Below are 57130 nucleotides of genomic sequence, written 5' to 3'. Positions count from 1 at the left end.
GCGTTGGCGCGGATCGACTCCAGCGCCTCGTCGTCGTCCTTGTTCGGGATGGAACGGGTGGCCTCGAGGAAGGCCTTGCGGGCGCGGTCGGTCTGGGTACGCGGGCCGGAGACCTTGAAGTCGGTGTCGACGGAGCCGTTGGCCAGCGGGCCGGCGGAGAGGTCACGCTCCTGCTGGAGCGCGTGCGCCAGCTCGGTCGCTTCCGTCGTCATCTTGGTGAGCAGCTGCATGTGGTCCAGCTGCTTCATGTCGTCCATGGACTCGTTGATACGGAGTCCGCCCAGCGTGGTCGCCGCGACGACCGGCAGGGTGAGCAGGGACACCAGGCGCGTGCTGATGCGCCAGTTGCGCAGCGCTATTCGCGAACCGGTGTCCGTGGGGCCCTTCGGCCTGGCCGGTGAGCCGGCGCCGTCGGCCGGGGAGGCCTTGGCACCGGACGTCTTGGCGCCGGCGCGGCCTGCGCGCTCACCGCCGTCGCCGGGGGCCGCCGGTCCCTGGTTGTGGGTGTGCTGGGGCGAGGAGCCGCGGTCGGTCCCGCCGCGCGGCTCCTGTTCCGCCGCGCTGTTGCCATCCCTCTTGAAACGTCCCTGCACTAGCGTCGCAACCTCTGGACCAGGCGTCCCTCCGCTTGTACGGCGGGACGGTGTCGGCGTCGTGGGGCAATGATCGAGCCCCATGGTGGTCGTGAGTGACCGGCGCTGCTCCCCCTTCCCCGCCGCAACTCGGCGCTGCGTTGCGCCCTTGCGCGCCGGTTCGAACCCGCGGCGGTTCGTGGAATTCCAGCACAGTGCCGGATCTCCAACAAGGGCCACGTACCGGCCTGTGACCTGGATGACACGATGTAAGCGTGCGGTCACAAGTCGTGGAGGTCGTTCCGGGGCAAAACGGGCGTCCGGCTACGAGTCGCTTAGGGGGAGGGGGTGTCCCAGTCGCGATGATCAGGAGCGGAATGAGGGCTTCAGTGGCTTAATGTCCGGTTCCGCATGCGCGACCGGGGGTCCGGATTGCCTGATTTGCCCGTCTCCTCGTGAGCAAACTCACACGGTGATCGTTGAGTCTTCCTGGCATTCGACGGGAATCCGATGTTTAGCCTGACGCTTTACAAGGATGGGCAATCCGTCAACCGCGCTCCTCAGTAGCGCCCGCACTCGGACAAGGTCAGACACACCACATGAAGACGACGATGATGTTCCGCAACATAGCCAACCCCCGGCGCACCACCCTCGCCCACCTCAAGGACGCGGAGGAGCTGCAGACGCCGGAGCAGCAGGAGCACTCGCTCGATCTTCCCACCCAGACGGCCAACCCCCGCCGCACGATCCTCATGGACGCCCCGGTCCGCTGACCGCCGGTGTCATCACCGCCGTCACGTACACGGTGACGCAGCAGGTCGGGCCTCCCTCGCCGCGTTAGCCTGGAGCGTCAGTCTCCGGCCAGCGACCAAGTAAAGAGGGGCGACAGCATCCCGTGCGCATCGCCAGGTTCTCCATCGACGGCAATGTCGCCTTCGGCGCGGTCGAGGACGGCCCAGAGGGCCTTGTCCTCGACATCATCAAGGGCATTCCGTACGCCGACTTCGAGCTCTCCGGGACCAAGGTCCCGCTGAGCAAGGTCCGTCTGCTGCCGCCCGTGCTCCCCAACAAGGTCGTGGCCATCGGCCGCAACTACGCGGAGCACGCGGCGGAGCTCGGCAACGAGGTCCCCGACGTACCCGTCGCCTTCTTCAAGCCCACCACCTCGGTGATCGGCTCCGGCGACGCCATCGAGTACCCCTCGTTCTCCGACGAGCTGCACCACGAGGCCGAGCTCGCCGTCGTCATCGGCCGGATGTGCCGTGAGGTCCCGCGCGAACGCGTCAAGGACGTCATCTTCGGCTACACCTGCGCCAACGACGTCACCGCGCGCGACGCTCAGCGGCGCGAGAAGCAGTGGGCCAGGGCCAAGGGCTTCGACACCTCCTGCCCGCTCGGCCCCTGGGTGGAGACCGGCCTCGACCCGGCCGACGTGACGATCCAGTGCACCGTCAACGGCGAGCAGCGCCAGCTGGGCCGCACCAGCGAGATGGTCCGGTCCGTCGAGGACCTGATCGTGCACATCACCGAGGCCATGACGCTGCTCCCGGGCGACGTCGTCCTCACGGGCACCCCCGCGGGGGTGGGCCCGCTCAACGTCGGCGACGAGGTCGCCGTCACCATCGAAGGTATCGGCACTCTCACCAACAAGGTGATCAAGCGTGGCTAACGGCTCCGTCCGCGTACGTTTCTGTCCCTCCCCGACCGGCAACCCCCATGTGGGCCTGGTCCGTACCGCCCTGTTCAACTGGGCCTACGCCCGGCACACCGGCGGCACCATGGTCTTCCGCATCGAGGACACCGACGCGGCCCGTGACTCGGAGGAGTCCTACAACCAGCTGCTCGACTCGATGCGCTGGCTCGGGCTCGACTGGGACGAGGGCCCCGAGGTCGGCGGCCCGCACGCGCCCTACCGCCAGTCGCAGCGGATGGACATCTACAAGGACGTCGCCGAGAAGCTGCTGGCCGGCGGATACGCCTACCACTGCTACTGCACGGCCCTGGAGCTCGAGGCCCGCCGCGACGCCGCCCGCGCCGCCGGCAAGCCCTCCGGCTACGACGGCAAGTGCCGCACGCTGAACGCAGAGCAGAAGGCGGCGTACGAGGCGGAGGGCCGCGAGTCGATCGTCCGCTTCAAGATGCCGGAGGAGCCGATCACCTTCACGGACCTCGTCCGCGGCGAACTGACCTTCACCCCGGACAACGTCCCGGACTACGGCATCGTCCGTGCCAACGGCGCCCCGCTCTACACGCTCGTCAACCCGGTCGACGACGCGCTGATGGAGATCACCCACGTCCTGCGCGGCGAGGATCTGCTGTCCTCCACCCCGCGGCAGATCGCGCTCTACAAGGCGCTGATCGAGCTCGGCATCGCCAAGGAGATCCCGTCCTTCGCGCACCTGCCGTACGTCATGGGCGAGGGCAACAAGAAGCTCTCCAAGCGCGACCCGCAGGCGTCCCTCAACCTCTACCGGGAGCGCGGCTTCCTCCCCGAGGGTCTGCTGAACTACCTGTCCCTGCTGGGCTGGTCCTTCTCGGCCGACCAGGACATCTTCACCATCCCCGAGATGGTCGCGAAGTTCGATCTCGCGGACGTCAACGCCAACCCGGCCCGCTTCGACCTGAAGAAGGCCGAGGCGATCAACGCCGACCACATCCGGATGCTCGACGTGAAGGCGTTCACCGAGGCCTGCGAGCCGTGGCTGAAGGCCCCGCACGCCAACTGGGCGCCGGAGAACTTCGACCGCGCCGCCTGGGAGGCCATCGCCCCGCACGCCCAGACCCGGCTGACGGTCCTCTCCGACATCACGGCGAACGTCGACTTCCTCTTCCTCGACGAGCCCGTCGAGGACGAGGCGTCGTGGACGAAGGCGATGAAGGGGGACCCGGTGGCGCTGCTCACCACGGCCCGCGCCAAGCTGGAGACCGCCGACTGGTCGAGCGCGGAGTCCCTCAAGGAGGCCGTCCTGGCCGCCGGTGAGGAGCACGGCCTCAAGCTCGGCAAGGCCCAGGCCCCGGTCCGCGTCGCGGTGACCGGCCGTACGGTCGGCCTGCCGCTCTTCGAGTCCCTGGAGATCCTGGGCAAGGACAAGACCCTCGCCCGTATCGACGCGGCGCTGGCGAAGCTCGCCGCGTAAGGAACTCTCTCTTCGCGTCCGAGGGGGCGGTGGCCGTGGAAGGCCACCGCCCCCTCGGCGTTGTCGGAGCGCACCACTAGGGTCGGGACGATCCCGATCACCGCCCGCCGGAGGACCCCATGCCCATGCCCGCCCCCGACTTCTCCTGGCACTTCACACCGGGCAACCGGTTCGAGGAGGAGGGCGGACAGGCCGGCACGATGTCCGTGATCCCGGCCGGCGAGCTGTGGCTCCCCACGGGCAGGGTCGTGGCCTGCGATCCCTTCGTCTCGCTCGGCACCGGCGAGTCGGAACCGTTCACCGCGGAGGTCCCGCCCGGCCGCTACCGCGTGGAGTGCGCCGTCGCCACGATCACCGAGTTCGAGGAGGAGAGGGCCGACGACGAGTCGCCGCACCTGCGGATCGCCGCCGCCCGCCTGCTGATCAAGGACGCCGCTCCCGTCGCCTGGGAGATCGCCTACCAGGCCGGCCAGGACCCCGCCTCGCTCGCCGACGACGAGTTCTTCGCCTACGGCGTCGACGCCGGTACCGGCTGCTTCTACGACGCCGCCTGCGACGAGTCCTTCCCCGACTGCGTCGGCGACAAGGGCCCGCTCTGGGACGCCTTCGACGCCGGTGACGACGCCGGCCTCGGCCCGCACACGATCACCGCCCCCGGCACCGGCCACAACCTGATCGCCTTCACGTCCGGCTGGGGCGACGGCGCGTACCCGACCTGGGTCGGCCGGGACGCGGACGGCGATGTCACCTGTTTCGTCACCGACTTCTTCGTCGTCCCGTCGGAGGACGAGCGCGCCGCGGGATGACGCGCGCCGTACCGGAGCCCGGCCCCGACGCGTAATCTCGGCCCCATGCCGATCCGAGCCGTGCTCTGGGACATCGACGACACGATCTTCGACTACGCGAGCGCCGACCGCGTCGGCATGAGCAAGCACCTGGCGCACGAGGGCCTGCCCGAGGGATACGAGAGCCTCGAGCAGGCCCTTGTCGCATGGCGGGCGATCACCGACGTCCAGTGGGCCCGGTTCGCCGCCGGCGAGACCGACTTCCAGGGGCAGCGCCGCGACCGGGTGCGTACGTTCCTCGCCGCCTGGGACATGACCGACGCGGAGGCGGACGCCTGGTTCGGCCGCCATGTCAGGCACTACGAGGCGGCGTGGTCCCTCTTTCCCGACGCGGTGCCCGTTCTGGACCTGCTCGCCCATGACTATCGTCACGGGATCCTGTCGAATTCGAGCATCCACAACCAGGACCGCAAGCTGCGCATGCTCGGCGTGCGGGACCGTTTCGAGGCCGTGGTGTGCGCGGTGGAGATCGGGCTCTCCAAGCCGGAGGCAGGGGCCTTCCTGGCCGCCTGTGAGGCCATGGAACTGGCTCCGCACGAGGTCGCGTACGTGGGGGACCAGCCGGACATCGACGCGCGGGGCGCCGTCGAGGCCGGACTCACCGGGATCTGGCTCGATCGAGCGGGGCTCGGCGGGCGTCCCGAACTGACGAGGATCACCGGTCTCGACGAGCTTCCGGGCCTGCTCCGCGCCGATACCCGTTTTGGAGCGCCGTCCACCTTCGGGTAATGTTCTTCCTGCGCCAAGGAGAGCGGGCCGAAAGCCCGGGAGCCGGAAGCGTAGACCGAACAAAACCCCCAAGCCGGGGGTTGAGTTTTGGTGGCCTATGGTGTAATTGGCAGCACGACTGATTCTGGTTCAGTTAGTCTAGGTTCGAGTCCTGGTAGGCCAGCTCGCAGAGCTTATCTGCAAAGCCCCCGTTGTGTAGCGGCCTAGCACGCTGCCCTCTCAAGGCAGTAGCGCCGGTTCGAATCCGGTCGGGGGTACAGATCCTTCCCGCATGATCATCTGGGTCGCACCCGGTGTGTCACGCGGTGACCACATCCGGCTGCGGCCGGGTGAGGATCGCTAGGGCCCCCGTTGTGTAGCGGCCTAGCACGCCGCCCTCTCAAGGCGGTAGCGCCGGTTCGAATCCGGTCGGGGGTACTGGTCTAAACCACCATGGGCTATGGTGTAATTGGCAGCACGAGTGATTCTGGTTCATTTAGTCTAGGTTCGAGTCCTGGTAGCCCAGCGCGTCGCAGGATGCAGGCCCCCGTTGTGTAGCGGCCTAGCACGCCGCCCTCTCAAGGCGGTAGCGCCGGTTCGAATCCGGTCGGGGGTACAGAGTCCGAAGGGGCCTTCCGAGCAGTCGGAAGGCCCCTTCGGCGTTCCCGGTAAGGCCTCTTCCGGTGACGTTGCGGATGTCCCGGACCCGCTCCATCTCCCGTGCGTCCGGGACGAGTTCGGCGCGAGGGCACAGCAAGAGGCTCCCGCCGCCCTGGGGTGGTGGGAGCCTCGGGGGACCGGCTTCACACAGTGAGAGGCACCGGGTGGATCTCGTCCGCGGGGTGGCCCGTCCGCTCGTGGACACGCTGCACGGCGTCCGCGGAGGGGCCTTCGGACAGGCAGTACACGGTGCCTGTCTCCGGGTCCGCCCACGCGTTCTTGAAGTGCACGCCTTCCTCGCCCTCGATCGCGAGGTCCGCGCGGTGCGCCTCCATCAGCTGATCACTCGTGATGCCCTTCATCCCGCGGTGTACGTCCATGTACTCGGTCATCGCTCCAGCACCTCCGTCGCTCGCAGGTACTTCCATGCTGCACCTGCACGGGCCCGGAAACACCTCCGGCCGGCCCCTGCGGCGTTGAAGGGGCCGGCCGGACGTGGACGTACGGAAGTGGGATCAGCCGTTGCGGCGCAGCGCCTCGCTCAGGCGGGCAGCGGCGTCGATGACCGCCTGGGCGTGCATACGGCCCGGGTGGCGGGTCAGGCGCTCGATCGGTCCGGAGACCGAGACGGCGGCCACCACGCGGTTGGAGGGGCCCCGCACGGGCGCGGACACGGACGCCACGCCCGGCTCGCGCTCGCCGATCGACTGTGCCCAGCCACGGCGCCGTACGCCGGACAGGGCGGTCGCCGTGAAGCGCGCTCCCTGGAGTCCGCGGTGCAGGCGCTCCGGCTCCTCCCAGGCCATCAGGATCTGGGCGGAGGAGCCGGCCTTCATCGTGAGCGTGGAGCCGACGGGCACGGTGTCCCGCAGTCCGGACAGCCGCTCGGCCGCCGCGACGCAGATCCGCATGTCTCCCTGCCGGCGGTAGAGCTGCGCGCTCTCGCCGGTCACGTCGCGCAGATGCGTGAGCACCGGCCCGGCCGTGGCCAGCAGCCGGTCCTCGCCCGCCGCGGCGGCGAGCTCCGCCAGCCGCGGGCCGAGGATGAAACGGCCTTGCATGTCGCGCGCCACCATACGGTGGTGCTCCAGAGCCACTGCGAGGCGATGTGCTGTAGGTCGTGCGAGTCCCGTGGCCGCGACCAGCCCCGCGAGGGTGGCCGGACCGGACTCCAGGGCGCTCAAGACAAGGGCCGCCTTGTCGAGGACGCCGACGCCGCTAGAGTTGTCCATGCAACGATACTCGCGTCTCACTCTGTGAAACGCAAGTTCAATTTTCTCCGGAACTTGCCACGCTGTAGTGGCGGCCCGCGGACCAACGGGCACTGCACAAGATCTCTAGATGCGTCGGCGGCACAGCCGGCCGGAGGGAAAGCGATGGGTAGGACACTCGCGGAGAAGGTCTGGGACGACCATGTCGTCCGGCGCGCCGAGGGCGAGCCCGACCTCCTCTTCATCGATCTGCATCTGCTGCACGAGGTGACCAGCCCCCAGGCCTTCGACGGTCTGCGGAAGAACGGCCGGCAGGTGCGCCGCCTCGACCTCACCATCGCGACCGAGGACCACAACACCCCGACCATCGACATCGACAAGCCGATCGCCGACCCGGTCTCCCGCGTCCAGCTGGAGACCCTGCGCAAGAACTGCGCGGAGTTCGGTGTCCGGCTGCACCCGCTGGGCGATGTCGAGCAGGGCGTCGTGCACGTCGTCGGCCCTCAGCTGGGTCTGACCCAGCCCGGCACCACTGTGGTCTGCGGCGACTCGCACACCTCCACGCACGGCGCGTTCGGCGCGCTGGCCTTCGGTATCGGCACCTCCCAGGTCGAGCACGTGCTGGCCACCCAGACGCTGCCCATGGCCCGCCCCAAGACCATGGCCATCACCGTCGAGGGCGAGCTGCCCGACGGCGTCACCGCCAAGGACCTGATCCTCGCCATCATCGCGAGGATCGGCACCGGCGGCGGCCAGGGCTACGTCCTCGAATACCGCGGCTCCGCCATCGAGAAGCTGTCGATGGAAGCCCGGATGACCATCTGCAACATGTCGATCGAGGCCGGCGCCCGCGCGGGCATGATCGCCCCCGACCGCACCACCTTCGACTACCTCCAGGGCCGCGACCACGCGCCCCAGGGAGCCGACTGGGACGCGGCGGTCGAGTACTGGAAGACGCTGCGCACCGACGACGACGCCGTGTTCGACGCCGAGGTCTTCATCGACGCCGCGGAACTCGCCCCGTTCGTCACCTGGGGCACCAACCCCGGCCAGGGCGCGCCGCTGTCGGCCAACGTCCCCGACCCTGCTTCGTACGAGGACGCGTCGGAGCGCCTGGCCGCGGAAAAGGCCCTGGAATACATGGGGTTGACCGCCGGACAGCCGCTGCGCGACATCAACGTCGACACCGTCTTCGTAGGCTCATGCACCAACGGACGCATCGAGGACCTGCGCAACGCCGCCGCGATCCTGGACGGCCGCAAAGTCGCGGACGGCGTACGGATGCTGGTCGTCCCCGGCTCGGTCCGCGTCGCCCTGCAGGCCGTGGAAGAGGGTCTGGACAAGGTCTTCAAGGAGGCCGGAGCCGAATGGCGGCACGCCGGCTGCTCCATGTGCCTCGGCATGAACCCGGACCAACTCGCGCCCGGCGAGCGCTCCGCCTCCACCTCCAACCGCAACTTCGAGGGCAGGCAGGGCAAGGGCGGCCGCACGCACCTGGTCTCCCCGCAGGTCGCCGCCGCCACCGCGGTCCTGGGCCACCTCGCCTCGCCCGCCGACCTGTCCGAAACCCCTGCGCCCGCCGGAGTCTGAACACCATGGAAGCTTTCACCACGCACACCGGCCGGGCCGTCCCGCTGCGCCGCAGCAACGTCGACACCGACCAGATCATCCCGGCCCACTGGCTGAAGAAGGTCACCCGCGACGGCTTCGAGGACGGCCTGTTCGAGGCCTGGCGCAAGGACCCCGAGTTCGTCCTCAACCGCCCCGAGCGCAACGGCGCCTCGGTTCTCGTCGCCGGACCCGACTTCGGCACCGGATCGTCGCGCGAGCACGCCGTCTGGGCCCTGCAGAACTACGGCTTCAAGGCCGTCATCTCCTCCCGCTTCGCCGACATCTTCCGCGGCAACTCCCTGAAGAACGGCCTGCTGACCGTGGTCCTCGCGCAGTCCGTCGTGGACGCGCTGTGGGAGCTGACGGAGGCCGACCCGACGGCCGAGATCACCGTCGACCTCGAGAAGCGACAGGTCCTCGCGCCCGGAATCACCGCGGACTTCGAGCTCGACGAGAACGCCCGCTGGCGACTGCTGAACGGGCTCGACGACATCAGCCTCACCCTTCAGAACGAAGCGGACATCGCGGCGTACGAGGCGGGCCGGCCGGCCTTCAAGCCCCGGACGATTGACGCCTGAGCAGCGGTTTTCCCGATCTGCGCCCCTCGCCTGAAGGCGGGGGGCGCAGTCGTATGTTGAGGCCCCATGGGGCGACAACTCGCCCCAGATGGCACAATCGGTGCATGGAACGCGACAGCCAACTCGAGCTTTACGAGGCAGTCGCGGCCCGGTTGAAGGAAGCGCACACAACGGTGCGCGAACTGCAAGTCCCGGAGGGCGTAAGGATGGCGCTGTCCCGGAAGCTGCTGGTCATCACGGCGGCGGCGAAGCACGATCTCCCCGGCGCGGCAACGCGTCTGGACCGGTTGCTGAAGGACCTGGAAGAGGGTCGATTCCCCGAAGGCGGCTGACCTCAGAACTCCGCCGAGGTCGACTTCGTTGCGGCACTAGGGTGATTAGCCCGTTTCGTGTTTGATTTGCGGTATATATCTGCCTAACGTGCGAAAAAGCCAGGACGCGATCGTTCCGGCCAAATGTCTCCGAAGGGGAAGACGTGAACAAGGCGCAGCTCGTAGAAGCGATTGCCGACAAGCTCGGCGGGCGTCAGCAGGCCGCTGACGCCGTCGACGCGGTGCTTGACGCGATCGTCCGCGCAACGGTCGCCGGAGACCGGGTCTCGGTCACCGGCTTCGGCTCGTTCGAGAAGGTCGACCGCCCCGCTCGCTACGCTCGCAACCCGCAGACCGGCGAGCGTGTCCGGGTCAAGAAGACGTCCGTGCCGCGCTTCCGCGCAGGGCAGGGCTTCAAGGACCTGGTCAGCGGCTCGAAGAAGCTCCCCAAGGGAGGCGAGGTCGCGGTCAAGAAGGCCCCCAAGGGCAGCCTCTCCGGCCCGCCGCCCACCATCTCCAAGTCCGCGGCCAAGAAGGCCGCCGCGAAGCGGACCGCGGCGAAGAAGACGACCACGGGCGCCAAGAAGACCGCCGCGAAGAAGACCACCGCGGCAGCGAAGAAGTCGACGGCGAAGACCACCGCCAAGAAGACCACGGCCGCCGCGAAGAAGGCGACCCCGGCGAAGACCACCGCCAAGAAGGCCACGGCGAAGAAGACCGCCCCGGCCAAGAAGGCCACGGCCAAGAAGGCGCCGGCCAAGAAGACCACGGCGCGCAAGACCACCGCCAAGAAGACGACCTCGAGGAACAAGTAGCGCCGGGGGCGCGACACCAGGAACAAGCGGCCGAGTGCCGCACAGCCACTCACGCGCCGGGCCGGTCTCCCTCTGGGAGACCGGCCCGCGGCGTGCGGTCCCGCGGCGTTCCCTCGGGACGATCAGGCGGCGCCTGTCAGAACGTGTACAGCGTCACCAGCGTGACGCGGCGGCTCGGGCCCTCACCCTCGGTCTCGATCCGCACCCGCTGCCCCGGCCGCAGCAGCCGCAGGCCGCCCGCGTCGAAGGCCGCCGCGTCGAAGTCCACGGGGGTGCCGTCGTCCAGCAGCACGCTGCCGCTGCGGGTCTCGGGGTCGTAGGTGTACGAGGTCGCCTGCATGGCCGCCAGCCTAGTGCCCCTCCCGGCAAGCTTCGCCCTGTCGCGATCGTCCAGTGCGCACGCTCGCCACGTCGGCCAAAAGCCCTGGCAGCTCCGCTGCCAGGGCTTCCGGCCGCCTTGTGATCACACGCACTTCGATGACGCTCTTGACGGGCGACCACTGCCGGTAGCGGCACTAGTGCCCCTGACCGGCGTGCTTCCTCGGTACGGCGGGAGCGCCGGCCGCGAGGCGGGCCGCGGTGTACCGGCCCACGCCCAGCGCGAGCGCGGCCGCCAGGTCCTCGCCCGTGTCCACGTCCTGGCGCACGGAATCGAGACCGCCGGACATGATTTCCATGGCACCGGAAGCCAAATGCGCAAGGCGTGAAGGACCGCCGAATGCGGGACGCAATTCCGCGCCCGGCCGGGCGCAGAGCAAAGTCGTGCCGATTCCGGCCGCATCCGTCAGAAATGCCCGGGTAAATACCGAAGCCGCCGCCAGCGCCCTCGCCAATTCGGCGGTACGCAATGCGGGCAGGTCGGCGTTGAGCGCGGCGACCGCCGCGGAGGGGCGCCCGGCACGCACCGTTTCCGCGCCGTGCGCCAGCGCCGCGTTGAGGCCCGCCGCCGGGGAGTCCGGCACGATCCTCGCCCCCAGCGCCGAGAGCCCGGCGGCGGCGGTCGGATCGTCCGTGACGACCGCCACATCCCGTACAGCGGGGCAGGCCAGCGCGGCCGCCACGGTGTCCTGGGCGAACGCGAGGGCGAGACGGGGCCGCACCTTGTCGTCCGCCGCTCCCGCCAGCCGGCTCTTGGCCAGGGCCAGCGGCTTCAGGGGTACGACAAGGGACCAGAGGCGGGCAGGTACGGGGACCGGCTCCGTGTCCGTGGCGAACTCTTGGTCCATGCGCATCGGGCCCATTGTCGCCCGGATCTCAGAAGGCCCCGAGGGGAGGGGGCATGGGCGGGGCGTACCGTGTTCTCGACAGACCAGAGGCCTGGGGCGACACTTGACCCCCAGCAGCCAGGCAATAGCCCGGTCGTAAGAGGAAGGTGTCCGAGTGTCCCGCCGTAGAATCGGCTTCTGGTACCGCCTGGCCGCGGTCATCGCAAAGCCGCCGCTGTTGCTTCTGTTCAAGCGGGACTGGCGGGGAACGGAACACATTCCGGTCGAGGGCGGATTCATCACTGCCATCAACCACAACTCGTACCTCGACATGTTCTCGTACGGGCACTTCCAGTACAACACCGGACGGGTCCCGCGGTTCCTGGCCAAGGCCGCGTTGTTCAAGACGCCCGTCGTCGGGGTCCTGCTGCGGGGCACCCGGCAGATCCCCGTCTACCGCGAGTCCTCCAACGCCGTCGGCGCCTTCCGTGCCGCCGTCGACGCGGTCGAGCGCGGCGAGTGCGTCGCCTTCTATCCGGAGGGCACGCTCACCCGCGACCCCGGCATGTGGCCGATGACCGCCAAGACGGGCGTGGCGCGGGCCGCCCTGCAGACGAAGGCGCCGGTCATCCCGGTCGCCCAGTGGGGCGCCAACTTGGCGATGCCGCCCTACGCCAAGGAGAACAAGGTCCGGCTCTTCCCGCGCAAGACGCTCCAGGTGCAGGCCGGTCCGCCGGTCGACCTCTCGCGCTTCTACGACCTGGATCCCACACCGGAAGTCCTGAAGGCCGCGACCGAGGTCATCATGGCCGCGGTCACCGAGCAGCTCGAGGAGCTGCGCGGCGAGAAGGCGCCGGAGAAGCCGTTCGATCTGCGCGAAGTCCGCGCGGAGCAGCGCCGCAAGGCCGCCGGGGAGGAAGCGAAGTGACAAAGCCGGTCAAGGCCGCCGTCTTCGGAACGGGCTCGTGGGGCACGGCGTTCGGCATGGTGCTGGCGGACGCCGGCTGCGAGGTGACCCTGTGGGGACGCCGCGCGAACCTCGTCGACGCCGTCAACACCACCCGCACCAATCCCGACTACCTGCCCGGGATCGAGCTCCCGGAGAAACTGCGGGCCACCACGGACCCGGCGGAGGCGCTGCACGAGGCCGACTTCACCGTCCTCGCCGTCCCGTCGCAGACCCTGCGCGGCAATCTCGCCGCCTGGGCGCCGAAACTGCCCGCCGGCACCGTGCTCGTCTCCCTGATGAAGGGCGTCGAACTGGGCACGGCCAAGCGGATGAGCGAGGTCGTCGAGGAGGTCGCGCACGTGCCGGCCGACCGCGTCGCCGTGGTCACCGGTCCCAACCTCGCCAAGGAGATCGCCCAGCGCCGGCCCGCCGCCGCAGTGGTCGCCTGCCGTGACGAGGCCGTCGCGCAACGTCTCCAGGCCGCCTGCCACACCCCCTACTTCCGCCCGTACACCAACACCGACGTGGTGGGCTGTGAACTGGGCGGCGCGGTCAAGAACGTCATCGGCCTCGCCGTCGGCATCGCCGACGGCATGGGGCTCGGCGACAACGCCAAGGGCTCCCTGATCACCCGCGGCCTCGCGGAGACCACACGGCTGGGCCTCGCCATGGGCGCCGACCCGCTGACGTTCTCCGGGCTCGCGGGTCTCGGCGACCTGGTGGCGACCTGCTCGTCGCCGCTGTCCCGCAACCACACCTTCGGCACCAACCTGGGCCGCGGTATGACGCTCCAGGAGACCATCGCGGTGACCAAGCAGACGGCGGAGGGCGTCAAGTCCTGCGAGTCGGTGCTGGACCTGGCCCGCCGGCACGGAGTGGACATGCCGATCACGGAAACGGTCGTCGGCATCGTCCACGAGGGGAAGCCGCCGGTCGTTGCTCTCAAGGAGTTGATGTCCCGCGCCGCCAAGCCCGAGCGACGCTGACGTCGTTCGAACCAGCGGGTAGTCTCATCGCGATATGAGCACCGAGAACCTCCCCCAGAGCCCCGAGCAGCAGCTCCGCAAGCCGCGCGTAGCCGTCGTCTTCGGCGGCCGCAGCTCCGAACACGGGATCTCCGTGGTCACCGCGGGCGCGGTGCTGCGGGCCATCGACCGCACCAAGTACGACGTCCTGCCGATCGGCATCACCGCCGACGGCCGGTGGGCGCTCACGGCCGACGAGCCGGACCGGATGGCGATCACCGACCGCAGGACGCCGAACGTCGAGGAGCTCGCCGAGTCCGACGAGGGCGGCGTGGTGCTCTCCGTCGACCCCGGCAGCCGTGAGGTCGTCTACAGCGAGCCCGGCTCCGTGCCCAAGGCGCTCGGTGAGGTCGACGTCGTCTTCCCGATGCTGCACGGCCCGTACGGCGAGGACGGCACCCTCCAGGGCCTGCTCGAGCTCTCCGGCGTCCCGTACGTCGGCTCGGGCGTGCTCGCCTCGGCCGTCGGCCAGGACAAGGAGTACATGAAGCGGGTCTTCGTCTCCTTCGGCCTGCCCGTCGGTCCCTACGAGGTGATCCGGCCGCGCGAGTGGGCGAACGACCCGGCGGCCGCCCGTAAGAAGATCGTGGACTTCGCGGGCGAGCACGGCTGGCCGCTGTTCATCAAGCCCGCCCGCGGCGGCTCCTCCATGGGCATCACCAAGGTCGACGGACTCGCGGGGCTGGACGACGCGATCGCGGAGGCGCAGCGCCACGACCCCAAGATCCTGGTGGAGTCCCTGCTGCGCGGCCGTGAGATCGAGTGCGGCGTGCTCGAGTTCGAGGACGGACCGCGCGCCAGCGTCCCGGCCGAGATCCCGCCGGTGACGGCGCACGACTTCTACGACTTCGAGGCCAAGTACATCGACTCGGCGGCCGGTCTGGTCCCCGCCCCGCTCACCGACGAGCAGACCGCCGAGGTGCAGCGGCTGGCGGTCACGGCGTTCGACGCGGCGTCGTGCGAGGGTCTGGTCCGGGCGGACTTCTTCCTCACGGAGGACGGCGAGTTCGTCATCAACGAGATCAACACCATGCCGGGCTTCACCCCGATCTCCATGTACCCGCGGATGTGGCAGGAGAGCGGCGTCGCCTACACCGAGCTGGTGGACCGGCTGATCCAGGCCGCCCTGACCCGCTCGACGGGGCTTCGGTAGGACCCGCAGGTCAAAGCGTGGCCGGGACCGTCTTCTTGACGGGCCCGGCCAGGTCTGTGAGCGGGCCGATGTCGTGCATGTACCGGCTGCCGAGTGTGACCTCCACGTACGTCTCGCGGTACGTGGTGGTGAAGCGGGGACCCTCGTCCCGCTCCTCCAGCAGCCAGTTGACGCCGTCCACCTCGACGCCCTGTCCCTGCGGATCGCTCATCCCCACCGGCCGGGCCACACCGCAGCGCAGTACGATCGCGGCATCGCCCCAGCCGGCGGTGAGTTCGGACGACGGCTCGGGGTCGTCGCGGTCGTGTCCGTCGACCGAGTCCGGCAGCTCCCCGTCCAGCGCACGGCACAGGGCCGCTTCCTCGGCCGGGGGGCTGGGAACCGTGATCGACGCCGACGCGTCCGTGGAGGAGCAGCCCGCGGCGGCCACCAGCACGGCGGCTGCGGACAGGATCAGGGGCCGGCGGCCGAAAGACGTCACCGGCCAAGGGTAGACGGGGGCTAGATGTGCACGACCGGGCAGGTCAGGGTGCGGGTGATGCCGTCCACTTGCTGGACCTTGGCGACCACCATGCGACCCAGGTCGTCGACGGTGTCGGCCTGCGCGCGCACGATCACGTCGTACGGGCCGGTCACATCCTCGGCCTGGATCACACCGGGAATCTTTCCGATGGTCTCGGCGACGGTCGACGCCTTGCCCACCTCGGTCTGAATGAGGATGTACGCCTGTACCACGGAGCCTCCAGGGCGGCACGAGGATCATGTCCCCTACCGTCGGTGGGGAGATCCCAGGGAGAGGGGTCGCCACGGTATCGCGTCGTCGCGGGCCACGGGGAGACCCTCGCGGCGGACGGCGCCCGCAGCGTGGCGTACGGCGAACAGAAGTTGACGTATCTCTTGACGGTACCGACAGCAGTGGCAGCTCGCGACCGCAGCAATCACGCGCGGCGTCCACGACAAGGAGAGGTGACTCGGTGAAGGGAACTGTGGGCGAGTTGGGGGAGTTCGGTCTCATCAAGGAACTCACCGCCAAGCTCACCACCACCCCCGCGGTACGGCTCGGACCGGGCGACGACGCCGCGGTCGTGGCCGCACCCGACCGACGGGTCGTGGCCAGTACGGACATCCTGCTGGAAGGGCGGCACTTCCGCCGCGACTGGTCCACCGCGTACGACGTGGGACGCAAGGCGGCCGCGCAGAACCTGGCCGACATCGCCGCGATGGGCGCCGTGCCGACCGCGCTGCTCCTCGGGCTCGTCGTCCCGGCCGAACTTCCCGTCACCTGGGCCACCGAGCTCATGGACGGCATCCGCGACGAGTGCCAGGTCGCAGGCGCGGCCGTCGTCGGCGGCGATGTCGTCCGCGGGGAGACCATCACCATCGCGATCACGGCACTGGGCGATCTGCGCAACCACGAACCGGTGACCCGCGCGGGCGCGCAGTCCGGCGATGTCGTCGCCTACACCGGCTGGTTGGGCTGGTCCGCGGCCGGGCACGCCGTCCTGTCGCGCGGTTTCCGCTCCCCGCGGGCCTTCGTCGAGGCGCACCGCAGACCGGAGCCGCCGTACCACGCGGGTCCCGCGGCCGCCGGGCTCGGCGCCACCGCGATGTGCGACATCAGCGACGGACTGGTCGCCGACCTCGGGCACATCGCGGAGGCGAGCAAGGTCAGGATCGATCTGCGGTCTGGGCTGATCGACATCCCCACGCAGATGAGCGACATCGGCCAGGCCGTCGGCGTCGACCCGCTGCAGTGGGTGCTGACCGGGGGAGAGGACCACGCGATCGTCGCCACCTTCCCGCCGGACGTGAAGCTGCCGGCCCGCTGGAAGGTCATCGGCGAGGTGCTCAACCCGTCCGCGCTGCCCCAGGTGACCGTCGACGGGGCGCCGTGGACCAGCAAGGGTGGCTGGGACCACTTCGGGGGCATCGAGGACGGCAAGTAGATTTCCGGGTATGGACATACCCCCTCGCGTGCTCACCGTCGCCGGATCCGATTCCGGCGGCGGTGCCGGCATCCAGGCCGACCTCAAGACCATGCTGGCCCTCGGTGTGCACGGCATGAGCGTGCTGACCGCGATCACCGCCCAGAACTCGCTGGGCGTCCAGGGCGCGTGGGAGCTGCCCGTCGAGGCGGTGCGCGCCCAGTACCGGAGCGTCGTCGACGACATCGGCGTACAGGCCGTGAAGACCGGGATGCTGTCCTCCGCCGAACTGGTCGTGACCGTGGCGGAGCTGCTCGCCGGCACGGACGCGCCCGTGGTCGTCGACCCGGTCGGCGTCTCCAAGCACGGTGACCCGCTGCTGGCGGCCTCCGCGCTCGATTCGGTACGGACGAAGCTGCTGCCGGCCGCGACCGTGGCCACGCCCAACCTCGACGAGGTGGCTCAGCTGACCGGCATCGAGGTCCGCGACGAGGCCGGCATGCGCCGGGCCGCCGAGGCCGTACTCGGATTCGGGCCCCGCTGGGCGCTGATCAAGGGCGGTCATCTGGCCGGCGACGCCGTGGACCTGCTCACGGACGGCGACGAGGAGCACTGGCTGCGCGCTCCCCGCCACGACAACCGCCACACCCACGGCACGGGCTGCACGCTCGCGTCCGCGGTGGCCTCGGGTCTGGCACAGGGGAAGACCGTCCCGGAGGCCGTCCTCGCGGCCAAGGAGTACGTCACGGGGGCGATCGCGGCAGGCTTCGCGCTGGGCTCGGGCATCGGTCCGGTGGATCACGGCTGGCGCTTCCGCTGAAGCGCCCGGCGCCCCCGGTGAACCCGCCCGCGAGGTCCCGGCCGGTCGCCGAGCACGGCAAAAAGCCGGTCCACCGAGGTGGACCGGCTTTTCAAGGCAACCGGAGGGCTGCGCTACGACGAGACGTCGGCGGGATCATCCCCGCTGACGCGGGGAGCATCACTTAGCGCGAGACCTTGCCGGCCTTGATGCACGAGGTGCAGACGTTGAGCCGCTTCGGCGTCCGACCGACCACTGCACGCACACGCTGGATGTTCGGGTTCCAGCGACGGGACGTACGGCGGTGCGAGTGCGAAATGTTGTTGCCGAAGCCCGGCCCCTTGCCGCAGACGTCGCAGTTGGCAGCCACGGGTCACTCCAAAGACTTCAGATGCACTTACGGTGAATCCGGCGCGCCGGAATCAGTAGATCTGAAGTGGCTTGCCGGGGGAATGGCCCGACTCTCATCGGGCAACTGGAGCAGCATACATCCACTGCTTCCGAGAGACGAAACTAGCATGCTGCCGCCGCCCCCCGCCCTGCTCACCGGCGGCGGCCTGGGTCTACGCTGCGGGACGACCCGCAGCCCGAGGCCCCGCCGGCCACCAGGATCTGCCCGGCCGCTCAAGGAGGATCACCAGGTGCCGCAGAGTCTCGACGCCTCGGCCGTACGCGACTGGTGCTCCCTGGCGCTGGAGTCCCTGGGCCGGGAGCGCGAGGACATCGACGCCATCAACGTCTACCCCGTCGCCGACGGGGACACCGGCACGAACCTCTACCTGACCGTGGAGTCCGCCGCCCAGGCCGTGGAGGCCGTGTTCGCCGCCCACGAGACGGGGCACACCTCACCGGCCCTCGCCGACGTGATCCGGGCCATGGCCCACGGCGCCCTCATCGGCGCCCGCGGCAACTCGGGCACGATCCTCGCCCAGCTCCTGCGCGGCATGGCCGAACGGCTCGGTGACGGAGATCACCTGGCCGGGGCGCTGCGGCGGGCATCGGAACTGGCGCGTGAGGCGGTGGCGCACCCCGTCGAAGGAACGATCCTCAGCGTCGCGAGGGCCGCGGCGGACGCCGCGGAGAACGCCCCCACCGACGCCCTGAGAGCCGCCTACGCGGGCGCGCGGGCGGCGCTGGCCGCCACACCCGGCCAGCTCGCCGTGCTGGAACGCGCGGGCGTCGTGGACGCCGGCGGACAGGGACTGCTGACCGTCCTCGGGGCACTGGTGCAGGCGGTCTCCGGCGAGGCCCCGCCGGCCACCTCGCCCGCTCATGCCCGCCCCGCCCGGCAGGACCCGAGCGCCGAGCCGTGCGCGGACAGCGGCCCCGCCTTCGAAGTGATCTACCTCTTGGAGGCGGACGACGAGTCCGTCGCCCGGCTGCGGGCACGCCTCGACGGGCTCGGCGACTCCCTCGTCGTCGTCGGCGGCGACGGCCTGTGGAACGTCCACGTCCACGTGGACGACGCCGGTGCGGCCGTGGAGGCCGGTGTCGAGGCGGGGCGGCCCTACCGGATCCGCATCACGCACTTCGACACCGCGGCCGGTCCCGCCCCCCGGGAGCAGGCCCAGCGGGCGGTCGTCGCGGTGGTGCAGGGCGAAGGGCTGGCGGACCTGTACCACCAGGCCGGTGCGACCACGGTCCTGGCCCGGCCGGGGGAGCCGCCGGCCAGCGGCGAACTCGTCGAGGCGATCCGCCGGGCGCACGCCCGCGAGGTCGTCCTCCTCCCGAACGACACGTCCCTGCGCCACACGGCCGCCGCGGCCGCGGAACAGGCCCGCACGGCCGGCGTCCGCGTCGCCCTGATCCCGACCCGCTCCGCGGTCCAGGGCATCGCGGCCCTCGCCGTCCACGCGCCGGACCGCCGCTTCGACGAGGACGTCGTCGCGATGACGGCCGCAGCCGGGGCGACGCGCTACGCCGAACTGGCCGTGGCGGAACACCGGTCGTGGACCTCGGCGGGCGTGTGCCAGGCCGGTGACGTCCTGGGCCTGATCGACGGCGACGTCGCCGTCATCGGCGAGGACCTCACCGCGACGGCGCTGACCCTGCTGGACCGCATGCTCTCCTCCGGCGGCGAACTGGTCACGCTCGTCCTGGGCGCCGCTGCGCCGGAGGGCCTGTCCGACAGGCTGGAGTCCCATGTCCGCGAGGGCTACTTGGCAGTGGACACGGTCACGTACGAGGGCGGCGGGGACAGGTCGACGCCGCTGCTGATCGGCGTGGAGTAGCGGGGGTTCGGTCCGCCGCGCGGGGCCTGTTCCCCACCCCGCCTGTTCCCGCTGCACCGATGTGCGCCTCCGCCGCGTCGGGGCTTCGCCTGGACCGGGTATCGCGCTTCGCGCTGCGGTGTTCGGGGGCTTCGCCTGGACCCGGTATCGCGCTTCGGGCCGCGGTGTTCGGGGGCTTCGCCTGGACCCGGTATCGCGCTTCGGGCCGCGGTGTTCGGGGGCTTCGCCCGGACCGGGTATCGCGCTTCGCGCTGCGGTGTTCGGGGGCTTCGCCTGGCCCGGGTACCGCGCTTCGCGCCGCGGTGTTCGGGGGGCTCCTCCCCCTACGGCCTGGCGGCCGTGGGTGGTGCCCCCAGCAGGGCTGGAGTTGCCCGGCAACGCCGGAGCCGCCGGCAGGGCGTGAGTTGTCGGCGTGGCTGACGTCGCGGAGCGAAAGCTTCCGCCGCCAGAGCGCGGGCTGGAGTGCCGCGCAGCGGCATGCCCAGCCGCCGGGCCCGCCTCCCACGGCCGCCAGGCCGTAGGAGGAGTTCGAGGGCGCCGCCCGCGGGGCCGTACGGGGTCTGGGGCCTGCCCCGGTTCGGGAAGGGGCGGGGTGGGGAAACGCCCCGCGCAGCGGCCACGCCCCCACCCACCGTCACACCCCGGCAACCTCCGTCAGCACCGCCCGCGCCTCCGCGCAGCGCGACTCCGCGGTCTCGTCGGCCGGGCCGTCACCGGAGCCCTCGTACGTCGCCAGGACCCCCCGCGCGAGCGCCACCGCCGCCGGCGCGTCACCGAGCGAGGCGTGCAGCCAGGACGCCATGAGCTGCGCGCCCGTGCGCAGGTCGGTGTACTCCTCGCCCGCCTCCTCGAAGACCGACACCGCACGCACGACGAGGGCGACCGCCTCCTCGTACGCGGCCCGTGCCGAGCCGTCCGTGTCGTCGTCCCCGGGCTCGCCGTCGCAGGAGCTCGCGATCAGGTCGCCGGTCTGGCGGTAGGTGTCCGCCAGTTCGGCACGCAGCGCGGCACGGACCCCCGCGTCCGCGTCCGCGTCCGCCGACGCGGCGAGCGCCGACTCGCACTCCGTCGCCGCCGCCGTCATCAGCTCGCGCGCCGCGCCGATTCCCGCCTGTCCCTCCCGTACGGCGATCCACGCCCGGACCCGCAGCGTGCGCACGAGCGCGTGCACGTCGCCGAGGTCCCGCCACAGGTCGCCCGCACGCCGGTAGGCCAGTTCCGCCTGCGGGTTCAGCTGCGCACGGAAGAGGGCCTGCCCGGCCAGGTTCGCGAGCATCGCGTGGTCCCGTTGTTCCGGCCAGCCGCGTGCGATGTCCGCCGCCTTCAGCCAGTGCTCGGCGGCTTCCCGTGGCTCGCCCAGGGCCGTGCAGCAGTCGCCCAGCCACCACAGGGTCTGCACGATCATGCCGTCGCCGTGGTCCTGCTCGGTCAGGTCGGGCAGTACGGACTCCAGCACGGCCGCCGCCTCGTCGGCCCGGCCCAGTTGGAGCAGGAACCCACCGAGCCGGTGCCGTGCGTACGCGCCGTTGCCGGCGCCTTCGCCCGCCTCGTCGGCCCAGTGCGCCGCTTCGAGCGCGTGATCGGCCGCCTCGTCGAGCTTGCCGGCGTCGGCGAGCGTCTCGACGAGCTGGAGGTGCAGGCGGGCCCGCCCGCCCGGACCGGCGAAGGGGGCCGCGTGTTCCAGTACCGACCGCGAGGCCCGTTCGGCGGTCTCCAGGTCACCGAGGTGCCTGCTGACGCCCGCCAGTTGGCTCTCCGGCTCCACGGCGAACCACGGCCGGCCCGCCCGGACGTAGGCGTCGGCGGCGCGCGTGTACAGCTCGGCCGCCCCGGGCGCGTCGCCGCGGAACGCGGTGACGTTGCCGAGGTAGCCGAGCGCCTCGCCGACGACGACGCCGACCCCGGGCTCCGCCTGCTCCGGCTCCGCGAAACCGAGGAGCGCGTGCACCGCCTCTTCCAGGGATGTGACGGCCGCCTCCACGGCTTCCTGGACCTGCATGCCGCCGATCATGTCGTTGAGTATCCGCACCCGGCAGAGCAGCGCCCGGCCCGTCTGCCGCGCGGTGGACCGGCCCTCCGCGTGCAGGGCGAGCGCCCGGTCGCAGGGCTCCTGCACGGCCTCCAGCGCCTCGGCGGGCCGCCCGTCGAGGCTGACGCAGTAGGCGGCACGGGCCAGGGCGGAGGCCGCGCGACCGGGCTCGCCGGCCGACTCGTACAGCCCGGCCGCGGAGGTGAACAGCCCGATCGCCTCGGCCGGCGGTGTCGCGGGTGCCATTCCGCGGTGCTCGTCGATCTCCGCCCGCTCGAGGACGGCGAGTTCGGTGCCTTGCCGGTCGGCCGCCTCGGCGACGGCGGCCCACGCGTCCGTCGCGTGGGGATGCTGGGCCTCGGAGAGCCTGCGCGCCTCGGCCAGCAGGCCCGCCAGATCCTCACCGGCACCGGCACCGGCACCGGCATTGGCGCCCGCCGCGCCGGACGCCGCGGCCGGTGCCTCGCGCGGCGCGGGAACCGGCCGTACCGAACGGACGCCGAGCGGCAGCCGGTCCAGCAGCGGCGCCCGGTCCATGCGTTCCGCGCTCTGCTCGCTGAAGTACGTGTTGCCGTTGCGCGCGTCGAACCTGGCGGCGATGGCGCGCGCCTCCGTACGCGCGTGGACGGCCAGTTCACGGACGGTCCAGGGCCGGCCGCCGGGGCCGGTCAGGCTCGTGCCGCCGTGTCCCAGCGCGATGAGCCGGTCGGTGAGCAGCGCGGTGACCTCCAGATAGCTGAGCAGACTGCTCGGCTCTCCGGTGTCCGTGAAGTACGAGGGACGCTCGGCCAGGATCTCCAGGCCGCGCGCCTCGTTGCCGGTCAGCGCGCAGAACTCGACATGCCGGGCGACGGCGCTGCGCATGCTCTCCTTGGAGCGCGCCAGCCGGTAGCCGCGCAGATGATGGGCGCGGGCCTCCTCCGCGCGCCCCAGCCGCAGCAGGGGCAGCAGCGAGGCGGCGAGCACGGCGTGCGGCTCGTGCGCGCAGGTGAACTCGCCCTCCAGCACCGGCCGCCAGGTGACGAGCGCACCCTCGTCGTCGCCGCACTGGGCCTGCCACGAGCCCTGTGTCCGCAACTCGCAGGCATGGCAGTCGCTCTTGTCGTCCCGGTCGGCGGCCTGCCAGGCGTCGTACGCCCGCTGGGCGCGTTCCAGGTCGCCGACGTGCCGGGCGATCCGCATCTCGCCCTGCCGCACCGCGCGCTCCGAGTGACCCGCGAGCCGGTAGCGGTGCTCCATCTCCGCCTGCCACTTCTCGATGGAGGCGAGCGGGATGTGCGGCTGGTCGACCATGCCGCTGGAGACCCACTTGAACATCCAGAACAGGGAGTGGACCTGCCGCCGGCCGAAGTCCTCGGGCCGGTCGTCCCACATCCGCAGCAGCCGCGCGAAGGGGACGAACATCTTGTCCGCCTCCGAGCTGTAGTTGTAGACCTGCATCAGATGGTCGAGGCCGTCGATGACGAGTGACGTGTCGCCGAGCTGCTCGATCTGGGCGAACAGCCGCTCCGCGCGGGCGTTGCGCGCCGGCCCCTCCGGCTCACGGTCGTTGTCGCACAGCGCCTGGCGCAGCGCTTCGGCGTCCATGGGGGTGTCGAGGCTCATCGTCCGTTCTCCTGGTCGTGGGTGGCCCACTCCAGCAGGCCCATGAACGCGCGGTTGAGGAGCGCGGAGTCGGCCGGCCGCAGCGGTCGCTGGGCCATCAGCAGGGCCTGCCCGTACAGCGCTTCGGTCGCCGTCCCCGCCAGTTCCCCGTCCAGGGAACCGATCCTGCGGATCAGCGGGTTGAGGTGGTTGAGCACGAGCCGCGCACGGGGCGCGCTGCCGCGCAGCGACCCGAGGATCCCGGCCCACAGGTCGTCGGCCTGGGCCTCTTCCTCCGCGCGGGCCTGCTCGTGCCGTGCGGCCCGGTCGTCGAGATGGAGCGCCGGCACGGTCAGCGGGTGGAAGGCACGCAGCACCACGTCGCAGCCCAGCGGCTCCAGCCTGGTCCGCGCGGCGGCCAGGAAACCGGCGAGGGCCAGCTCCTCGGCGGGGTCGACCGCGTCGAGGTGCGCGGTGACCGTGTCGGCGTCGAGTTCGGCGACGACCGTGCCGGGCCGGACCTCGGGCAGACGCTCGACCAGTTCGCTGTCGTAGGTGTAGCCGCCGTTGATCAGGCCGATTCCTTGCGCCGAGGCGATCGGGGCGACCTGCCGGTACTCCTCGACCGTCCGGGCGAAATGCACCACCGGGTGCCGCTGGGCGAACTCCTCCAGCGACAACCGCCCGTCCGTCGTCTCGAACGGCAGCCACGGCAGCATCGTGCGCAGCATGTCGCTGTCGTGCCGGGCCAGCGACTTCACGCCGAGGTGGTGGACGGACAGGAACTGCGCCAGCCGCTCCGGGTCCCCGGCGGCGAGCCCCGTCAGCCACTCCCGGATCCGGTCGCCGAGCGCCTCGCGTACGGCGGCGAGCGTCTCGTCCGCGTACAGCGACTCGCGCGAAGCCGTCGGGCGCAGGCTGTCGGTGTCGATGACGCACCGCACGAAGAAGGCCCAGTCCGGCAGGAGTTCGTCGGCCCGGTCGGTGAGCAGCATGCCCTTCAGATGCACCCGGTGCCCGGAACGCTGCGCGGGGCTGACCGCGGACGGCAGCACGTACGCGACCCCGCGGACACCGGCGACCGGCAGCGTGAGGTCCACCGAGTCGAGCGGGGTGAAACCGAACACGTCGTGGCAGTGGCGCGCGAGAGCCACCCGCCGCGCCGCCGGACCCGGGTACGCGCGGTCCCAGGGCGCCGGCAACTCGCTCACCGGGGTGTCGCCCACCCGGACGTCGTACGGCAGCAGCGACCCGAAGTCCCGGGCCAGGGCGGTCACCCGTTCCTCGGTGAGCCAGTCGGCGGTACCGGGCCGGGGAGCGAGGTACACCGTCGTGCCGGGCTCCGGCCGGGCACTGTCGGGCAGGGTCCGCACCGTGTACGACCCGTCGTCGCGGGCCGACCACTCGACGGGCGGCGCCCCTGGCGTACGGGCGCTGCGGCTCACCACCCGTATCTCGGCGGCCACGACGAAGCAGGCGAGCAGCCCGATACCGAACTGGCCGAGGAACCCGGCCCGTGCGGACTCCAGCCCCTCGCGCTTGGAACTGCGGCCGATCGTCGCGAGCAGGCTGTGCAGGTCCGTCTCGGTCAGGCCGATGCCCGAGTCCTCGACGCGCAGGCCGCCGCCGGTGGCGTACAGCCGCACCCGCGCGGGCGCCCCGGGGTCCTCCGCACGCCTGGCGGTGATCGCGTCCACGGCGTTCTGGAGGAGCTCGCGCAGATAGACCCGCGGGCTGGAGTAGAGATGGTGGGAGAGAAGGTCCACCAGGCCGCGCAGATCGACCTGGAAGGTGTGCGGTGTCGTCGTACCGCCGGACGGTGTCGTCTCAGATGTCATCGTCGCTGCGCCGGTGGGGGGTCGGGCGACGGCGCGGGTCGGGCGATCCCGTACGGCGGTGATCGCGAAAGGGGCGGAAGAGGGGCCATCGTAGGGCTCGCGGCGCCGCGTTGACCAGGAGTTATCAACAGGTGTGCGACGACTGTCGGTGGAGTGGTGTGCAATGGATCGCGTGTCCGCGCTCGACGAACCCCTCAAGAAGACGCTCGGTGCCGCCACCGCCAAGGTGATGGCCGAGCATCTCGATCTGCACACCCTCGGTGACCTGCTGCACCACTACCCGCGGCGGTACGCGGAGCGCGGTGAGCTGACGTCCCTGTCCGAGCTGCCGCTGGACGAGCACGTCACCGTGGTCGCCCAGGTCGCCGACGCGCGGGTCCACACGTTCAACGCGGGGCGCGGCAGGCGCCTCGAGGTGACGATCACGGACGGCAGCGGCCGGCTTCAGCTGGTCTTCTTCGGCAAGGGCGTCCACAAGCCGCACAAGGACCTGCTGCCGGGCACGCGGGCGATGTTCTCCGGCAAGGTGTCCGTGTTCAACCGCAAGCTCCAGCTCTCCCACCCCGCGTACGAACCGCTGAGCGGCGGCGCGAGCGCGGCCGACGCCGTGGACGCCTTCGCCAATCAGCTCATCCCGATCTACCCGGCCTGCAAGCAGCTGGAGTCCTGGAAGATCTCCAAGGCGGTCGACGCGGTGCTGGACCGGGCCGCGGAGGCGGTGGACCCGCTGCCGCCCGCGCTGCGCGAGGGCCGGGGCATGGCGACCCTGCCCGACGCCCTGCGCATGATCCACCGCCCGCGCACCAAGGCGGAGATCGAGGCGGCCAGGGAGCGGCTGAAGTGGGACGAGGCGTTCGTCCTCCAGGTCGCCCTCGCCCGCAGGCGGTACGCCGACACCCAGCTCCCCGCGGTGGCCCGGCGCCCCGTGCCCGGCGGGCTTCTGGACGCCTTCGACGCCGAACTGCCCTTCACTCTCACCGAAGGCCAGCAGTCGGTCAGCAAGGAGATCTTCGACGACCTCGCGACCGAGCACCCCATGCACCGCCTCCTTCAAGGAGAAGTCGGCTCCGGCAAAGCACAGCCCCTCGATTCCCTGGTGTTGACGCCGAGCGGTTATCGCCGGATGGGCGATATCGCCCGCGGCGACGATGTGGTCGTCCCGTCCGGGGAGGTCGCTGTCGTGGATGGCGTCTTTCCTCAAGGCGAGCGTGACGTCTGGCGCCTTGTGCTCTCGGACGGAAGTTCCGTCGAATGCGATGACGAGCATTTGTGGATCGTCGGTACGAGCTGCGGCTGGTACCGCGGCCAGCAGCCCAGGACCATGACCACGAGGGAGATCAGGCACGACACGTTCAAGGCCAACGGGTCGTCGAAGTGGTATCTGCCGACTGCTGCCCCGGTCGACCTCGACAGCGGTGTGGATCTTTCGGTCGACCCTTACCTGCTCGGTGTTCTCCTGGGAGACGGATCATTCCGTCACAATCTCCGTGTTTCCAGTGCCGACGAGGAGATCCTCGAGGCAGTGCGGGCTGCCATCGCCCCCGAGTGTCACTTGGTGCCCGTGCCGGGGTCACGCTACGACTTCACACTCCGCATGACCGCGCCAAGGGGCGGAACCCGCCGGAACCCCCTCATTGATTCGCTGCGTGAGATGGGGTTGTGGGGTGTCACTGCGCACGAGAAGTTCGTGCCGGAGCCGTACAAGAATGCCTCGATCAAGAACCGACTGGCGGTCCTGCAAGGACTCATGGACACGGACGGCACCCTCGACGCCGAGGGGCTGAGCATTTCCTTCTGCTCGGCGTCCCGGCGGCTGGCCGACGGCGTGGCGTGGCTGGTGCGATCCCTGGGAGGAAGGGCCCGGGTCCTGCCGAAGAGGGACGCATTCAGCGTTTCCGTTGCTCTGCCCGAGGAATACACACCGTTCCGGCTGTCACGCAAAGCGAACCGCCTGCGCATCCGGCCGAAGTCCAACACGTTCCGTCGCGGAATTCGCGGGGTGGAGTACGTCGGCAGGAAGCCCGTCCAGTGCATCAGCGTTGCCCACCCGAGCCACGCGTATGTCACCGACCATTTCACCGTCACACACAACACGATGGTCGCGCTGCGGGCCATGCTCGCCGTCGTCGACGCGGGCGGCCAGGCCGCGATGCTGGCCCCCACCGAGGTCCTCGCCCAGCAGCACCACCGCTCGATCACCGAGATGATGGGCGAGCTGGCCGAGGGCGGGATGCTCGGAGGCGCCGAGCAGGGCACCAAGGTCGTGCTGCTGACCGGTTCCATGGGCGCCGCGGCCCGCCGGCACGCGCTGCTCGACCTGGTGACCGGTGAGGCCGGGATCGTCATCGGCACCCATGCCCTGATCGAGGACAAGGTCCAGTTCCACGACCTGGGCCTCGTCGTGGTCGACGAGCAGCACCGCTTCGGCGTGGAGCAGCGCGACGCCCTGCGCTCCAAGGGGAAGCAGCCGCCGCACCTGCTGGTCATGACCGCCACCCCCATCCCGCGTACGGTCGCGATGACCGTCTTCGGGGACCTCGAGACGTCCGTGCTGGACCAGCTGCCGGCCGGCCGCTCGCCGATCGCCAGCCATGTCGTCCCCGCCGCCGACAAGCCGCACTTCCTGGCGCGGGCCTGGGAGCGGGTCCGTGAAGAGGCCGAGGGCGGGCACCAGGCGTACGTGGTGTGCCCCCGCATCGGCGACGACGAGGAGCAGCCGAAGAAGAAGACGGCGGAGGACGAGGCGGAGAAGCGTCCTCCGCTCGCCGTCCTCGAGGTCGCCGACCAGCTCGCCAAGGGGCCGCTGCGCGGTCTGCGCGTCGAGGTGCTGCACGGGCGGATGGCGCCCGACGACAAGGACGACGTGATGCGCCGCTTCGGCGCCGGCGACGTGGACGTCCTGGTCGCCACCACCGTCATCGAGGTCGGCGTCAACGTCCCCAACGCCACCGCCATGGTGATCATGGACGCGGACCGGTTCGGCGTCTCCCAGCTCCACCAGCTGCGGGGCCGGGTCGGCCGCGGATCCGCCCCCGGCCTGTGCCTGCTGGTCACCGAGATGCCGGAGGCGAGCCCCGCCCGTCAGCGCCTGGCCGCGGTCGCCTCGACGCTCGACGGTTTCGAGCTCTCCCGTATCGACCTCGAGCAGCGCCGCGAGGGCGATGTACTGGGCCAGGCCCAGTCCGGGGTGCGCTCGTCGCTGCGGATGCTCACCGTCATCGAGGACGAGGAGGTCATCGCCGCGGCCCGCGAGGAGGCCGTCGCCATCGTCGGCGCGGACCCGGACCTCGAGCGGCTGCCCGAGCTCCGCACCGCTCTGGACGCCCTGCTCGACAAGGAGCGTGAGCAGTACCTCGACAAGGGCTGAAAGACTCGGGCTGAGACACTTGAGGATGTGAGCCCGCTCAAGAGAGGCCCTTCATGACCCGCGTGATCGCCGGCGCTGCCGGCGGACGCCGCCTCGCCGTCCCGCCAGGCACCGGCACCCGTCCCACCTCCGACCGTGCCCGGGAAGGGCTGTTCTCCAGCTGGGAGTCGCAGCTCGGCACCCTCGACGGCATCCGCGTCGCCGACCTCTACGCCGGTTCGGGGGCGGTGGGCCTCGAGGCGCTGTCCCGCGGCGCGGCCCACGCCCTGCTGGTCGAGGCGGACGCCCGCGCGGCCCGCGTCGTGCGGGAGAACGTGCGGGCGCTCGGCCTGCCCGGCGCCGAAGTGCGTACCGGCAAAGCGGAACAGATCGTCACGGGTCCGGTGCCGGAGAGCCCCTACGACGTGGTCTTCCTCGACCCGCCGTACGCCGTCACGGACGACGATCTTCGCGAGATTCTGCTCACACTCCGCCTCCAGGGCTGGCTCGCGGACGATGCCCTCGTCACCGTGGAGCGCAGCACCAGAGGCGGAGAATTCAACTGGCCCAAGGGCTTCACGCCACTGCGGGCCCGTCGCTACGGCGAGGGGACGCTTTGGTACGGTCGCGCCGCCGCTACGTGCGAAGACGCACCATGACCGGACCGGAGAGCGAGGGACTTCCGTTGCGCCGCGCAGTCTGTCCGGGGTCATTCGACCCCATCACCAATGGGCATCTGGACATCATCGCCCGCGCCTCCAAGCTGTACGACGTCGTACATGTGGCAGTGATGATCAACAAGTCCAAGCAGGGACTCTTCACGGTCGACGAGCGGATCGCGATGATCCGCGAGGTCACCGGCGAGTACGGGAACGTCGTGGTGGAGTCCCACCACGGTCTTCTCGTCGACTTCTGCAAGGAGCGCGACATCCCCGCGATCGTCAAGGGACTGCGCGCTGTCAGCGACTTCGACTACGAGCTGCAGATGGCCCAGATGAACAACGGCCTCTCGGGGGTGGAGACGCTGTTCGTGCCGACCAACCCCACCTACAGCTTCCTCTCCTCCAGCCTGGTCAAGGAAGTCGCCGCCTGGGGCGGCGACGTCTCCCACCTGCTGCCCGACACCGTCCACCGGGCGCTCGTGCGCCGGCTCGCGGAAAAGGGCTGAGCTGACAACTCGTCACCCGGTGTCGGGCGGGGACGGACTGCCCGTACAGTCGTCCCGTCCGTCTCCAACCCGCAGTAGAGAGTGGCGAACCACGGTGGACGTGCAGAAGAAGCTCGACGAGATCGTCGCGGCGGTCGGGAACGCCCGCTCCATGCCCATGTCGGCGTCCTGCGTGGTCAACCGCGCCGAGCTGCTCGCCATGCTCGAAGAGGTGCGCGAGGCTCTGCCCGGCTCCCTCGCCCAGGCCCAGGAGCTCATCGGCGGCCGTGAACAGCTCGTCGAGGAGGCCCGCCGGGAGGCCGAGCGGATCATCGAGTCCGCTCACGCCGAGCGCGGTTCGCTGATCTCCGACACCCAGGTCGCCCGCCGGTCCCAGGACGAGGCCGACCGCATCCTCGCCGAGGCCCGCCGCGAGGCCGAGGAGATCCGCGCAGAGGCCGACGACTACGTCGACTCCAAGCTCGCCAACTTCGAGGTCGTCCTCACCAAGACCATCGGCTCCGTCGACCGCGGCCGCGAGAAGCTCCTCGGCCGGGGACCCGGACTCGACGAGCACGGCTACGCCGACGAGGACGCGCCGGAGCACAGCAACGACCCGCAGACCCTCATCCAGCGGGCCGACCAGTACGTCGACGCCAAGCTCGGAGCCTTCGAGGCCGTGCTCTCCAAGACGCTCGACGCGGTCGGCCGCGGCCGCCAGAAGCTGCACGGACGTATCGCCACGGACGATCTCGGCGCGCACATGGCCGCGCAGGACGCAGCCGGCCACCAGCACACCAGCGACGCGGACTACCTCGCCGGCCTCGCGGAGATCGCCGATCCCGTCCCCGCCGCCGCGCCGGAGCGCGAGCAGCAGGACGCGTACGCCTACCCGCCGCAGCCAGAGCCGCAGATCCCGGCCCAGCACGACCCGTACACGTACCAGCCGCAGGAGGCGTACGCGGGCTACCAGCAGCCCGACCCCTACGCCGCCTACCAGGACCAGGGCTACGCGCAGCAGTACGCCCAGCCCGACCCGTACGCCACAGGCGCCCCCGCCCATGCCGGCGGCTACGGGGAGCAGCCGCCCCCGCCGCCGCAGGCGCCGCCCCAGCAGGGCACGGCACTGGACGAGACCAGCCTCTTCGACACCGGCATGATCGACCTGGAACAGCTGAACCGGTACGAGCAGGGGCGCTGACCGACCGGATTGGGCCTATCGCGGCTGTTGAAGTACCCTGGTTCTTCGGTCGCGCGTAGATCGCGATCCCGGCTGTCCGCTTCGCCCCACGAACCGGGACGGCCCCTCCCACGAACCGAAAGCAGGAAGTCCCCTGAGCACGCGCCTCGACCATCGCAATCCCCTCGTGTTCGACACACACGAGCTGGGACGGCGGCCGGGTGCGCTCCAGCGGCTCTCCCGCACGGTGGACGCTCCCCAGGACCTCGGCATCGCCGATGTCATCGGTGTGCCGGAAGGCGCGCCCGTGGAGCTGGACCTCCGCCTCGAGTCCGTCATGGAAGGTGTGCTTGTCACAGGCACCGCCCGTGCGACCGCCGAGGGGGAGTGCGTAAGGTGTCTGGAGCCGCTGCGCCAAGAGGTCGCGGCGGACTTCCAGGAGATGTTCACGTACCCCGACGCCGACGACAGGGGCCGCAGTCGCACTGCGGAGCCTGCCGACGACGAAGAGGACGAGGACAGGCTCTTTCTCGAGGACGGTCTTTTCGACCTCGAGCCCGTGCTGCGTGATGCGGTGGTGCTCGCACTGCCGATGCAGCCGGTGTGCCGGGAGACCTGTGAAGGCCTGTGCCCCGAGTGCGGGGTCAGGCTGGACGAGAACCCGGACCACCACCATGACGCCGTCGACATCCGTTGGGCGGCACTGCAGGGACTCGCCGAGACCGTTCAGGACGGCGAGAAGGACAACATGGGCGGCGCCGAAGCGGGCGTCGACGAGAAGCAGGAGAAGTAGCCGTGGCTGTTCCGAAGCGGAAGATGTCGCGCAGCAACACGCGCCACCGCCGGTCGCAGTGGAAGGCTGCGGTCCCCACCCTGGTTTCGTGTGAGCGTTGCCAGGAGCCGAAGCTGCAGCACATCGCGTGCCCGAGCTGCGGCACCTACAACAAGCGCCAGGTCCTCGAGGTCTGAGCGGCTGGTGAGAGGCGCGATGTCTGAGTCCAACAAGACGGACAATGCCTCGTCCCACACGCTTCTGGAAGGGCGGCTCGGGTATCAGCTCGAGTCCGCCCTTCTGGTGCGCGCGCTGACCCACCGTTCGTACGCGTACGAGAACGGCGGTCTGCCCACCAACGAGCGCCTGGAGTTCCTCGGGGACTCCGTGCTCGGCCTGGTGGTCACCGACACGCTGTACCGCACCCACCCCGACCTGCCGGAAGGCCAGCTGGCCAAACTGCGGGCCGCTGTGGTCAATTCGCGTGCGCTGGCGGAGGTCGGGCGTGGCCTCGAACTCGGCTCCTTCATCCGGCTCGGCCGTGGCGAAGAGGGCACGGGGGGCCGGGACAAGGCGTCCATCCTCGCCGACACCCTGGAAGCGGTGATCGGCGCGGTCTATCTCGACCAGGGCCTCGATGCGGCGTCCGAGCTGGTTCACCGGCTCTTCGACCCGCTCATCGAGAAGTCCTCGAACCTCGGCGCGGGCCTGGACTGGAAGACCAGTCTCCAGGAGCTCACCGCGGCAGAGGGTCTCGGCGTCCCGGAGTACCTGGTCACCGAGACCGGTCCTGACCACGAGAAGACCTTCACTGCTGCCGCCCGCGTCGGTGGTGTCTCGTACGGCACCGGCACCGGCCGCAGCAAGAAGGAAGCGGAGCAGCAGGCGGCGGAGTCCGCATGGCGGGAGATCCGTGCCGACGCGGACCGGCGCCTGGCAGCGGCGAAGGCCGCGGCCGAGAGCGGGGCCGCCACGGACGAAGGGGACGCCGACACCCCTTCCGAACCGGCACCGGCCGACGAACCGGCACCGGCGGATGCGCCGGCACCGGCCGACGAACCGGTACCGGCGGATGCGCCGGCACCGGCCGACGAACCGGTACCGGCGGACGAGCAGCCGGCACCCGCGGACCGGGCTTCGGCCTGATTCCGCGGAGCTCCGTCGCACGACAGCAGTTCCGGTGAGGCCCCCCGCCACAGGCGGGGGGCCTCACCGCTGTTCCCGCCCGTCACCGGCCCATGGCCCGGCGGTACGCTGCGGGCAACACCATGTGACTCGTAGAAGGAGACCCGACCCGTGCCCGAGCTGCCCGAGGTCGAGGTCGTGCGCCGTGGTCTGCAGAGCTGGGTCAGCGGTCGCACGATCGCCGATGTGCAGGTGCTGCACCCGCGCGCGATCCGCCGGCACCTGCCCGGCGCGCAGGACTTCGCCGCACGCCTCACCGGCAGGACCGTCGGCGACGCGTGCCGGCGCGGCAAGTACCTGTGGCTGCCCCTCGCGGACACCGACACGTCGATCCTCGGCCACCTGGGCATGAGCGGCCAACTCCTTGTGCAGCCCCAGGACGCGGACGACGAGAAGCACCTGCGCATCCGCATCCGGTTCGCGGATCCCCTCGGGACCGAACTGCGCTTCGTCGACCAGCGCACCTTCGGCGGCCTGTCCCTCCACGAGAACGCACCGGACGGCCTGCCCGACGTCCTCTCGCACATCGCCCGCGACCCGCTCGACCCGCTCTTCGACGACGCGACGTTCCACACCGCCCTACGGGCCCGCCGCACCACCGTCAAACGGGCCCTGCTCGACCAGTCCCTGATCAGCGGCGTCGGCAACATCTACGCCGACGAGGCCCTGTGGCGCGCGAGACTCCACTACGAGCGCCCCACCGCGACCCTCACCCGGCCGCGCTCCGTCGAACTGCTCCGCCATGTGCGCGAGGTGATGACCGCGGCCCTCGCCGTCGGCGGCACCACCTTCGACAGCCTGTACGTGAACGTGAACGGCGAGTCCGGCTACTTCGACCGCTCCCTCGACGCGTACGGCCGCGAGGACGAGCCCTGCCGACGCTGCGGCACCGCGATGCGCCGCCGCCCGTGGATGAACCGCTCCAGCTACTTCTGCCCCCGCTGCCAGCGCGCCCCGCGCCCTGTCGCCTGACCACAGGCGCCGTCCGCCGGGCGAGCACGACCGTACATACGGGAGTGCCCCGGACACCTCAGGTGTCCGGGGCACTCCCGTATGCGTCCTGGCCGGCCGGGTCAGTAGCCGAAGTTCTGCGTCCACCAAGGGCCGCCGTCGGCCATGTGGACACCGATGCCCAGCGTCGTGAAGTCGCAGTTCAGGATGTTCGCGCGGTGTCCCTCGCTGTTCATCCAGGAGTTCATGACCGCCTCGGCGTCGGCCTGGCCGCGGGCTATGTTCTCGCCGCCGAGATCGCTCACGCCGGCCTGCTCCGCGCGGTCCCACGGCGTCTCGCCGTCGGGGTTGGTGTGGTCGAAGAACCCGCGCGCCGCCATGTCCTTGCTGTGCGCTCGGGCCAGGTCGGACAGGGTGCCGCTCGCCTTCATCGGGCTGCAGCCGACCTTCGCGCGTTCCTGGTTGACCATGTCGATCACCGCGGCCTCCGCGGAAGCGGCGGCCGACGTGTCCGGGGCGGCCGTCTTCGACGGTGCGACCGTGCGCTCCGGGGTGCGCGTCTGCTCGCGGGTCGGCTCGGGGGCCGGCTTCCGACTCGTCCCGGGGCTCTTCGTCGTTTCCCTGGACGGCGTCGCCGAGGGCTTGGGCGACACGGGCTTCTTCGACGGCTGAGACGTCTTGGAAGGCTTCGACGTCTTGGACGGCTTCGGGGAGGCCTTCTTCGAGGGCGCCTTCGACGGCTCCGCGCTGCGGCTCGGCGAGGCGGAAGGGCTCACGGAGGGGCTCGCGCTCGCGTCGCCCTGGGCCTGCAGCCGCGACGGCACCTCGGTGCGCATCTCGGTCCGGACGTCGGAGCCCGCGCCCACGGTGTACTTGTCGTCGCCGCCGGGCAGGCCGCCGGTCGTGACGACCACGGCACCGACCGCCATCGCGGCAGTGGCCCCGAGCAGTCCGGTGCGTACGGGCAGGCCCCTCTTGAGGCGTGCACCGCCACGGTGCCTGCCTGCCGTGCCTGCCGCGTGATCGGTTACGGCCGGCGCGGAGGCCGAGCGTCGGTGGCGACCCATGTGCTGTGCCTTCCTGGTGCACGACGTCGAACGTCAACGAACTCACCCGTACGAGTGATGCTGATTGCGTCCGGACTGTACGCCATGCGGCCCGGGGCCGAAGTGATGCAGAAGCAATCGGCCGGATACCGTGCAGCCATGAACGACACCGCACGGCTGACCGCCTGGGTACGCGGCCGAGTACAGGGAGTGGGCTTCCGATGGTTCACCAGGGCAAACGCTCTGGAGATCGGGGGGCTCACCGGCTTCGCCCTCAATCTGGACGACGGCAGGGTGCAGGTCGTGGCGGAGGGGCCACGTGAGAATTGCCACCGTTTGCTGGAGTGGCTTCGCTCCGACGACACACCCGGCCGCGTCGACGGAGTCACTGAGATCTGGGACACGCCCCGCGGCGGCTACCCGGACTTCGCCATCCGCTGACGGGTGCCGGGACGAGCCCGCTCCGACGGCCTCCCGCCGGTCCCGGAAGGCCCGGCCGCCGGCAGAAACCCCAGGTGATTGCCAAGAAGGGCTTGCTCTGCCAGGCTGCGCCAGGAAAGATGATCGTCACGCCCCCAGGGCCCCGCAGGTCAGGCACGCCGCACTCTTCAGCGGCCGTATGCCCCCGGGCCGCCCGTCGATACGGGGTGTGATCGTGTTGACCGTCAAACTTTTTGGTGAGACTCTGGAAGCCCCGCGCACCTCAGCTGTTCGGCAGTCAAGAACCGCAGCACGGCAAGCAGTAAAACCAGGACTGCCGAGCACCGCGGGTGCGAATCCCTCACGACCCACACCGCTTCGGTCGGTCACTCAGTGTGGAGGACCATCCATCATGGCAAAGGCGCTTCTCGGTTACGTCGGCGGTTCCGACCCGCGACTCCTCGCCGAGATGCGACGGCTTCAGCAGCGCGTCCAGGACCTCGAATCCGAGCTTGTACGGATCCAGTCCGAGAACGACGCTCTCAACGCCGCCGTCGCTCAGCACCCCGGAGAGTCGCTGCTCGAAGGTATGGACATCGACGTACCTCGGGCGGAGCCCGCGCTCACCTGAGCACGGCGTCCGCCAGGGCATCGCGCAGCAAGATATGCAAGGGACGCCCTCGGCGTCCCTTCTTTCTTTTCCGCTCCCGCCCCTGCCCCGTCCTTCGCCCCCCGCAGTTCCTGAAGTGTTTCCTTCAACGTCTGATCTGCCCTGCACCTTCATGGGTGAAACCGCAACCGAAAGGTAGAGTCCGGGGGCGTGCACCTCAAGGCCATGACCCTGCGCGGTTTCAAGTCGTTCGCCTCGGCCACCACCCTGCGGTTCGAGCCCGGCATCACCTGCGTCGTGGGTCCCAACGGCTCCGGCAAGTCCAACGTCGTGGACGCGCTTTCCTGGGTCATGGGCGAGCAGGGCGCCAAGTCCCTGCGCGGCGGCAAGATGGAGGACGTCATCTTCGCCGGGACGACCGGCCGGCCGCCGCTGGGCCGGGCCGAGGTCTCCCTGACGATCGACAACTCCGACGGCGCTCTGCCCATCGAGTACGCCGAGGTCACCATCACGCGGATCATGTTCCGCAACGGCGGCAGCGAGTACCAGATCAACGGCGACACCTGCCGGCTGCTCGACATCCAGGAACTGCTCTCCGACTCCGGCATCGGGCGCGAGATGCACGTCATCGTCGGCCAGGGCCAGCTCGACTCCGTCCTGCACGCCGATCCCATGGGACGGCGGGCCTTCATCGAAGAGGCGGCGGGCGTCCTCAAGCACCGCAAGCGCAAGGAGAAGGCGCTGCGGAAGCTGGACGCGATGCGGGCCAACCTCGCCCGGGTGCAGGACCTCACCGACGAACTGCGCCGCCAGCTCAAGCCGCTGGGGCGGCAGGCGGCCGTGGCCAGGAGGGCCGCCGTCATCCAGGCGGACCTGCGCGACGCCCGGCTCCGGCTGCTCGCCGACGACCTCGTACGCATGCGGAAGGCGCTGCGCACGGAGGTCGCCGACGAGGCCGCGCTCAAGCAGCGCAAGGAGGCGGCCGAGGCCGAGCTGAAGGCGGCGCTGGCCCGCGAGGCGGACCTGGAGGACGAGGTGCGGCGGCTCGCACCGCGGCTCCAGCGTGCCCAGCAGAGCTGGTACGAGCTCTCCCAGCTCGCCGAGCGGGTGCGCGGCACGATCTCCCTGGCCGACGCCCGCGTCAAGAGCGCGACGACGCAGCCGGTGGAGGAGCGGCGCGGCCGTGATCCGGAGGACATGGAGCGTGAGGCCGCCCGCATCCGTGAGCAGGAGGCGGAGCTGGAGGCCGCTCTCGAAGCGGCGGAACGTGCCCTGGAGGACACCGTCGAGCACCGCGCCGAACTGGAGCGCGAGCTCGCCGTCGAGGAACGCCGCCTGAAGGACGTGGCGCGCGCCATCGCCGACCGTCGTGAAGGGCTCGCCCGGCTGAGCGGCCAGGTCAACGCGGCCCGTTCGCGCGCCGCGTCCGCCCAGGCCGAGATCGACCGGCTGGCCGCCGCCCGCGACGAGGCGCAGGAGCGGGCCGTCGCCGCGCAGGAGGAGTACGAGCAGCTCAAGGCCGAGGTCGACGCGCTGGACTCCGACGATTCCCTGCTGGCGGACCGGCACGACGCCGCGAAGCGGGAACTGGCCGGCGCGGAGGCCGCGCTGAGCGAGGCCCGTGAGGCGCTCACCACGGCGGAACGCAAGCGCGCCGCGGTGGCGGCCCGCCGCGACGCGCTGGCGCTGGGCCTGCGGCGCAAGGACGGCACGGGCGCGCTGCTCGGAGCACGTGACCGCCTCGCGGGCCTGCTCGGCCCTGCGGCCGAACTGCTCACGGTGACGCCCGGGTACGAGATCCCCGTGGCGGCGGCGCTGGGAGCGGCGGCGGACGCGGTGGCCGTCGCCGACGTGGCCACGGCGGCAGAGGCGATCCGTCTGCTGCGCAAACAGGACGGCGGCCGGGCGGCCCTGCTGCTCGCCTCCGAAACCTCCGAAACCTTTGAAACCTCCGCCACATCCGCCACATCCGCCGCCGGTGGTCCCGAGCACGATCTGTCGGGAGCGGACGGCAGGCGCGCCGCGGACCTCGTCCGGGGGCCCGACGAACTGATGCCCGCCGTACGCAGGCTGCTGCGCACGACCGTGGTGGTGGGCAGCCTCGAGGACGCCGAGGACCTGGTCGGCGCACGGCCCGGACTCACCGCCGTGACCGCGGAGGGAGACGTGCTCGCGGCGCACTTCGCGCAGGGCGGGTCCGCCGGGGCGCCGAGTCTGCTCGAGGTCCAGGCCTCCGTCGACGAGGCGGCGGCCGAGCTCGAGGACCTGGCGCGGCAGTGCGAGGAGCTGGCGGCCGCACAGCGGCAGGCCACCGTCCGCCGTGCCGAGTGCGCGTCGCTGGTCGAGGAGCTGGGGGAACGCAGGCGCGCCGCCGACCGGGAGAAGTCGGCGGTCTCCGGCAGGCTCGGGCGTCTCTCCGGTCAGGCCCGTGGTGCCGCGGGTGAGGCGGAACGGACCGCCGCGGCGGCCGCCCGCGCCCAGGAGGCGCTGGAGCGGGCGGCCGAGGAGGCCGAGGAGTTGGCGGAGCGGCTGCTCGTGGCGGAGGAGGCCCCGGCCGAGGAGGAGCCCGACACCCATGTACGGGACCGGCTCGCCGCCGACGGCGCCAACGCGCGACAGACGGAGATGGAGGCCCGCCTCCAGGTGCGTACGCACGAGGAGCGGGTCAAGGGCCTGGCCGGGCGCGCCGACGCGCTCGACCGGGGGGCGCGCGCCGAGCGTGAGGCGCGTGCGCGCGCCGAGCAGCGGCGCGCCCGGATGCGCCACGAGGCCGAGGTGGCGGCGGCCGTCGCGGCCGGCGCCCGGCAGCTGCTGGCGCATGTCGAGGTGTCGCTGGTGCGGGCGGAGGCGGAGCGGGCCGCGGCCGAGGCCGCCAAGGCCGAGCGCGAGCGGGAGCTGACCGCCGCCCGGAGCACGGGCCGGGACCTCAAGGCCGAGCTGGACAAGCTCACCGACTCGGTGCACCGCGGTGAGGTGCTGGGCGCGGAGAAGCGGCTGCGGATCGAGCAACTGGAGACGAAGGCGCTGGAGGAGCTGGGCGTGGAACCGGCCGGCCTGGTGTCCGAGTACGGCCCCGACCAGCCGGTGCCCCCGTCCCCGCCGGCCGAGGGCGAGGAGCTTCCGGAGGACCCGGAACATCCCAGGAACCAGCCGCGGCGTTTCGTCCGCGCGGAACAGGAAAAGCGCCTGAAGTCGGCCGAACGGGCGTACCAACAGCTCGGGAAGGTGAATCCGCTCGCTCTGGAGGAGTTCGCGGCGCTTGAGGAGCGCCACCAGTTCCTGTCGGAGCAGCTCGAGGACCTGAAGAAGACCCGGGCCGACCTGCTTCAGGTCGTGAAGGAGGTGGACGAACGCGTCGAGCAGGTCTTCACCGAGGCCTACCGGGACACCGCCCGTGAGTTCGAGGGCGTCTTCTCCCGTCTCTTCCCCGGCGGTGAGGGGCGGCTCGTGCTGACCGACCCGGACAACATGCTCACCACCGGCGTGGACGTGGAGGCGCGGCCGCCCGGGAAGAAGGTGAAGCGGCTGTCGCTGCTGTCGGGCGGGGAGCGGTCCCTGACCGCCGTGGCGATGCTGGTCTCCATCTTCAAGGCCCGGCCGAGCCCGTTCTATGTGATGGACGAGGTCGAGGCGGCACTCGACGACACCAATCTCCAGCGGCTGATCCGGATCATGCAGGAACTCCAGGAGAGTTCCCAGCTGATCGTGATCACGCACCAGAAGCGGACGATGGAGGTCGCCGACGCGCTGTACGGCGTGTCGATGCAGGGCGACGGCGTTTCCAAGGTCATCAGTCAGCGCCTTCGCTGAGGCGCCGCCCAGCCAACTCTTCAAGACTTGAAGCTAATGCTGCCCTGGGAGGTCTCTCACTGATTTGGATCAGGGTATTGACTTCGAAACTTGAAGGCATAGTCTCTGCAACGTCGCTTTTACCTTCAAGTGGTGCGCGCCCCAAACTTGTGCCCCACTTGGAGGGCTCGCCCCCCCCACGTCCGGCGGCGCTGCCGGACGGCCCCAGGAGTACAACGTGACCAGCACTGAGCAGCCGCCACCGGCATCAGGGGCCCGCTCGGCCCACCCCGACCACCTCGGGCATGTCATCTTCATCACGGCCGCCGCCGCGATGGGCGGTTTCCTCTTCGGTTATGACAGCTCCGTCATCAACGGCGCCGTCGAGGCAATCCGGCACCGCTACGACATCGGCTCCGGCACCCTCGCCCAGGTCATCGCCGTCGCGCTGGTCGGCTGCGCCGTCGGCGCCGCGACCGCCGGCCGCATCGCCGACCGCATCGGCCGCATCCGCTGTATGCAGATCGCCGCCGTGCTCTTCACCCTGAGCGCCGTGGGCTCCGCGCTCCCGTTCGCGCTCTGGGACCTCGCCATGTGGCGGATCATCGGCGGCTTCGCGATCGGCATGGCGTCCGTCATCGGCCCGGCCTACATCGCCGAGGTATCTCCCGCCGCCTATCGCGGCCGGCTGGCCTCCTTCCAGCAGGCGGCGATCGTCATCGGCATCGCGGTCTCCCAGCTGGTGAACTACGGCATCCTCCAGATCGCCGACGGCGATCAGCGCGGAGAGATCGCCGGCATCGAGGCCTGGCAGTGGATGCTCGGCGTCATGGTCGTCCCGGCGGTGCTGTACGGGCTCCTGTCCTTCGCGATCCCGGAGTCGCCGCGCTTCCTCATCTCGGTCGGCAAGGTCGGCCGGGCGAAGGAGGTCCTCGCCGAGGTCGAGGGCAAGGGCATCGACCTGGACGCCCGGGTCGGCGAGATCGAGCTCGCCATGCGCCGGGAGCACAAGTCCTCCTTCAAGGACCTGCTCGGCAGCCGCTTCGGCTTCCTGCCCATCGTCTGGGTCGGCATCGGCCTGTCGGTCTTCCAGCAGCTGGTCGGCATCAACGTCGCGTTCTACTACTCGGCCACCCTGTGGCAGTCGGTGGGCGTCGACCCGTCCAGCTCGTTCCTCTACTCGTTCACCACGTCGATCATCAACATCATCGGCACCGTGATCGCGATGGTGCTGGTCGACCGGATCGGCCGCCGGCCGCTCGCGCTCATCGGCTCCACCGGTATGGCGGTCGCGCTGGCCCTCGAGGCCTGGGCCTTCTCCGCCGACCTCGTCGACGGCAAGCTGCCGGCGACCCAGGGCGCGGTGGCCCTCATCGCCGCCCACGTCTTCGTGCTCTTCTTCGCGCTCTCGTGGGGCGTCGTCGTCTGGGTCTTCCTCGGCGAGATGTTCCCGAACCGGATCCGCGCCGCCGCCCTGGGCGTCGCCGCCTCCGCGCAGTGGATCGCCAACTGGGCCATCACCGCCAGCTTCCCGAGCCTCGCGGACTGGAACCTCTCCGGCACCTATGTGATCTACACGGTCTTCGCCGTGCTCTCGATCCCCTTCGTACTGAGGTACGTCAAGGAGACGAAGGGCAAGGCGTTGGAGGAGATGGGCTAATCCCCGCTGCCCCTCTCCTCGTCACGGAAACTGCCCCGGCTCAGCGCGTGAGCCGGGGCAGTACGTGTTCGCACAGCAGCTGAAGGCTGCGCCATCCCTCGTCCACCGGCATGCCGCCGCACAGCGGATGCAGCACCAGACTCTCCGCACCCAGTGCCACGCACTCGTCGGGGGTCACGATCCGGTAGACGCCCTCGTCGCGCAGTTCCCCGACGGTCCCGGCCACGGACCGCACCGCGGAACGGATGTCCGGCGACTGCCAGGACGCGTACGTCCGTGCCTCGTGCAGGAAGTGCTCGCCGTACAGCGCCCAGGCGCGGTCGGGATCCTCCGACACGTGCAGCAGTGTCGTCTTCTCCGCGGGCATCATGCAGAAGCCGTCGGTCCCGTACTCGGCCCGCCGCTCCTCGTAGTAGTCCTCGAGCTCCGGCAGGTGGGCGCTGGGGAAGAACGGGAGCCCGAGGCGGGCCGCCCGGCGCGCGGCGGCACGCGAGGACCCGCCGACGATCAGCAGGGGATGCGGCTGGGTGTACGGGCGCGGGGTGACCCGCACGGTACGGCCCCGGTATACGAAGCTCTCGCCGGTCCAGGCGGCCAGCAGCGTCTCCAGCAGCTCGTCCTGGAGCTGTCCGCGCCGGCTCCAGTCGACGCCGAGCTGCGCGTACTCCTCGGGCCGGTATCCGATCCCCGCCACGGTCACCAGCCGGCCCTGGCCGATCAGGTCCAGCACGGCGAGATCCTCGGCCATACGCAGCGGCTCGTGCAGCGGGCCGATGACCGCGGACACGGTGACCGCGATGCGGCGGGTGGCGCCCAGGACGGCGCCGGCGAAGGCCAGCGGCGACGGCAGCCAGTTGTTCCCGGCGCCGTGGTGCTCCTCGGTCTGGACCGTGTCGACGCCGCGGTCGTCGGCGTACACGGCCATTTCCAGGGCGGCACGGTAGCGGGCCGCGAGGGTCTCGGGCGTCGCGGCCGGGTCGACCATGTTGAACCGGGCAACCGTGAAGGCCATGGGAAGTCCCCCTCCGCCAGATATGGGCACGGCGAAGGGGGACGTTAGCTGACGTTGCGTCAGATGGACAGGGTCTCGGGCTCGGCTTCGAGGGCCGCGGGTGCGGGGTCCGCCTGGGCAGCCGGTCCCGTGCGCGGCAGCACCGCGTACAGGCCCGCGGCCACCAGGACCGTCACCGCCCAGCCCAGACCGTTCTCGCCCGCCCAGGACGACGCGAGCGGGCCGGCGAACCAGTCGACCCGGGTGAACAGCAGTCCCACCGCCAGCGCCGACGCCCACGACACCATCGCCTGCCAGGCGAAGCCGCCTCGGTACCAGTAGGCGCTCGTGCGGGTGGTGTCCATCAGCGCCGAGCCGTCGTACGACGGCCGGCGCAGCATGTCGACACCGAAGACGCCGATCCACGCGGAGAAGGCCACCGCGAGCAGCGTCAGGAACGAGATGAAGGAGCCGATGAAGCTGGTGGCCACCACCATCAGCAGGAAGCCGAACACCAGGCTGATCACGGCGTTCACGCTCACCGCCCAGGTGCGGGGCACCTTCACGCCCAGGGTCTGCGCGGTGAATCCGGCCGAGTACATCGACATGGAGTTGATCAGCAGCATGCCGACGAGGGCGATCAGCAGGTACGGCACCGCCAGCCACATGGGCAGGATCTCGCCGATGAAGGCGACCGGGTCCTGGGCGCTCGCCAGGTCCGGTGTGGACACCGCCATCACGGCGCCCATCAGCACCATCGGCAGAACGACGACGCCCGCGCCGCCGACGGTGGCGCCGACCATCGCCCGGCCGGAGGCCGTGCGCGGCAGGTAGCGCGTGAAGTCCGGACCCGACGGGACCCAGCTGATCCCGCCCGCCGCGATGGTGCCGATCCCCGCCACCATCATCGCCGTCGAACCGGCCGGCTTGTCGAAGACGGCGGACCAGTCGGTGTTCGCGACCAGGTAGATCAGAACCAGCACGCTGAACGCGCCGAACAGGTACGTCGACCACTTGCTGCACACCTGGAGGGCGCCTATGCCGAGCCCCGAGACGAGGAAGGTGCAGGCGACGAAGAGCAGCAGGGTCGTGATGATCAGCGCCGTGCTGCTCCGGATCCCGAAGAGCAGGTCCAGCACCGTGAGTACGGCATAGGCGCCGGTGACCGCGTTGATCGTCTCCCAGCCCCAGCGGGCGACCCAGATCAGCGAGCCGGGGAAGAGGTTCCCGCGCTGCCCGAAGACCGCGCGGGACAGGGCCATGCCCGGTGAACCCCCGCGCTTGCCCGCGACGGAGATCAGGCCCACGAGCCCGTACGAGAGGACGGGCGCGGCGACGGCGACGGTCAGCACCTGCCAGAAGTTCAGGCCGTTGAAGACGACCAGTCCCGCGCCCATCGTCAGCAGCAGCACACTGATGTTGGCGGCGACCCAGGTGGGAAACAGTTCCCGGACGCGGCCGGTGCGCTCCGCGTCGGGGACGGGTTCGAGGCCGCGGGTCTCTATCGCGCCTTCGGACTCGGAGGCGTGGGGCATGGAAGTGGCTCCGTACGGGGTGGGGGGACGCCGGGAGGCTGCCGGAGAAACCGGAAGCCACAAGCATCGTACGAACAGCTCATAACGTCCAAATGGGTGAGCCCGCCTTTGTGTGATCCTCTGACCTCTTCTGTGCGCGCGGCCGTGGCCGATACTGGACGGGTTATGGAAATCGTCATCCTTGCCGTAGTCATCGCCCTGGTCGCGATCGGCGCGATCAGCGGCCTCGTGGTCAGCAGCCGCAAGAAGAAGCAGCTGCCGCCGCAGGCGCCGCCGGCCGCGCCGACCATCACTGCTCCGCCCGCCGAACCGCACGTCGGCGACGAGGCGGAGACGCCGCGGGAGGAACCCCGCCGCACCATCGAGGAGGTCGACCTTCCGACGGCCGAGGACGCCGTCGAAACCCCCGTCGCCGTCGAGGACCCGGTCGTCGCCGAGGCGCCCGCGCCCGCCGTCGAGATCCCGGAACCGACCGCCGGCCGGCTCGTCCGGCTCCGTGCCCGTCTCGCCCGTTCGCAGAACTCGCTCGGCAAGGGGCTGCTCACGCTCCTCTCGCGTGAGCACCTCGACGAGGACACCTGGGAGGAGATCGAGGACACGCTCCTCACCGCCGACGTCGGCGTCGCCCCCACCCAGGAGCTCGTCGAGCGGCTGCGTGAGCGGGTGAGGGTGCTCGGCACCCGTACGCCCGAGCAACTGCGCACCCTGCTGCGCGAGGAGCTGCTCCACCTCGTGGGCACCGACTTCGACCGCGCGGTGAAGACCGAGAGCGGTCTCGACACGCCCGCCGTCGTCATGGTCGTGGGGGTGAACGGCACCGGTAAGACCACCACCACCGGCAAGCTCGCCCGCGTTCTCGTCGCGGACGGCCGCTCGGTCGTGCTCGGCGCCGCGGACACCTTCCGTGCCGCGGCCGCCGATCAGCTGCAGACCTGGGGCGAGCGCGTCGGTGCCCGCACCGTGCGGGGGCCGGAGGCCGGCGACCCGGCCTCGGTCGCCTTCGACTCGGTCAAGGAGGGCATCGCCGAAGGCGCGGACGTCGTGCTCATCGACACCGCCGGCCGGCTGCACACCAAGACCGGCCTGATGGACGAGCTCGGCAAGGTGAAGCGGGTCGTGGAGAAGCACGGCCCGCTGGACGAGGTCCTGCTCGTCCTCGACGCCACCACCGGTCAGAACGGTCTGGTGCAGGCGCGGGTCTTCGCCGAGGTCGTGGACATCACCGGCATCGTGCTGACCAAGCTGGACGGCACCGCCAAGGGCGGCATCGTCGTCGCCGTCCAGCGCGAGCTGGGCGTGCCCGTCAAGCTCGTGGGTCTGGGCGAGGGGCCGGACGATCTCGCCCCGTTCGAGCCCGAGGCGTTCGTCGACGCCCTGATCGGCGACTGAACGCACCTTCCGCGCGCATGAGAGCGCCCGGCCGTCACGGACGGCCGGGCGCTCCCGTGCCCGGGCTCAGGGCCGGCTGCGGTGGCAGATGTACGCCAGGGTGCCGAGCAGCAGCCGGGCCTCCGGCGGTGACGCCGCCGTGTCCAGGGACGGGGGCCGCAGCCACCGGACGGGGCCCAGGCCGCCGTGGTCGGACGGCGGGGCGGTGACGTGGTCGCCGGGGCCGAGGCAGCGCAGGTCGAGGTCGGCGTCGTCCCAGCCCATCCGGTACAGCAGCCGGGGCAGCTCGGCCGCCGCGCCGGGGGCCACGAAGAACTGGCAGCGGCCGTCCGGCGTGACCGTGACCGGGCCGAGCGGCAGGCCCATGCGCTCCATGCGCACCAGGGCCCGGCGGCCCGCCGGCGCCGCGACGTCCAGGACGTCGAAGCTCCGGCCGACCGGCAGCAGCAGGGATGCCCCGGGCACATCCGCCCAGGCCTTGCCCGCCTCGTCGAGCGTGGCGCCTGCCGGGACCTCGAGCGCGAAGCCGAGGGGATGTGCTCCCGGCGACTCGCACTGTGCCCTGCCGCAGGAGCACTTGCCGGACGCGGCCCGTGCGCCGGGAACCACCGCCCAGCCCCACAGTCCGGTGTACTCGGCCACCGCTGTGGCCTCTGTCGCGCGCCCGCGGCGCCGGGAGCCGACCCGGATCTGACTGATCCCTCGGGTGCCGCCGATCGTGAAGCCCATGCCCCCTCCAACGGGTCCTGCTCGCCGGTGGTTACGACTCGAAGTCCCCCTGTGACTCTCCGTCGTCCCCGGTCGGGGTTTCGGCGGGGTGCGGTGGTGCGTGGGGGAGTGCGGAACGCGGCGCGCGCCTGTACGCGCAACGCTCCATCCGTTGCCGATTGTCGTCTGTCAAGTGAATCGCGCCTGGCGGCAAGTGGGTTCACCCGGAGGGGTGGCGAATGGTGGCGATTCTGCAATCCCACTCGCTGGAGGCGTGATCGTAGGATTACCGTCGGTACATCGACCTGCAATTGCAGTCCGCTTCCGGGTATGCCGGGGGCAACCCGTCTCTCTGTTCGACGGGTGCAACCCGGTCACAGGAAGCCGCAACAGGCGGCATTCTGGTACGGGTTCGGGCGATGAGGCTTCGGCGGATGGGGGCATTCCAGTGAGCGGCAGCGGCGCAGACGGTACGAGCACCGGCAAGCGCCCCAACGAACAGCTGAACTCCTGGTTCATGCGCAGCGGCTGGTCGAAGGGCGAGCTGGCGCGCCAAGTGAACCGCAGGGCACGGCAGATGGGCGCACACCACATCAGCACGGACACCTCCCGGGTGCGGCGCTGGCTGGACGGCGAACAGCCGCGCGAGCCGATCCCCCGGATCCTGTCCGAGCTCTTCTCCGAACGCTTCGGCAGCGTCGTCGCGGTCGAGGACCTCGGCCTGCGCTCCGCCCACCAGGCACCCTCCGTGTCCGGCGTGGACCTGCCCTGGGCCGGTGACCAGACCGTCGCCCTGCTCAGCGAGTTCTCCAGAAGCGACCTGATGCTCGCGCGCCGCGGCTTCCTCGGTACCTCGCTCTCGCTCGCCGCGGGGGCCGCCCTCGTCGAGCCCATGCAGCGCTGGCTCGTCCCCGCCCCGGCCGCGGAGGCCGCTGAGGAGGCGCCCGCCACGACCCGCAGGGGAGGCCGGCTGTCGGGGCCGGAGCTCGACCTGCTCGAGGCCACCACCGCGATGTTCCGCCAGTGGGACGCCCAGTGCGGCGGCGGGCTGCGCAGGAAGGCCGTCGTCGGCCAGCTCCACGAGGTCACCGACCTGCTGCAGGAGCCGCAGCCCCCCGCCACCCTGCGCCGCCTGTTCAAATGCGCCGCCGAACTGGCCGAGCTCGCCGGATGGATGAGCTACGACGTGGGGCTCCAGCCGACCGCGCAGAAGTACTTCGTCCTCGCGCTGCACGCCTCCAAGGAGGCCGGTGACAAGCCGCTCGGCTCGTACGTCCTGTCGTCCATGAGCCGGCAGATGATCCACCTCGGCCGGCCCGACGACGCCCTCGAACTCATCCACCTCGCCCAGTACGGCAGCCGTGACTGCGCCACCGCGCGCACCCAGGCCATGCTGTATGCGATGGAGGCCCGCGCCTACGCCAACATGGGCCAGCCCAGCAAGTGCCGGCGGGCCGTGCGGATGGCGGAGGACACCTTCGCCGACATCGGCTTCGACACCGAGCCCGAGCCCGACTGGATCCGCTTCTTCTCCGAGGCCGAGCTCAACGGCGAGAACGCCCACTCCTACCGCGACCTCGCCTATGTGGCGGGCCGCAGCCCCACCTACGCGTCGCTCGCCGAGCCGATCATGGAGCGTGCCGTCGAGCTCTTCCAGCAGGACGACGAGCACCAGCGGTCGTACGCACTCAACCTGGTCGGGATGGCCACGGTCCACCTCCTCAAGAGGGAGCCGGAACAAGCCACCGCCCTGGCCGGCGAGGCGCTGAAGGTCGCCAAGCGGGTCCGCTCCGAGCGGGTCAACACCCGGCTGCGCAAGACCGTCGACACGGCGGCCAGGGACTTCGGCGACGTCGCGGAAGTCGTCCAGTTCACCGACCTGCTCACCGCCCAGCTGCCCGAGACCGCAGAAGCGGTCTGACCGGCGGCACCTCAGACCCCGGCCGCGACGCCCACCCCGAACTGCCCGACTCGGCTCCCCCCGTGCCAAGTCATCCGGGTGAGTGTCGCGGCCGGTTTCCGATGTGCGCAGAGGATACTCTCGGTGACCGCGGGCGATCAGCCTGTTCATGACGGCGTAACACGCCGGACCTCTTCGTCACGGCCGCGAAACATCGAGCGGCATCTGCGGAAACGGCGCTGCGCCAACCTCATGGCGCAAAGGGGCTGTCCGGCCCGCCCCTCCACCGCACTGGCTCCGCCCGCACGCGGCCGCACGACGACGAGGAGACGCCGATGCCCCCAGGCATCTCGACCCTTGCCGCAGACGCCCCTGAGCTGTCTGCCGCCAATACAGGGTTCATGCTCATCTGTTCCGCCCTGGTGATGCTCATGACCCCGGGACTGGCCTTCTTCTACGGAGGCATGGTCCGGGTCAAGAGCACCCTGAACATGCTGATGATGAGCTTCATCAGCCTCGGGATCGTCACCATCCTCTGGGTGCTGTACGGCTTCAGCCTTGCCTTCGGCACCGACTCCGGCTCGATCATCGGCTGGAGCTCCGACTACGTCGGTCTCAGCGGCATCGGCATCACCGAGCTGTGGGACGGCTACACCATCCCGGTGTACGTCTTCGCCGTCTTCCAGCTGATGTTCGCGATCATCACGCCGGCCCTGATCAGCGGCGCCCTCGCGGACCGCGTGAAGTTCACCGCCTGGGCCCTGTTCATCACCCTGTGGGCCACGGTCGTCTACTTCCCGGTCGCTCACTGGGTCTGGGGCGCGGGTGGCTGGCTCTTCGAGATGGGCGTCATCGACTTCGCCGGTGGCACGGCCGTCCACATCAACGCCGGTGCCGCGGCCCTCGGCGTGATCCTCGTCATCGGCAAGCGCGTCGGCTTCAAGAAGGACCCGATGCGCCCGCACAGCCTCCCGCTGGTCATGCTCGGCGCCGGTCTCCTGTGGTTCGGCTGGTTCGGCTTCAACGCCGGCTCGTGGCTCGGCAACGACGACGGCGTCGGCGCGGTGATGTTCGTCAACACCCAGGTCGCCACCGCCGCCGCCATGCTCGCCTGGCTCGCGTACGAGAAGATCCGCCACGGCGCCTTCACCACCCTCGGCGCCGCGTCCGGCGCGGTCGCCGGCCTCGTCGCCATCACCCCGTCCGGCGGCGCCGTCTCCCCGCTCGGCGCGATCGCCGTCGGTGTCATCGCCGGTCTGCTGTGCGCCATGGCCGTCGGTCTGAAGTTCAGGTTCGGCTACGACGACTCCCTGGACGTCGTCGGCGTCCACCTCGTCGGCGGTGTCGTCGGCTCCCTGCTGGTCGGCCTGTTCGCCACCGGCGGCGTCCAGTCCGAGGTCAAGGGCCTCTTCTACGGAGGCGGCCTCGACCAGCTCGGCAAGCAGGCCATCGGTGTCTTCGCGGTGCTCGCCTACTCCCTGGTCGTCTCCGCGATCCTCGCCTTCGTCCTCGACAAGACGATCGGCATGAGGGTGGACGAGGACGTCGAGGTCTCCGGCATCGACCAGGTCGAGCACGCCGAGACCGCGTACGACTTCAGCGGCGCCGGCGGCGGAACGGGCTCCCGCAAGGCCGTACCCTCCGCCGTGGACGCTGTGGCAGGCGCTGGACAGAACAAGAAGGTGGACGCATGAAGCTCATCACCGCAGTCGTGAAGCCGCACCGGCTGGACGAGATCAAGGAGGCCCTCCAGGCCTTCGGCGTCCAGGGCCTCACGGTCACGGAGGCCAGCGGCTACGGCCGGCAGCGCGGTCACACCGAGGTCTACCGCGGCGCGGAGTACACCGTCGACCTCGTCCCCAAGATCCGCATCGAGGTGCTGGTCGAGGACGACGACGCCGAACAGCTCGTGGACGTGATCGTCAAGGCCGCCCGCACCGGAAAGATCGGCGACGGCAAGGTCTGGAGCGTCCCGGTCGACACGGCGGTCCGGGTCCGCACCGGCGAGCGCGGCCCCGACGCCCTGTAAGAGCGAACACGGACAAGGGAGCTGCTGGGTGAGCCTGGACGTGACCGAAGAAACGGAAGACACCGGACCCAGCGGCTATGCGGCGGCCCGGCTGCTCCTTCTCACCGAGAAGGAGCGGTCCGGGCCGCCGCGCCGTGCGGCCCTGGCGAAGCTGACCGACGAATGGCTGTCCGCCCTCTTCGCCGCCGCGGCGCTGGAACAGGGCGTCCGGGGCGCGGCGCTCGTCGCCGTCGGCGGCTACGGCCGCGGCGAACTCTCCCCGCGCAGCGACCTCGACCTCCTGCTGCTCCACGACGGCACCGCGTCCCCGGCGGCCGTCGCCGCGATCGCCGACCGGATCTGGTACCCGGTCTGGGACCTCGGCCTCGCCCTCGACCACTCCGTCCGCACGCCCGCCGAGGCCCGGAAGACCGCGGGCGAGGACCTCAAGGTGCAGCTCGGGCTGCTCGACGCCCGGCCCGTGGCCGGTGACCTCGGGCTGGTCGCCTCCCTGCGCACCGCCGTGCTCGCCGACTGGCGCAACCAGGCACCGCGGCGACTGCCGGAACTCGACGAACTCTGCCGTGAACGTGCCACCCGGCAGGGCGAGCTCCAGTACCTCCTCGAGCCTGATCTGAAGGAGGCCAGAGGCGGACTGAGGGACGTCACCGCGCTCCGCGCGGTAGCCGCCTCATGGCTCGCCGACGCCCCTCGCGAAGGGCTCGCGGAGGCCCGCCGCGTTCTTCTCGACGTCCGCGACGCGCTCCACCTCACCACCGGACGCGCCACCGACCGTCTCGCCCTCCAGGAACAGGACCAGGTCGCGGCCGAGCTCGGCCTTCTCGACGCCGACGCCCTGCTGCGCCAGGTGTACGAGGCCGCGCGGACCGTCTCGTACGCCACCGACGTCACCTGGCGGGAGGTCAGCCGGGTCCTGCGCTCCCGTGCGGTGCGGCCGAGGCTCCGGGCCATGCTGGGCGGACGGCCCCCGCAGCCCGAGCGCACCCCGCTCGCCGAGGGCGTCGTCGAACTCGACGGCGAAGTGGTCCTCGCCCGGACCGCGCGCCCGGAGCGCGACCCGGTCCTCCCGCTCCGCGCCGCCGCCGCGGCAGCCCAGTCCGGTCTTCCGATCTCCCGGCACGCGGTCCGGCGCCTCGGCCAGGCCATGACCACCGGCCCGCTGCCCGTGCCCTGGCCCGCGGAGGCCCGCGAGGAGCTGGTCACGCTGCTCGGCGCGGGGGAGCCGACCGTCCCCGTCTGGGAGGCCCTCGAGGCCGAGGGCCTGATCACCCGGCTCGTCCCCGACTGGGAACGCGTCCGGTGCCGGCCCCAGCGCAACGCCGTGCACACCTGGACCGTCGACCGGCATCTCGTCGAGACCGCGGTCAAGGCGTCGGAGCTGACCCGGCACGTCGGCCGCCCGGACCTGCTGCTCGTCGCCGCGCTGCTGCACGACATCGGCAAGGGCTGGCCGGGCGACCACTCCGTCGCCGGCGAGACCATCGCCCGCGACGTGGCCACCCGGATCGGCTTCGACCGGACGGACGTGGGCGTCATCGCCACCCTCGTCCGCCACCACCTGCTGCTCATCGAGACGGCGACCAGGCGGGATCTCGACGACCCCGCGACGGTCGCCTCCGTGGCCACCGTCGTCGGCTCGGCCGGAACCCTGGAACTGCTGCACGCGCTCACCGAGGCGGACGCCCTCGCCACCGGCCCTGCGGCCTGGTCGTCCTGGCGCGGTTCCCTCGTGGCCGACCTGGTCGGGCGCGTGGCGGCGGTCCTCGCGGGCGACACCCCGGCCGAGCCGGACCAGGCCGCCCCCAGCGCCGAACAGGAACGCCTGGCGATCGAGGCCCTGCGCACCGGCGAACCCGTCCTCGCGCTGCACGCCCAGCCGGAGGCCCCGGCCGAGGACGGCGGGCCGGAACCCGTCGGCGTCGAACTGCTCATCGCGCTGCCCGACCAGCCGGGCGTGCTGCCCGCGGTCGCCGGGGTCCTCGCGCTCCACCGCCTCACCGTCCGCGCCGCGGACCTCAGGGCGATCGACCTGCCCAGCGAGGTGGGGGACGGGGCCGTCCTGGTCCTGAACTGGCGGGTCGCCGCCGAGTACGGCTCCCTGCCGCAGGCGTCCCGGCTCCGCGCCGACCTCGTGCGTGCCCTGGACGGCTCACTGGACATCCGCGGCCGCCTGGCGGAGCGGGAGGCCGCCTATCCCCGGCGGCGGGGCGTCAAGGCGCCTCCGCCGCGGGTGACGGTGGCCGCGGCCGGATCGCGCCTCGCCACGGTCATCGAGGTCCGCGCACACGACGCCCCCGGCCTGCTGCACAGGATCGGGCGGGCCCTGGAGGGGGCGGCGGTACGGGTCCGCAGCGCCCACGTCTCGACGCTCGGCGCGAACGCCGTGGACACGTTGTACGTGACGGACGAGACGGGCTCGCCGCTCGGCGACGCGGAGGCGGCGGCCCTGGCGAAGAGCGTGGAGGAGGCGCTGCGATGAGGGGGTGACGGACGGCTCGGCCGCTCGTTGAGCAGGTCGTGCTCCCCGCCCCGGCGGGGCGGCCCGGGCCACGACGTCCTGATCGTCGGCCCCGCCGGCCGCTCCCCGCCACCGCGGGGATGTGTCCCCGCCCGCCCCCGATCCAGTGGGCGGGGACGATTCCTCCGCAGGGCCCGATACTCTGGAGGGCGATCCACCGCCCCCGACCCTGAGGACCGACGAGCGCCGTGTTCGATACTCTCTCCGACCGCTTGGCGAATACCTTCAAGACGCTGCGGGGCAAAGGACGCCTCTCTGAGGCCGATATCGACGGCGCGGCCCGGGAAATCCGTATCGCCCTGCTCGAGGCGGATGTCGCTCTTCCGGTGGTCCGGGAGTTCATCAAGCAGGTCAAGGCCCGTTCCCTCGGTGCCGAGGTCTCCAAGGCCCTGAACCCGAGCCAGCAGGTCATCAAGATCGTCAACGAGGAGCTCATCGGCATCCTCGGCGGCGAGACCCGCCGTCTGCGGTTCGCCAAGACGGCGCCCACCGTGATCATGCTCGCCGGTCTCCAGGGCGCCGGTAAGACCACCCTCGCCGGAAAGCTCGGCCTCTGGCTCAAGAGTCAGGGGCACTCGCCCCTGCTCGTCGCCTGTGACCTCCAGCGCCCCAACGCCGTCAACCAGCTCGCGGTCGTCGCGGAGCGCGCCGGTGTCGCCGTCTACGCACCCGAGCCCGGCAACGGCGTCGGCGACCCGGTCCAGGTCGCGAAGGACTCGATCGAGCACGCGCGGACCCGCCAGTACGACATCGTCATCGTCGACACCGCCGGCCGTCTCGGTATCGACCAGGAACTGATGCAGCAGGCCGCGGACATCCGCGACGCCGTCAGCCCCGACGAGATCCTGTTCGTCGTCGACGCCATGATCGGTCAGGACGCCGTCAACACCGCGGAGGCCTTCCGCGACGGCGTCGGCTTCGACGGCGTGGTCCTGTCGAAGCTGGACGGTGACGCCCGAGGCGGTGCCGCGCTCTCCGTCGCCCACGTCACCGGCAAGCAGATCATGTTCGCCTCCAACGGCGAGAAGCTGGACGACTTCGACGCGTTCCACCCGGACCGCATGGCGTCCCGCATCCTCGGCATGGGCGACATGCTCTCCCTGATCGAGAAGGCCGAGCAGACCTTCAGCCAGGAAGAGGCCGCCAAGATGGCCTCCAAGCTGGCGAGCAGCAAGGGCAAGGAGTTCACGCTCGACGACTTCCTGGCCCAGATGGAACAGGTCCGCAAGATGGGCTCCATCTCGAAGCTGCTCGGCATGCTGCCCGGCATGGCCCAGATGAAGGACCAGATCAACAACATCGACGAGCGTGACGTGGACCGTACGGCCGCGATCATCAAGTCGATGACCCCCGGTGAACGCCAGGACCCGACGATCATCAACGGTTCCCGCCGCGCTCGTATCGCCAAGGGTTCCGGTGTCGAGGTCAGTGCGGTCAAGGGCCTGGTGGAGCGGTTCTTCGAGGCCCGCAAGATGATGTCGCGGATGGCTCAGGGCGGCGGCATGCCCGGTATGCCGGGGATGCCCGGCATGGGTGGTGGCCCCGGCCGGCAGAAGAAGCAGCAGAAGCAGGCCAAGGGCAAGCGCAAGAGCGGCAACCCGATGAAGCGCAAGGCCGAGGAGCAGGCAGCCGCGGAGCGGCGCGAGCAGGCGGCGGCGCAGGGCGGCGCCTTCGGGCTGCCGGCCGGCGAGCCGGGCAAGGACTTCGAGCTGCCCGACGAGTTCAAGAAGTTCATGGGCTGATCCACTGCCCCACCGGGACAGCCGAAGGGCCCGCGACCGACACGGTCGCGGGCCCTCGTCGTACGCGCGTCAGGGCGTCCGGGCGATCAGATAACGGAACACGTTGGGCATCCAGACCGTCCCGTCCGGCCGCCGGTGGTCGTGGAGCGCCTCGGCGATCTCCTTCCCGACCTGCGCCTGGTCGGTCTCGCGCACGGCCGCGTCGTAGAGACCGGTCGACATCAGACCCCGTACCGCGCTGTCCACGTCCGCGTAGCCGAACGGGCAGGCCACCCGGCCCGAGCCGTCCGGGTTCAGGCCCGCGCGCGCGGCGATGTCCTCCAGGGCGTCACGGTGGGCGGAACGCCGGCGTTCCCCGGCCACCCTCAGCACCCCGGACGTGGCGCACCGCTCCGGCGGACCCCAGCCGGTGAGCACCACGAGGCTCCTGCGCTCCGTGAGACCGACCGCGTCCTTGAGAGCCTGTTCCAGGTCCTCCGCGTCGCCCGCGCCGCACCCGATCGGCTGAAACGCGGTGATCAGGTTGTAGGCGGGGCGGGCGGGGCCCGCGTCGCCCGGTCCGCCGTCCACCAGCCGGGCCGTGGGACTGCCGTCCATCCGTTCCCGGGCGAGGGCGAGACGGTCGCTGTCGGTGTCGACGCCCGTCACCGTGGCACCGCGGGTCCTGGCGATCAGCAGGGCGAGGCCGGAGCCGCACCCCAGGGCCAGCAGCCGTGAAGCGGCGCCCACCTCGAGGCGTTCGTAGACCGCTTCGTAGAGCGGCACGAGCATGCGTTCCTGGATCTCGGCCCAGTCCCGGGCACGTGTGCCGGCTTCCGCAGAGGTCGCCGACGCCTTGTGGGGTCGGTGCTGGACGAGCGTAGGTGTCATCGAAAGCGCCCCAATCCGCCGAGAGGTCGGTAATACCCTGAAGGTCAGCCCCCGTGTGCGTACGATCCGCGCTTCCCCGTATGCCAGAGAACTGCGCGGGCGTCCCCACGTCCAGGGGTTGTGCGGCACTGCTTGCGCCCCGAGGCGTTCACCCCGGGCAACCTGGCCGATTCACGTGTAGGTCCCGCATCGCCGTACGATGCCCGCCATGGCAAAGGCACCCGTTCTCACGCCCCGGTCGGAAGATTTCCCGCGCTGGTACCAGGACCTGATCAACAAGGCCGAACTGGCGGACAACGGCCCGGTGCGCGGCACCATGGTCATCCGACCGTACGGCTACGGCCTGTGGGAGCGGATGCAGCAGGAGATGGACGCCCGCATCAAGGCCGCGGGCGCTCAGAACGCCTACTTCCCGCTCTTCATCCCCCAGTCTTACCTGACTCGCGAGGCTGAGCACGTCGAGGGCTTCGCGCCCGAACTCGCGGTGGTCACGCACGGTGGCGGCAAGGAGCTCGAGGAGCCGGTCGTGGTGCGCCCCACGTCCGAGACGATCATCAACGACTACTTCTCCAAATGGGTGCAGAGCTACCGGGATCTGCCGCTGCTGATCAACCAGTGGGCGAACGTGGTCCGTTGGGAGATGCGGCCCCGGGTCTTCCTGCGGACGACCGAATTCCTCTGGCAGGAGGGGCACACCGCCCACGCCACGTACGAGGACGCCAGGGACTACGCCGCCCACATCCACCGCGACGTCTACGCCGACTTCATGGTCAACGTGCTCGGCATCGACGTGGTGCTCGGCCGCAAGACGCCCAGGGAGCGGTTCGCCGGCGCCATCAACACCCTCACCCTGGAAGGGATGATGGGCGACGGCAAGGCTCTGCAGATGGGCACGAGCCATGAGCTCGGCACCAACTTCGCCAAGGCGTTCAACACGTCGTACCTGTCGAAGGACGGGCAGCAGGAACTGGTCTGGCAGACGTCCTGGGGCGTGTCGACCCGCATGGTGGGCGGGCTGATCATGTCCCACGGCGACGACAACGGCCTGCGCGTCCCGCCGAGGCTCGCCGCCGTCCAGGTCGTCGTCATGGCCATCAAGGGCGACGAGGCCGTCGCCAAGGTGCGCGAGCTCGGCCGGCAGCTCTCGGCCGCCGGTCTGCGGGTCCAGGTCGACGACCGGGTGGACACCCCCTTCGGCCGCCGCGCGGTCGACTGGGAGCTCAAGGGCGTGCCGGTGCGGATCGAGATCGGACCGCGGGACCTGGAGGCGGGCACCGCGATGCTGGCCCGTCGCATCCCCGGAGGCAAGGAGCCGGTGAGCCTCGAATCGCTCGCCGCGCTGCTGCCGAAGATCCTCGAGGACGACCAGGCGCTGCTGCTCGAGCAGTCCCGGTCCCGCCGCGAGTCGCGCACCAGCGACGTCAGCACCATCGAGGAGGCCGCGGAAGCGGCGGCCGCCGGCGGATGGGCCCGCATTCCGTGGGCGACGCTGGGGCAGGAGGGCGAGGCCACGCTCGCGGAGCAGGCCGTCTCGGTGCGCTGTCTCGTGGCCGAGGACGGGTCGGTGCCGGAGGCTGACGACGCACCCGGTACTGTCGCGATCGTGGCCCGGGCCTACTGACGCCCCGCCCGCGGGAGCGCGCCGCTACGTACCACCTTGGTGGGAGCTGTGAAGGTCCTCCGCAGATCGACGCACCCGCCCTCGTCAGGACGTATCAACGGCAAGTGACGGCAACTGACTGGTACGTGCAAATTATTTGGGATGGCCCGGAATGGAACCCGCTGGCCGTCCGGCTCGTTATCACGACGTGAGCACGACACCACCTGTTCTCGCCGCAGAGCTGGCACAGGCGTGGGCCGACATTCAGCGGCACCACCCCGAGCTGCCGGATCTCGCCGCGCCCGAATCCCTGATCGGAGAGTCCTCGTCCGCCTGCGGCGCCGAGCTCTCCTTCGAGCGACTGCTTCACGAAGCAGTCCACGGCATCGCCGCCGCGCGAGGTGTCCGTGACCACCCCCCCCCCCCCGCCGCCCCCACCCCCCCCCCCCGGCCGGCCCCGCCCACGGCCGGGGGCAGCCCGGAGCACACGGCCGTGAGGCCCGCTCCGTCCGCCGCGCCGACCGCCGTCCGCCGATCCGCACGAGCCGACATCCCG

The 57130-nt window shown here is 70.9% G+C and carries 49 protein-coding genes, 5 tRNA genes and 1 pseudogene (1 of these 55 cut by a window edge); 40 read left to right on the top strand and 15 right to left on the bottom strand.

What is annotated here, in order from left to right; all coding sequences use genetic code 11:
• A protein-coding gene (locus tag AB0K36_RS25575) for a sensor histidine kinase (RefSeq protein ID WP_364598616.1) crosses the window boundary here: on the bottom strand, window positions 1–593 show its beginning. Its footprint begins 3091 nt before the window's first position; the window shows 593 of its 3684 coding nt (coding positions 1–593); it begins with the start codon at window positions 591–593; the stop codon falls past the left edge of the window.
• Window positions 594–1171: 578 nt separating this feature from the next.
• On the opposite strand from AB0K36_RS25575, the gene AB0K36_RS25570 reads away from it, so the two are divergent.
• From AB0K36_RS25570 to AB0K36_RS25525, 10 genes are all read left to right on the top strand, one after another.
• Window positions 1172–1345, top strand: a complete 174-nt coding sequence (locus AB0K36_RS25570) for a hypothetical protein (protein ID WP_307708476.1) — start codon at window positions 1172–1174, stop codon at window positions 1343–1345.
• Between the two features lie 122 nt (window positions 1346–1467).
• Window positions 1468–2241, top strand: a complete 774-nt coding sequence (locus AB0K36_RS25565) for a fumarylacetoacetate hydrolase family protein (protein ID WP_364598613.1) — start codon at window positions 1468–1470, stop codon at window positions 2239–2241.
• A complete protein-coding gene (gene gltX / locus AB0K36_RS25560; protein ID WP_364598610.1) occupies window positions 2234–3709 on the top strand; it encodes a glutamate--tRNA ligase in 1476 nt (491 codons plus the stop codon). Before AB0K36_RS25565 ends, gltX begins: the two co-directional genes overlap by 8 nt.
• 119 nt (window positions 3710–3828) lie before the next feature.
• Window positions 3829–4515 (top strand): DUF4241 domain-containing protein, encoded by a 687-nt coding sequence (locus AB0K36_RS25555; protein WP_364598607.1) that lies wholly within the window; start codon window positions 3829–3831, stop codon window positions 4513–4515.
• Between the two features lie 45 nt (window positions 4516–4560).
• Window positions 4561–5283, top strand: coding sequence for an HAD family hydrolase (locus AB0K36_RS25550; RefSeq protein WP_364598605.1), 723 nt, complete (start codon window positions 4561–4563; stop codon window positions 5281–5283).
• 91 nt (window positions 5284–5374) lie between these two features.
• Window positions 5375–5446: transfer RNA gene (locus AB0K36_RS25545), tRNA-Gln, on the top strand.
• A 21-nt stretch (window positions 5447–5467) separates the two neighbouring features.
• Window positions 5468–5540 (top strand) — tRNA-Glu (locus tag AB0K36_RS25540).
• 87 nt (window positions 5541–5627) lie between these two features.
• A tRNA-Glu gene (locus AB0K36_RS25535) sits at window positions 5628–5700 on the top strand.
• A 16-nt stretch (window positions 5701–5716) separates the two neighbouring features.
• A tRNA-Gln gene (locus AB0K36_RS25530) sits at window positions 5717–5788 on the top strand.
• Between the two features lie 17 nt (window positions 5789–5805).
• Window positions 5806–5878, top strand: a tRNA-Glu gene (locus AB0K36_RS25525).
• A gap of 187 nt (window positions 5879–6065) precedes the next feature.
• On the opposite strand, the gene AB0K36_RS25520 is transcribed toward AB0K36_RS25525, so the two are convergent.
• Complete coding sequence (locus tag AB0K36_RS25520) at window positions 6066–6314, bottom strand: SCO4226 family nickel-binding protein (protein ID WP_189473403.1); 249 nt, start codon at window positions 6312–6314, stop codon at window positions 6066–6068.
• 123 nt (window positions 6315–6437) lie between these two features.
• Window positions 6438–7154, bottom strand: coding sequence for an IclR family transcriptional regulator NdgR (gene ndgR / locus AB0K36_RS25515; RefSeq protein WP_005311436.1), 717 nt, complete (start codon window positions 7152–7154; stop codon window positions 6438–6440).
• Between the two features lie 144 nt (window positions 7155–7298).
• Between ndgR and leuC the strand changes: the two genes are divergently transcribed.
• From leuC to AB0K36_RS25495, 4 genes are all read left to right on the top strand, one after another.
• Window positions 7299–8723 carry a 3-isopropylmalate dehydratase large subunit gene (leuC, locus tag AB0K36_RS25510; RefSeq protein WP_189473402.1) on the top strand — a complete coding sequence of 475 codons (1425 nt, stop codon included), beginning with the start codon at window positions 7299–7301 and terminating at the stop codon, window positions 8721–8723.
• Window positions 8724–8728: 5 nt separating this feature from the next.
• Window positions 8729–9322, top strand: a complete 594-nt coding sequence (gene leuD, locus AB0K36_RS25505; protein WP_364598601.1) for a 3-isopropylmalate dehydratase small subunit — start codon at window positions 8729–8731, stop codon at window positions 9320–9322.
• A gap of 104 nt (window positions 9323–9426) precedes the next feature.
• Window positions 9427–9654: an SCO5555 family protein gene (locus tag AB0K36_RS25500; protein WP_189473400.1), complete on the top strand. Its 228-nt coding sequence runs from the start codon at window positions 9427–9429 to the stop codon at window positions 9652–9654.
• Between the two features lie 143 nt (window positions 9655–9797).
• The gene (locus tag AB0K36_RS25495; RefSeq protein WP_189473399.1) at window positions 9798–10448 is read left to right on the top strand and encodes an HU family DNA-binding protein; all 651 of its coding nucleotides are present in this window, start codon (window positions 9798–9800) and stop codon (window positions 10446–10448) included.
• 136 nt (window positions 10449–10584) lie between these two features.
• Here AB0K36_RS25495 and AB0K36_RS25490 read toward each other — a convergent pair whose 3' ends face one another.
• On the bottom strand, window positions 10585–10788 hold the full coding sequence (locus AB0K36_RS25490; protein WP_364598599.1) for a hypothetical protein: 204 nt from the start codon (window positions 10786–10788) through the stop codon (window positions 10585–10587).
• A 175-nt stretch (window positions 10789–10963) separates the two neighbouring features.
• Window positions 10964–11680, bottom strand: coding sequence for a 2-phospho-L-lactate guanylyltransferase (cofC, locus tag AB0K36_RS25485; RefSeq protein ID WP_364598596.1), 717 nt, complete (start codon window positions 11678–11680; stop codon window positions 10964–10966).
• A gap of 148 nt (window positions 11681–11828) precedes the next feature.
• Here cofC and AB0K36_RS25480 point away from each other — a divergent pair, with 148 nt between their 5' ends.
• Genes AB0K36_RS25480 through AB0K36_RS25470 form a run of 3 tightly spaced genes read left to right on the top strand, consistent with a single transcriptional unit; the run spans window position 11829 to window position 14780 of the window.
• Complete coding sequence (locus tag AB0K36_RS25480; protein ID WP_189473396.1) at window positions 11829–12581, top strand: lysophospholipid acyltransferase family protein; 753 nt, start codon at window positions 11829–11831, stop codon at window positions 12579–12581.
• Window positions 12578–13588 carry an NAD(P)H-dependent glycerol-3-phosphate dehydrogenase gene (locus tag AB0K36_RS25475; RefSeq protein WP_364598593.1) on the top strand — a complete coding sequence of 337 codons (1011 nt, stop codon included), beginning with the start codon at window positions 12578–12580 and terminating at the stop codon, window positions 13586–13588. Before AB0K36_RS25480 ends, AB0K36_RS25475 begins: the two co-directional genes overlap by 4 nt.
• Window positions 13589–13622: 34 nt before the next feature.
• Window positions 13623–14780 carry a D-alanine--D-alanine ligase family protein gene (locus AB0K36_RS25470; protein ID WP_364598590.1) on the top strand — a complete coding sequence of 386 codons (1158 nt, stop codon included), beginning with the start codon at window positions 13623–13625 and terminating at the stop codon, window positions 14778–14780.
• A 10-nt stretch (window positions 14781–14790) separates the two neighbouring features.
• On the opposite strand, the gene AB0K36_RS25465 is transcribed toward AB0K36_RS25470, so the two are convergent.
• Complete coding sequence (locus AB0K36_RS25465; RefSeq protein WP_364598587.1) at window positions 14791–15261, bottom strand: DUF3515 domain-containing protein; 471 nt, start codon at window positions 15259–15261, stop codon at window positions 14791–14793.
• A gap of 20 nt (window positions 15262–15281) precedes the next feature.
• The gene (locus AB0K36_RS25460) at window positions 15282–15515 is read right to left on the bottom strand and encodes an Lrp/AsnC family transcriptional regulator (RefSeq protein WP_159686611.1); all 234 of its coding nucleotides are present in this window, start codon (window positions 15513–15515) and stop codon (window positions 15282–15284) included.
• A gap of 239 nt (window positions 15516–15754) precedes the next feature.
• On the opposite strand from AB0K36_RS25460, the gene AB0K36_RS25455 reads away from it, so the two are divergent.
• A complete protein-coding gene (locus tag AB0K36_RS25455; RefSeq protein ID WP_159686608.1) occupies window positions 15755–16726 on the top strand; it encodes a thiamine-phosphate kinase in 972 nt (323 codons plus the stop codon).
• Between the two features lie 10 nt (window positions 16727–16736).
• Window positions 16737–17525, top strand: a complete 789-nt coding sequence (thiD, locus tag AB0K36_RS25450) for a bifunctional hydroxymethylpyrimidine kinase/phosphomethylpyrimidine kinase (RefSeq protein WP_364598583.1) — start codon at window positions 16737–16739, stop codon at window positions 17523–17525.
• A 163-nt stretch (window positions 17526–17688) separates the two neighbouring features.
• On the opposite strand, the gene rpmB is transcribed toward thiD, so the two are convergent.
• Window positions 17689–17874 (bottom strand): 50S ribosomal protein L28, encoded by a 186-nt coding sequence (gene rpmB / locus AB0K36_RS25445; protein WP_003957616.1) that lies wholly within the window; start codon window positions 17872–17874, stop codon window positions 17689–17691.
• Between the two features lie 271 nt (window positions 17875–18145).
• Between rpmB and AB0K36_RS25440 the strand changes: the two genes are divergently transcribed.
• Complete coding sequence (locus tag AB0K36_RS25440) at window positions 18146–19735, top strand: DAK2 domain-containing protein (protein WP_364598580.1); 1590 nt, start codon at window positions 18146–18148, stop codon at window positions 19733–19735.
• Window positions 19736–20369: 634 nt separating this feature from the next.
• Here the strand turns inward: AB0K36_RS25440 and AB0K36_RS25435 are convergent.
• Both AB0K36_RS25435 and AB0K36_RS25430 read right to left on the bottom strand, forming a co-directional pair.
• The gene (locus AB0K36_RS25435; protein WP_364598577.1) at window positions 20370–23369 is read right to left on the bottom strand and encodes a tetratricopeptide repeat protein; all 3000 of its coding nucleotides are present in this window, start codon (window positions 23367–23369) and stop codon (window positions 20370–20372) included.
• Window positions 23366–25186 carry an HSP90 family protein gene (locus AB0K36_RS25430; protein WP_364598574.1) on the bottom strand — a complete coding sequence of 607 codons (1821 nt, stop codon included), beginning with the start codon at window positions 25184–25186 and terminating at the stop codon, window positions 23366–23368. Before AB0K36_RS25430 ends, AB0K36_RS25435 begins: the two co-directional genes overlap by 4 nt.
• A 163-nt stretch (window positions 25187–25349) precedes the next feature.
• Between AB0K36_RS25430 and AB0K36_RS25425 the strand changes: the two genes are divergently transcribed.
• The 8 genes from AB0K36_RS25425 (at window position 25350) to mutM (ending at window position 33788) form a co-directional block, all read left to right on the top strand.
• Window positions 25350–28553 carry a helicase-related protein gene (locus AB0K36_RS25425; protein WP_364598572.1) on the top strand — a complete coding sequence of 1068 codons (3204 nt, stop codon included), beginning with the start codon at window positions 25350–25352 and terminating at the stop codon, window positions 28551–28553.
• Window positions 28554–28606: 53 nt separating this feature from the next.
• Window positions 28607–29191, top strand: a complete 585-nt coding sequence (gene rsmD, locus AB0K36_RS25420; protein ID WP_364598569.1) for a 16S rRNA (guanine(966)-N(2))-methyltransferase RsmD — start codon at window positions 28607–28609, stop codon at window positions 29189–29191.
• 26 nt (window positions 29192–29217) lie between these two features.
• Window positions 29218–29700, top strand: coding sequence for a pantetheine-phosphate adenylyltransferase (gene coaD / locus AB0K36_RS25415; protein ID WP_053556892.1), 483 nt, complete (start codon window positions 29218–29220; stop codon window positions 29698–29700).
• 94 nt (window positions 29701–29794) lie between these two features.
• On the top strand, window positions 29795–30880 hold the full coding sequence (locus AB0K36_RS25410) for a F0F1 ATP synthase subunit B (RefSeq protein ID WP_364598566.1): 1086 nt from the start codon (window positions 29795–29797) through the stop codon (window positions 30878–30880).
• Between the two features lie 166 nt (window positions 30881–31046).
• Window positions 31047–31652 (top strand): YceD family protein, encoded by a 606-nt coding sequence (locus AB0K36_RS25405; protein ID WP_244258101.1) that lies wholly within the window; start codon window positions 31047–31049, stop codon window positions 31650–31652.
• Window positions 31653–31654: 2 nt separating this feature from the next.
• Window positions 31655–31828 (top strand): 50S ribosomal protein L32, encoded by a 174-nt coding sequence (rpmF, locus tag AB0K36_RS25400; RefSeq protein ID WP_003965982.1) that lies wholly within the window; start codon window positions 31655–31657, stop codon window positions 31826–31828.
• Window positions 31829–31847: 19 nt separating this feature from the next.
• Complete coding sequence (rnc, locus tag AB0K36_RS25395; protein WP_364598563.1) at window positions 31848–32777, top strand: ribonuclease III; 930 nt, start codon at window positions 31848–31850, stop codon at window positions 32775–32777.
• Window positions 32778–32927: 150 nt separating this feature from the next.
• Window positions 32928–33788: a bifunctional DNA-formamidopyrimidine glycosylase/DNA-(apurinic or apyrimidinic site) lyase gene (gene mutM / locus AB0K36_RS25390; protein ID WP_364598560.1), complete on the top strand. Its 861-nt coding sequence runs from the start codon at window positions 32928–32930 to the stop codon at window positions 33786–33788.
• A 101-nt stretch (window positions 33789–33889) separates the two neighbouring features.
• Here the strand turns inward: mutM and AB0K36_RS25385 are convergent, their stop codons facing one another.
• Window positions 33890–34834 (bottom strand): CAP domain-containing protein, encoded by a 945-nt coding sequence (locus AB0K36_RS25385; protein ID WP_364598557.1) that lies wholly within the window; start codon window positions 34832–34834, stop codon window positions 33890–33892.
• Between the two features lie 138 nt (window positions 34835–34972).
• Between AB0K36_RS25385 and AB0K36_RS25380 the strand changes: the two genes are divergently transcribed.
• The 4 genes from AB0K36_RS25380 (at window position 34973) to AB0K36_RS25365 (ending at window position 41292) form a co-directional block, all read left to right on the top strand.
• Complete coding sequence (locus tag AB0K36_RS25380) at window positions 34973–35254, top strand: acylphosphatase (RefSeq protein ID WP_307708502.1); 282 nt, start codon at window positions 34973–34975, stop codon at window positions 35252–35254.
• 391 nt (window positions 35255–35645) lie between these two features.
• On the top strand, window positions 35646–35864 hold the full coding sequence (locus AB0K36_RS25375) for a hypothetical protein (RefSeq protein ID WP_005311394.1): 219 nt from the start codon (window positions 35646–35648) through the stop codon (window positions 35862–35864).
• A 189-nt stretch (window positions 35865–36053) separates the two neighbouring features.
• The gene (gene smc / locus AB0K36_RS25370; protein WP_364598553.1) at window positions 36054–39653 is read left to right on the top strand and encodes a chromosome segregation protein SMC; all 3600 of its coding nucleotides are present in this window, start codon (window positions 36054–36056) and stop codon (window positions 39651–39653) included.
• 217 nt (window positions 39654–39870) lie between these two features.
• Window positions 39871–41292 (top strand): sugar porter family MFS transporter, encoded by a 1422-nt coding sequence (locus tag AB0K36_RS25365; protein ID WP_364598550.1) that lies wholly within the window; start codon window positions 39871–39873, stop codon window positions 41290–41292.
• 40 nt (window positions 41293–41332) lie between these two features.
• Here the strand turns inward: AB0K36_RS25365 and AB0K36_RS25360 are convergent, their stop codons facing one another.
• Together AB0K36_RS25360 and AB0K36_RS25355 are read right to left on the bottom strand one after the other, a co-directional pair.
• Complete coding sequence (locus AB0K36_RS25360; RefSeq protein WP_364598547.1) at window positions 41333–42304, bottom strand: LLM class flavin-dependent oxidoreductase; 972 nt, start codon at window positions 42302–42304, stop codon at window positions 41333–41335.
• Between the two features lie 59 nt (window positions 42305–42363).
• Entirely contained in the window at window positions 42364–43818 is a 1455-nt protein-coding gene (locus AB0K36_RS25355) for a cytosine permease (RefSeq protein ID WP_364598544.1), read from the bottom strand.
• Between the two features lie 165 nt (window positions 43819–43983).
• On the opposite strand from AB0K36_RS25355, the gene ftsY reads away from it, so the two are divergent.
• A complete protein-coding gene (gene ftsY / locus AB0K36_RS25350; protein WP_189473377.1) occupies window positions 43984–45207 on the top strand; it encodes a signal recognition particle-docking protein FtsY in 1224 nt (407 codons plus the stop codon).
• Window positions 45208–45273: 66 nt separating this feature from the next.
• Here the strand turns inward: ftsY and AB0K36_RS25345 are convergent, their stop codons facing one another.
• Window positions 45274–45936, bottom strand: a complete 663-nt coding sequence (locus tag AB0K36_RS25345; protein WP_189473376.1) for a bifunctional DNA primase/polymerase — start codon at window positions 45934–45936, stop codon at window positions 45274–45276.
• Window positions 45937–46363: 427 nt separating this feature from the next.
• Here AB0K36_RS25345 and nsdA point away from each other — a divergent pair, with 427 nt between their 5' ends.
• The 5 genes from nsdA (at window position 46364) to ffh (ending at window position 54104) form a co-directional block, all read left to right on the top strand.
• On the top strand, window positions 46364–47836 hold the full coding sequence (gene nsdA, locus AB0K36_RS25340) for a transcriptional repressor NsdA (protein WP_364598540.1): 1473 nt from the start codon (window positions 46364–46366) through the stop codon (window positions 47834–47836).
• Between the two features lie 314 nt (window positions 47837–48150).
• Complete coding sequence (locus tag AB0K36_RS25335) at window positions 48151–49509, top strand: ammonium transporter (RefSeq protein ID WP_364598537.1); 1359 nt, start codon at window positions 48151–48153, stop codon at window positions 49507–49509.
• Window positions 49506–49844, top strand: coding sequence for a P-II family nitrogen regulator (locus tag AB0K36_RS25330; RefSeq protein ID WP_005311372.1), 339 nt, complete (start codon window positions 49506–49508; stop codon window positions 49842–49844). Before AB0K36_RS25335 ends, AB0K36_RS25330 begins: the two co-directional genes overlap by 4 nt.
• 28 nt (window positions 49845–49872) lie before the next feature.
• The gene (locus AB0K36_RS25325; RefSeq protein WP_364598534.1) at window positions 49873–52323 is read left to right on the top strand and encodes a [protein-PII] uridylyltransferase; all 2451 of its coding nucleotides are present in this window, start codon (window positions 49873–49875) and stop codon (window positions 52321–52323) included.
• A gap of 227 nt (window positions 52324–52550) precedes the next feature.
• Window positions 52551–54104, top strand: coding sequence for a signal recognition particle protein (gene ffh / locus AB0K36_RS25320; RefSeq protein ID WP_364598531.1), 1554 nt, complete (start codon window positions 52551–52553; stop codon window positions 54102–54104).
• Between the two features lie 69 nt (window positions 54105–54173).
• Here ffh and AB0K36_RS25315 read toward each other — a convergent pair whose 3' ends face one another.
• Complete coding sequence (locus AB0K36_RS25315; protein WP_364598528.1) at window positions 54174–54974, bottom strand: methyltransferase domain-containing protein; 801 nt, start codon at window positions 54972–54974, stop codon at window positions 54174–54176.
• Between the two features lie 208 nt (window positions 54975–55182).
• Between AB0K36_RS25315 and proS the strand changes: the two genes are divergently transcribed.
• Both proS and AB0K36_RS25305 read left to right on the top strand, forming a co-directional pair.
• Window positions 55183–56595: a proline--tRNA ligase gene (gene proS, locus AB0K36_RS25310; RefSeq protein WP_364598525.1), complete on the top strand. Its 1413-nt coding sequence runs from the start codon at window positions 55183–55185 to the stop codon at window positions 56593–56595.
• 151 nt (window positions 56596–56746) lie between these two features.
• Window positions 56747–56986 (top strand): annotated as a pseudogene (locus AB0K36_RS25305) (hypothetical protein); the annotation flags it as partial.
• Window positions 56987–57130: the final 144 nt, after the last annotated feature.

This window comes from Streptomyces kurssanovii (assembly GCF_040677245.1).
Taxonomy (GTDB): domain Bacteria; phylum Actinomycetota; class Actinomycetes; order Streptomycetales; family Streptomycetaceae; genus Streptomyces; species Streptomyces kurssanovii.
Note: the sequence above shows the minus strand (reverse complement) of the source record. Positions and strands in the feature narration are given on the sequence as shown.

Coding starts and splice junctions, on each gene's coding strand:
- AB0K36_RS25570 (WP_307708476.1), top strand. CDS start 1,172: ATGAAGACGACGATGATGTTCCGCAACATAGCCAACCCCCGGCGCACC.
- AB0K36_RS25555 (WP_364598607.1), top strand. CDS start 3,829: ATGCCCATGCCCGCCCCCGACTTCTCCTGGCACTTCACACCGGGCAAC.
- AB0K36_RS25550 (WP_364598605.1), top strand. CDS start 4,561: ATGCCGATCCGAGCCGTGCTCTGGGACATCGACGACACGATCTTCGAC.
- AB0K36_RS25520 (WP_189473403.1), bottom strand. CDS start 6,314: ATGACCGAGTACATGGACGTACACCGCGGGATGAAGGGCATCACGAGT.
- ndgR (WP_005311436.1), bottom strand. CDS start 7,154: ATGGACAACTCTAGCGGCGTCGGCGTCCTCGACAAGGCGGCCCTTGTC.
- leuC (WP_189473402.1), top strand. CDS start 7,299: ATGGGTAGGACACTCGCGGAGAAGGTCTGGGACGACCATGTCGTCCGG.
- leuD (WP_364598601.1), top strand. CDS start 8,729: ATGGAAGCTTTCACCACGCACACCGGCCGGGCCGTCCCGCTGCGCCGC.
- AB0K36_RS25500 (WP_189473400.1), top strand. CDS start 9,427: ATGGAACGCGACAGCCAACTCGAGCTTTACGAGGCAGTCGCGGCCCGG.
- AB0K36_RS25490 (WP_364598599.1), bottom strand. CDS start 10,788: ATGCAGGCGACCTCGTACACCTACGACCCCGAGACCCGCAGCGGCAGC.
- cofC (WP_364598596.1), bottom strand. CDS start 11,680: ATGCGCATGGACCAAGAGTTCGCCACGGACACGGAGCCGGTCCCCGTA.
- AB0K36_RS25470 (WP_364598590.1), top strand. CDS start 13,623: ATGAGCACCGAGAACCTCCCCCAGAGCCCCGAGCAGCAGCTCCGCAAG.
- thiD (WP_364598583.1), top strand. CDS start 16,737: ATGGACATACCCCCTCGCGTGCTCACCGTCGCCGGATCCGATTCCGGC.
- AB0K36_RS25435 (WP_364598577.1), bottom strand. CDS start 23,369: ATGAGCCTCGACACCCCCATGGACGCCGAAGCGCTGCGCCAGGCGCTG.
- AB0K36_RS25430 (WP_364598574.1), bottom strand. CDS start 25,186: ATGACATCTGAGACGACACCGTCCGGCGGTACGACGACACCGCACACC.
- AB0K36_RS25425 (WP_364598572.1), top strand. CDS start 25,350: ATGGATCGCGTGTCCGCGCTCGACGAACCCCTCAAGAAGACGCTCGGT.
- rsmD (WP_364598569.1), top strand. CDS start 28,607: ATGACCCGCGTGATCGCCGGCGCTGCCGGCGGACGCCGCCTCGCCGTC.
- rnc (WP_364598563.1), top strand. CDS start 31,848: ATGTCTGAGTCCAACAAGACGGACAATGCCTCGTCCCACACGCTTCTG.
- AB0K36_RS25385 (WP_364598557.1), bottom strand. CDS start 34,834: ATGGGTCGCCACCGACGCTCGGCCTCCGCGCCGGCCGTAACCGATCAC.
- AB0K36_RS25380 (WP_307708502.1), top strand. CDS start 34,973: ATGAACGACACCGCACGGCTGACCGCCTGGGTACGCGGCCGAGTACAG.
- AB0K36_RS25375 (WP_005311394.1), top strand. CDS start 35,646: ATGGCAAAGGCGCTTCTCGGTTACGTCGGCGGTTCCGACCCGCGACTC.
- AB0K36_RS25360 (WP_364598547.1), bottom strand. CDS start 42,304: ATGGCCTTCACGGTTGCCCGGTTCAACATGGTCGACCCGGCCGCGACG.
- AB0K36_RS25355 (WP_364598544.1), bottom strand. CDS start 43,818: ATGCCCCACGCCTCCGAGTCCGAAGGCGCGATAGAGACCCGCGGCCTC.
- ftsY (WP_189473377.1), top strand. CDS start 43,984: ATGGAAATCGTCATCCTTGCCGTAGTCATCGCCCTGGTCGCGATCGGC.
- AB0K36_RS25345 (WP_189473376.1), bottom strand. CDS start 45,936: ATGGGCTTCACGATCGGCGGCACCCGAGGGATCAGTCAGATCCGGGTC.
- AB0K36_RS25335 (WP_364598537.1), top strand. CDS start 48,151: ATGCCCCCAGGCATCTCGACCCTTGCCGCAGACGCCCCTGAGCTGTCT.
- AB0K36_RS25330 (WP_005311372.1), top strand. CDS start 49,506: ATGAAGCTCATCACCGCAGTCGTGAAGCCGCACCGGCTGGACGAGATC.
- AB0K36_RS25315 (WP_364598528.1), bottom strand. CDS start 54,974: ATGACACCTACGCTCGTCCAGCACCGACCCCACAAGGCGTCGGCGACC.
- proS (WP_364598525.1), top strand. CDS start 55,183: ATGGCAAAGGCACCCGTTCTCACGCCCCGGTCGGAAGATTTCCCGCGC.